Below are 57,135 nucleotides of genomic sequence, written 5' to 3'. Positions count from 1 at the left end.
AGGTACTCCTGTGACGACGTTGAAGTCCACACTGGACACCACGTCGGACGAGTACGCGGCCAACCGCGACTCGATGCTCGGCAAACTCGCCGACCTGGACGTCGAACACGCCAAGGCGATCGCGGGCGGCGGTCCGAAGTACGTCGACCGGCACCGCCAACGCGGCAAGCTGCTGGCCAGGGAACGCATCGAGCTGCTGATCGACCAGGACTCGCCGTTCCTCGAACTGTCCACACTCGCCGCGTACGGCAGCAACTACGCCGTCGGCGGCAGCGTCGTGACCGGGATCGGCGTGGTCGAGGGCGTCGAGTGCATGATCATGGCGAACGACCCCACCGTGAAGGGCGGGTCGAGCAACCCGTGGACGGCCCGCAAGGTCGGCCGCGCGATGGACATCGCGGTGGAGAACCGGCTGCCGATGATCAACCTCGGCGAGTCGGGCGGCGCGGACCTGCCGTCGCAGAAGGAGATCTTCATCCCCGGCGGCCGGATGTTCCGCGACCTGACCAGGATGTCGGCGGCGGGGATCCCCACGATCGCGCTGGTGTTCGGCAACGCGACGGCCGGTGGCGCGTACGTGCCGGGCATGTCCGACCACGTGGTGATGGTCAAAGGGCAGTCCAAGGTGTTCCTCGGCGGACCGCCGCTGGTGAAGATGGCGACCGGTGAGGAATCGGACGACGAGTCGCTGGGCGGTGCGGAGATGCACGCCCGCACGTCCGGCCTCGCGGACTACTTCGCGGCGGACGAGCAGGACGCGATCCGGATCGGGCGGCGGATCGTGGCCAGGCTGAACTGGCGGAAGAAGGGCGTCCGGCCCGTGCCTTTCGTGCCGCCTCGCTACGACGAGGAAGAACTGCTCGGCATCGTGCCGGGTGACCTCAAGATCCCGTTCGACCCGCGCGAAGTGATCGCCCGCGTGGTCGACGGCTCGGACTTCGACGAGTTCAAACCGTTGTACGGCGGCAGCCTGGCAACCGGTTGGGCGTCGCTGCACGGCTACCCGGTCGGCATCCTCGCCAACACGCGCGGCGTGCTGTTCAGCGAGGAGTCGCAGAAGGCGGCGCAGTTCATCCAGCTGGCGAACCAGTCGGACACGCCGTTGATCTTCCTGCACAACACCACCGGCTACATGGTGGGCAAGGAATACGAGCAGGGCGGGATCATCAAGCACGGCTCAATGATGATCAACGCGGTGTCGAACTCGAAGGTGCCGCACATCTCGATCCTGATGGGCGCCTCGTACGGCGCCGGGCACTACGGGATGTGCGGGCGCGCGTACGACCCGAGGTTCCTCTTCGCCTGGCCCAGCGCGAAGTCGGCGGTGATGGGCCCGCAGCAGCTGGCGGGCGTGCTGTCCATTGTGGCCAGAGCGGCGGCGCAGTCGCGCGGCCAGGAGTACAGCGAGGAGAACGACGCGGCCATGCGCGCGATGGTGGAGGCGCAGATCGAGGCCGAGTCCCTGCCGATGTTCCTGTCCGGCATGCTGTACGACGACGGCGTGATCGACCCGCGCGACACCAGAACGATCCTCGGGCTGTGCCTGTCCGTCATCCACACAACGCCAGTCGCCGGTGCGGACGGCTTCGGCGTCTTCCGGATGTGAGAGCGATGATCACAAGTGTGCTGGTGGCCAACCGCGGCGAGATCGCCCGGCGGGTGTTCCGTTCCTGCCGGGCGCTCGGAATCGGCTGTGTGGCGGTCTATTCGGACGCGGACGCCGAATCCCCGCACGTGACGGAAGCGGACGCTGCGGTACGCCTGCCCGGCAACTCGCCTGCGGAGACGTACCTGCGGACGTCCTTGATCATCGACGCGGCCCGCCGAGCGGGCGCGGACGCGATCCACCCCGGCTACGGATTCCTCTCGGAGAACGCGGACTTCGCGCGTGCGGTGATCGAAGCGGGCCTGACGTGGATCGGGCCACCGCCCGCGGCGATCGACCGGATGGGCTCGAAGATCGCGGCGAAACAGCTGATGGCGGCGGCCGGTGTGCCGACGCTGTCCGAAGTGGACGAAGTGACGGACGCGGACCTGCCGGTGCTGATCAAGGCGTCGGCGGGTGGCGGCGGCCGGGGAATGCGAATCGTGCGCGCCCTGCCGGACCTGGCCGACGAGCTGGCAGCGGCCCGCTCGGAAGCCCAGTCGGCCTTCGGCGACCCGACGGTGTTCTGCGAGCCCTACCTGGAAACAGGGCGGCACATCGAAGTCCAGATCATGGCGGACGAACACGGAACGGTCTGGGCAGTGGGCGAGCGCGAGTGCTCGATCCAACGCAGGCACCAGAAAGTGATCGAGGAAGCCCCCTCCCCGCTGGTCGAGCGAACCCCGGGCATGCGCGAGAAGCTCTTCGAAGCAGCCCGCGCGGCCGCCGCGGCGATCGACTACACCGGCGCGGGAACCGTGGAGTTCCTCGCGGACAACCAGGGCCGCTTCTACTTCCTGGAGATGAACACCCGCCTGCAGGTCGAGCACCCGGTGACGGAGTGCACGACTGGCCTGGACCTGGTGCGCCTGCAGATCCTGGTGGCACAGGGCGCCCACCTCCCAGCCGTGGCGCCGCACACCGCAGGCCTGCCCGCCCAGCAGGGGACAGCCCCGCGCACAGCCTCCACCGCATCACCAATTCCCCAGGGGGAACCCCTAAATTCAACGCTACCGCAGGGGTCTGACAATTCCGGGCCGCCGGTGGCGCGGGGGCACGCGATCGAGGTGCGGCTCTATGCCGAGGACCCCGCGCAGGACTGGCGGCCGCAGAGCGGGGTGGTGCATCGGCTCGCGGTGCCGGGAGTCGGCACGGAGTTCGCGGTTCCCGCCGGTGGTGCTGGGCTGAGACTGGACAGCGGCGTGCGGGACGGATCCGTCGTCAGTGTCTTCTACGACCCGATGCTGGCCAAGGTGATCTCGTTCGCGCCGACACGTGACGAGGCCGCGTTGGGATTGGCGGGGGCGTTGGCGCGCGCCGAGATCCATGGGCTGACCACCAACCGCGACCTGCTTGTGCGTGTGCTGCGGCATCCGGAGTTCCTCGCGGGCGACATCGACACCGCGTTCCTCGACCGGCACGGGTTGGCGGTGCTCGCTGGGCCACTGGCCGACAAGGACGCTGCGGCTGTCAGTGCGCTGGCTGCCGCGTTGGCCGATGCCGCCGCGCGCCGTGCCTTGGATGTGCCGAGTGGCTGGCGGAATGTGCCGTCACAGCCGCAACGGAAGGCGTACGGCACTGCGTCCGGTGAGGTGGAGGTCACCTATCGGCACAGTCGAGCGGGGCTGATCGCCGACGCGCACCCCGGCCTGCGGTTGCTCAGCGCCGCGCCGGATGAGGTCGTGCTCGAGGTCGACGGAGTGCGGCGAGCCTTCCGGGTCGCGGTGTATCCCGATGTGATCTGCGTCGACTCGCCGTTGGGGCCCGTCACGCTCACGCCGGTTCCCCGGTTCACCGATCCGTCCGAGCAGACGGCGCCCGGGTCGTTGCTCGCGCCCATGCCCGGCACGGTCGTCCGGGTCGCGGTTTCCGAGGGTGACCAGGTCGAACAGGGCCAGCCGCTGCTGTGGCTCGAGGCGATGAAGATGGAGCACAAGATCATCGCGCCCGCTTCGGGCACGCTCGCCGCGCTCCCTGTCACCGCTGGTCAGCAGGTCGACCTCGGTGCCGTGCTGGCAGTGGTGACTCCCACTGAATGAGTGGGTCTAGCTCCACTGGCCAGCGGCCTTCGACGTACCAGAATGGGCGCATGAGTTCACCGCGTCCGGCGCCGACCAGGGCCCAGCTGTACGGCTGGGCCTTGGCGATGGTCGGCATGATGCCCGTGCTCTACGTGCTGCTGTCGACCCTGCTCACCTCGATCGGGCTGATCGTGATCTGGCTCGGCATCCCGTGCGCGCTCGGGCTGCTGACCCTGCTGCGCAAGCTCACCGACGTGCACCGCAGGCGGGCCGCCTGGATCCTCGGGACCGAGGTCGAGCGGCCCTACCGGGCGCGCAACCCCGAGCACGGACTCATCCGCCGCGTGTTCGCGATGCTCACCGACTCCGCGACCTGGCGTGACGTCGCGTGGCTGTTCGTGCAGGGCACCGTGGGCTCCGCACTGGCGATCATCAACGTGGCCCTGCCGCTCGGCGCGCTCGGATACGCCACACTGGCCACCTGGTGGTGGGCGCTGCCCGACGACGCCGAGGTCAACTTCGTCGGGTTCCTCACGGTGAGCTCGACCGCGTCCGCGCTCCTCGTGGGCATCCCGCTCAGCCTGGTGTACGGGGCCATCTGGTACGTCCTGTCACCGCGCATCATGAGGGCGCAAGCCAAGGTGTCGGCGTCCTTGCTGGCGCCGACCGAGGCGGCGCGGCTGGCCAACCGCGTGCAGGAACTGACTGTCTCCCGCGCGGACACTGTGGACACGCAGGCCGCCGAGCTCCGGCGCATCGAACGTGACCTGCACGACGGCGCGCAAGCCAGGTTGGTGGCGTTGGGGATGAGCCTCGGCATGGCCGAGGAGACCGTGGCACGCGATCCGGCGGCGGCACAGGAACTGCTCGCCGAGGCCAGGATCGCCAGCTCGCAGGCCCTTGCCGAACTCCGAGACCTCGTGCGCGGCATCCACCCGCCGGTACTGGCCGACCGCGGCCTCGAAGGTGCCATTCAGGCCCTCGTGCTCGCCAACCCGTTGCAGACCGATGTGGACATCGACATCCCCGGCAGGCTGTCCGCGCCGGTGGAGTCGGCGGCGTACTTCGCCGTGGCGGAAACGCTGACCAACGTGGTCAAGCACGCGTCCGCGAGCAAAGCGTGGATCCGACTGAGCTATGAGGACGGCAAACTCGTCATGCTGGTCGGCGACGACGGCCGTGGTGGCGCCAACGCGAGCGACGGCACCGGCCTGCGTGGCATCGAACGGCGCCTGTCCGCCTTCGACGGCACACTGGTGGTCAGCAGTCCGCTCGGCGGGCCGACCGTTGTGGTGATGTCCGTGCCGTGCGAACTCGTCGGCGGGAACTGAGCACGTCGTTCAGCCGTTGACAGGGTGTGCGCGGTTTTGCGGAAACTGTGCAGCGAGTGTGTTCGTTCCGTGTAGTGCCTGCTCCTAACGTGCTTTCGCCTGGGTGTCCCCGACATTGACACCCAGTTCCGCGAATCAAGGAGAACTGAGGCACGTGAGCACATACCCGACTGCTCCATCGACCCATGGCGGGCAGGCCGTCGGCGCGCCGGCCAAGCCGGGGACCCTGATGGCGGCGCTGGTCACGACCGCACTCGCCGGACTGCTCGGAGTGATCAACAGCGTGTACGTCCTTGCCGTCGGCGGCAAGGAGGTGGCGGGCTACATGCTCGCCAAGGTCGTGGCGGACGCGACCGGCCAGGACGTCGACCAGTTGACGGAGAAGGCGATCCAGGGTCTCGCCGCGGAGGTGGCCGGTGACCAGGTCCAGGGCCGGGCGTACCTGCTGCTCGTGCCCGCGGCGCTGGCACTGGTGTTCGCACTGCTGATGACCAAGGCGTCCACCGGGATCCGCGTGACGGCAACGATTTTCACGCTCATCACGGTCGCGGCGGCCGGCTGGTTCAGCTTCGACTACGGCAGCGCGGCACCCACGATGATGTCCATCACCGGCTGGGGAGCGACCGTCGTCGGAATCGTGGCCATCGTGCTGATGTGGCTGCCCGCGAACAGCCAGTACGCCAAGGCACTCAAGCGGGCCTGATGCGCCCGAGCTCGGGGGATGGCCGGACGGCTGAGGGGTGCGTCCGGCCTTTTCGGCACCGGTTTCCAGCGGTGGAACTCAGCTGACAGGGGTCTCGACGCTCGGTTCGGGGGCGGGCGTCGCGAGGTTCAGCATGAGTTTCAACAGCGTCGCGGTGTTGGTGTCACGGGGGTCGCCGAGGCGTTCGGCCTCGGCGCGGGCCTCCTGCGCCGCGACAGGGTCGTTCTGGCGGTCGTAGGCGGCGGCGAGCAGGCCGAGAGTGATCGTCATCGCCAGCGTGCTGCCCATTTCGCGGTATTTCTCCAGGCAGTCACGCAGGACCGGGACCGCCTCACCGACCCGGCCGTCACCGATCCACGCCGCGGCGATCGCGCGGGTGCAGGATATTTCCCTCGGCTGCTCGGTGAGCTCGCGTGCGATGTCACGTGCCTCGCGGAACGACAGGACTGATTCCTCGCGGACGCCCAGACCCGCCAGCACCGCGCCCCGGGTGCGCAGGCACTTGGCCAGGGCCGACCGCGGGCCGACCGACCGCAACAGCGTGATCGCCTGGTGGACAAGGGCATCGGCCTGCTGGAGGTCACCGCCGCTCAGCACGTGACCCCATGCCTTGTCGTGCAACGCCATCGCCAGTTGCCGCGGCTCGCCGAACTCCTCGGCCAACACCAGCGCCTCAGCCTCCAGCCGCGCGGACTCCTCGGTGCGCCCGAGCCGGTTGAGCGCCGAGATCAGCGTGCGCAGCACCACTCCGGAGGCGAACGGGTCGTCACGCAGTTCGACCCGGGCCGACTCCATCAGCCGGACCGAATCCTCGGACTTGCCGACCGCGATCAGGCACGCGGCCAGGTTCGTGTGCACCCACGCCAAGGCCTCGTGTTCACCCAAAGCCGCCAGTTCGACGCCACAGGCCCGGTATTCCGCTGTCGCCTGGTCGTACTGCCCCCGGTAGTGCCTCAGCAGCGCCAGGACGGACCTCGCCCGCGCCGCGACCCGGGGATTCTGTTTCTCCGCCGCGTCGGCGATGCTCTGGTACGCCACGCGCATGTCCGCATAGAGGCCCTCCGACCACAGGTACACCGAAAGCCGGTCCACCACCAGCAACGCGTCGGTGTGCCAGCCGAGCGCGCTCATCTTCGGGATGCCGCTGAGCAGGTTGGCCCGCTCGGCGGCGAACCACGCCTCAGGGTTGGCGGTGAGCCGCTCGACGAGGTCGTTCGCCAACGGCTGCACTGGAATCGGCCCCCGCAACCGCGGCAGCGGAATCGTCCACGGCAGGCGGCGCGCGGCGACGTCCGCGACGCCGATGATGGCATCGATGATCGTCCGTGCGCTGGTGTACCGCTCACGCGCGCTGTCCTCCAGCTGAGCCCGTTCGAGCGCGAACACCCGGACGAGGTCATGCAACCGGTACCTCGGCTCGCCGGTCTCGTCGGTCCCCGTCGGCTCCAGCAGGCCGGATTCCACCAACTCCTCGACCACCGACACGTCAGTGCCCATCGACCCCTCCGAGGATCCGGTGGTGGTGCTGGTTGTGGACCTGAGGGAGCAGTTGTCGAGCAGCGTGAGGATTCGCCACTCCGGCAGGTCGCCCGTGTTGATCAACCCCAACCGGCGCAGCGCGACCTGGGCGGCGGGTTTCAGCGCGGCGTAGCTGAGCGTCAGGCTCGCCCGCACCTGCAGATCGCTGACTTCCAGCTCGTCCAGCCTCCTTCCTTCGTCCTCCAGTCGATCCGCCAGCAGCCCCAGCCGCATGTTCGGCCGCAGTGCCAGCCTCGTTCCGGCGATGCGCAGCGCCAGCGGCAGGTTGCCGCAGGCCTCCGCGATCCGCACGGCATCCGCGTGCTCGGCGGAAACCCTTGCCCGGCCGATGATCCGTTCGAGCAGGCGCACCGCGTCCCGGTCGGTCAACGGCCCGACCGTGAGCCTGTTCGCCCCGGCCAGTCCGCTCAGTCGTTTGCGGCTGGTGATCAGCACAGCGCAGCCGCGCGTTCCGGGCAGCAGCAGCCGCACCTGTGCCGGGTCGACCGCGTCGTCCAGCACCACCAGGACTTTGCGGTCGGTCAGCAGCCCCCGGTACATCGCTGCCCTCGCCCGCAGGTCGTCCGGGATGGCCGGGCCGTTGACACCGAGTCCGCGCAGCAGGTCCGCCAGTACGGCACCGGTGTCCCGCGGGTCGTCCACACCGGACAACGAGACGAACAGCTGCCCGTCGGGGAACACCGACCGCACCTGGTGCGCGGCGCAGATCGACAGGCTTGTCTTGCCCGCGCCCGGTTCCCCGTTGAGCACCACCACCGGCACACTGTGCCCGCCCGGGTTGAGCAGACCGGTGACCTCAGTCAGGTGCCGCTCACGTCCGGAGAAGTCCGCGGACACGGCGGGCAGCTGGCAGATCGGCCACGTCGGCCGCGGCAACGGCTGGTCGGCCCCCTCACCGCGCAGCATCGACGTGTGCAACCGCCGCAAGGCCGCTCCCGGCTCGACCCCGAGCTCGTCGATGAGCGTCGCGCGGGTCACCCGGTACACGTCAAGCGCTTCCGCCTGCCGCCCCGAATGCTGCAGTGCCAGCATCAACTGACCGGCAAGTCGTTCACGCAACGGGTGTTGCGCCAGCGCGGCCTGGAGTTCGGCGGCCAGTTCCGCGTGCCGCCCCGCCGCCAGTTCCGCGTCGACGCAGTCCTCGAACACCGCGAGCCGCTCGGACTCCAGCCTGCCGAGCTCGGCGTCGAGCGCGGGCACGTGCATGTCGGCCAACGGGTGACTTCGCCACTGCGCCAACGCTTTCCGGAGGTGGTGCGCCGCGTTGTCCGGGCGCCCCGCCCGTGCCGCGCTGCGCCCGGCGGCCGCGGCTTCCCTGAACACCAGCAGATCGACGTCCTCGGTCGCCACCTGCAGCCGGTATCCGCGGCCCGCCAGGTCGATCCCCACTCCCGGAAGCCTCGCCCGCAACCGGGATACGTAGGTGTGCAGATTGGAGGCATACGACTTCGGCGGGATTTCCGGCCACAGCGCGCTGACCAACAGGTCAGTCGTCACCGGTCGGTTGGCGTGGAACAGCAGCATCGCCAGGAGTACGCGCTGGTGTTCTCCGCGTAATCGAATCTCCCCGTCCGGGCCCGCCACAGTCAGCGGCCCGAGCACACCGAATCTCACAGCGTTGTCGCCTTCCCCAGCAGATGGGCGAAGTGCAGCTTAGTGGTCACTGGCGGTGAAAGCGCAACCCGGTGTGAATCACCTCCGTAAAAGGTCAACCTTCCCTGGTGGTCGGGCGGACCCGAAGCGGGCTTGGTGTTTGATGTGTCGGCTGTGGAGGGCTCCTGGTTGTCTCCTTTCGCTGGGTTCGATGTGGGACGTGCACCGCTTGGTGGATCTTGGTCTTGTCCGTGAAGGCGACTTCTCTCAGTGATGTGCCGGTGTTGCGCGAGGCTGGGCGAGGTCAGCGATCGTTAACACCGGGTGTTCGCTCGGTACGTGTCCTGGCGACTCCTTACCGCGTGATGTCCTTTGATTCGAACGACTTCCCACCGATCACGGCGGCGGGCGGGGCGATCGGGCACCCCATCAGGACGCTCCCGGCACCGGGACGAAGGCGTGCCCGGGCGCGTCCGGATCGCAGCCGATGCGCAACAGCCGGGCGCGGATCGATCCGGTCGTCCGCCCGAACTGCTCGGCCAGGATCCGGCGCAGCGCGGTCGAACTGTGCGTATCGCCCGCCGCTGTCCACCGCGTGAACAGCTCGTCGTCCTGCTCCTTCGTCCACGGCGCGGAGGCGTTGGCCGGTGTCGCGGCCGACCGTCCGCTCAATGTGGACAGTCCGGAGAGCACCTGGTTGATCAGCTTGCCGACGGCGGCGAGGTTGTCGGCGTGCAGCGTGAAGGATCCGCATTCGGTTGCCACGCCTGCCGGATCGCGGTCGGTCAGCGCGATCTCGACGCGCTGACCGTCTTCGCCGCTCCTCGGCAGGGTCGCCGCCCTGACGGTGTACTCGCGGCCGTTGGCCCGGATGTCCGCGCTGCAGTCGACGATTCCCATGTCGTTCCTCCTCGGTTGTGGGGTCCGGTGAACCCCGTGGCCGACAGCATTGCGGGACCCACCGACAGTCCGGGGCGGCCACCGGCCGGAACAGTCACCTCTTTTCGGGGTTTGAGCAGCGGGTTCGGGCTGGGTATCCCTCGATCGGGTGTACTTGCGGAGGCAGACATGAAACGACCGACCATCAGCGACATCGCCCGGCGAGCGGGGCTGTCCAAAGCAGCGGTTTCCTATGCCCTCAACGGGCGCCCTGGTGTGTCCGAGGAGACTCGGCAGCGAGTCACGCGGATCGCCCAGACGCTGGGCTGGCGGCCCAACACCGCGGCACTGGCGCTGTCGGCCGACCGGGCGGGTGTGGTCGGTCTGGTCGTCGCGGGCGAGGTGCCGTGGCCCGTGGTCGAAGGCATCGAACGCGAACTCGCCGCCGCGGGCGTGACACTGCAGCTGGCGATCACGGCCGCGGCCGAGGAGACCTACCGGGACTGGTGGGCCTCCGGCCGTGTGGACGGCATGCTGCTGATCGACCCGCGCCCGAACGATCCGCGCATCGCTGCGCTGCACGCGCTGGCGGTGCCCACCGTGCTCATCGGCGCCACCCACCCGGACATGTCCTCGGTGCTGGTGGACAAGACGAAGGCGTGCGACGAGGTGACCAGCTACCTCACTCGGCGAGGCCACACCAGGATCTGCCACATCGCCGCCGGTCCGGACGGTGCCATAGCGGCCACGCACGCGCTGGAAGGCATCACAGCGGCCATCTACGAAGACCCCATGGCGGCGGCGAAGGTCGTGGCGCACGCGGCCGTGCTCAACCGGCGTATCCCCACCGACCTGGCGGTCGTCACCACGAACGACTCACCGGTGTGCCGGTTGGTGTGCCCCGAGGTGACAGCTGTTCGCCACGACCACGCGGCCGACGGCGCGCTCGCCGCCCGCCTGCTGCTCGGCCAGCTCGGTACGGGAATCCCCGAACAGCGCGTGACCAGTGCGGACGAACTCATCGTGCGTGGAACGACCTAAGTGCGTTGACCACCGTCGAGACCGATAGTGTCACGCACAGTGTCAAAGCGGTGACAAGAGGGGCGGACGTGCACGGCGAGGAGTTCGAAGCCGGCCAGCGGGCTCGCGAGTGGTTCCACTCGATGACCGTGCCACCGGGAGCGTGGACGATCCTACGGGTCGACGGCCGCAGCTTCTCGCGGTTCACCGAGCAGCGGTACGACAAGCCGTTCGACTTACGCTTCTCACAACTGATGACCGAGGCCGCGCGGGCGCTGCTGGTCGAGTTCGGCGGCCGTTACGCGTACACCGAGAGCGACGAGATCTCGGTACTGCTCGACCCGGACTCGCAGATCTTCGGCCGCGGTGTGGAGAAGCTGGTGTCGTTGTCGGCCAGCGTCACCGCCGCCGCCTTCACGCAGGCAGTGGGCGAACCGGCGCACTTCGACAGCCGGGTGTGGATCGGCACCGGCCCGGCCGACGTCGTCGACTACTTCTCGTGGCGCCAGGCCGACGCGGCCCGTTCGGCGCTCAACGGCTGGTGCTACTGGACTTTGCGCAAGGACGGCAAGAGCAGACAAGAGGCCACGAAGGCACTGGACGGCGCGAACGCGTCAGCCAAGAACGAGCTGCTCTACCGGCACGGCGTGAACTTCAACGAGCTGCCCGCCTGGCAGCGCCGGGGCGTCGGCCTCTGGTGGGAGACCTACGAACGGCCCGGCTACGACCCGCTGCGGGAGATGCCGGTGATGGCCACCCGCCGCCGGGTGCGCGAGGAGCGGGAACTCCCGATGAAGGGACCCTACCGGGAGTTCCTCGCCGACCTCATCACGGGAAAGTCCTAGTCACTTCCCGAATCCCGCGCGCCGCAGCGCGTCGGCCATCGAACCGCTCGCAGGCGTTTCGTTGCGCCGCTGCTGGCGCTGCTGCCCGCCGCCGCCACCGCCGCCGCGGCGCTGATTGCCACCGCCGCCCTGCTCCCGGCGGCCGCCGCCCTGCGGCGCGGGCTTGCCGACCTCGTCGTCGAGGCGCAGCGTGAGGCCGATCCGCTTGCGCGGGATGTCGACGTCCAGCACCTTGACCTTGACGATGTCGCCGGGCTTGACCACGTCACGCGGGTCCTTGACGAAGTTGCGGGACATCGCCGAGACGTGCACGAGGCCGTCCTGGTGCACCCCGATGTCCACGAACGCGCCGAACGCGGCGACGTTCGTGACCACGCCTTCGAGCGTCATCCCCGGCTTGAGGTCGGCGATCTTCTCGACGCCGTCGGCGAAGGTCGCGGTCTTGAACGCCGGTCGCGGGTCACGGCCCGGCTTGTCGAGCTCGGCCAGGATGTCGGTGACCGTCGGCAGGCCGAACTTGTCGTCGGCGAAGTCCTGCGGCCGCAGCTTCTTCAGCGCCTGGCTGCCGATCAGGGCCCGGACGTCGCTCTGGGTGGCGTCCAGGATCCGCCGGACCACCGGGTAGGCCTCCGGGTGCACGCTGGACGCGTCCAGCGGGTCGTCGCCGTCGGGAATCTTGAGGAAGCCAGCGCACTGCTCGAACGCCTTGGGTCCGAGCCTGGCGACCTCCTTCAACGCCGTCCGGGACCGGAACGGCCCGTTGGTGTCGCGGTGCAGCACGATGTTCTCCGCCAGGCCCTCACCGATGCCCGACACGCGGGTCAGCAGCGGCGCGGAGGCGGTGTTGACGTCCACTCCGACCGCGTTCACGCAGTCCTCGACGACCGCGTCGAGCGAGCGCGACAGCTTCCCCTCGGACAGGTCGTGCTGGTACTGCCCGACGCCGATGGACTTCGGGTCGATCTTCACCAGCTCGGCCAGCGGGTCCTGCAGCCGCCGCGCGATGGACACCGCGCCACGCAGCGAGACGTCCAACCCGGGCAGTTCGGCGGACGCGTACGCCGACGCGGAGTACACCGACGCGCCTGCCTCGGACACCATGACCTTGGTCAGCCGCAGGTCGGCATGGGCTTTGAGCAGGTCGCCAGCGAGCTTGTCGGTCTCACGGGACGCGGTGCCGTTGCCGATCGCGATCAGCTCGACGTTGTGCTGCTTGCACAGGAACGCCAGCTTGTGGATCGACTCGTCCCACGCGCGGCGCGGCTCGTGCGGGTAGATGGTGTCGGTCGCGACGACCTTGCCGGTGCCGTCGACCACCGCGACCTTCACGCCGGTGCGGAAACCGGGGTCGAGGCCCATGGTCGTCCTGGTGCCCGCGGGCGCGGCCAGCAGGAGGTCACGCAGGTTCGCGGCGAACACGCGGACCGCTTCCTCCTCGGCCGCGTTGCGCAGCCGCATCCGCAGGTCGATGCCGAGGTGCACGAGGATCCTGGTGCGCCAGGCCCAGCGGACCGTGTCGGTCAGCCACTTGTCACCGGCGCGGCCCTGGTCGTCGATGCCGAACCGGGCGGCGATCCGGATCTCGTAGTCGCTCGGCCCGGTGGCGGGTTCGTCGGTCGGCTCCGGGTTGAGGTTGAGATCGAGGATCTCCTCCTTCTCCCCGCGGAACATCGCCAGGATCCGGTGCGACGGCAGCTTGGTCAGCGGCTCGGCGAAGTCGAAGTAGTCGGAGAACTTGGCGCCCTCCTCTTCCTTGCCTTCACGGACCTTCGCCGCCATGCGCCCACGCGACCACATGTGCTCGCGCAGCTCACCGATCAGGTCGGCGTCCTCACCGAAGCGCTCGACCAGGATCGACCGGGCGCCTTCCAGCGCGGCGGCCGCGTCGGCGACGTTCTTGTCCGCGTCGACGAAACCGGCCGCGGTGGCCTGCGGGTCCAGCGTCGGGTCGGCCAGCAGTTGGTCGGCGAGCGGTTCGAGACCGGCTTCGCGGGCGATCTGCGCCTTCGTGCGCCGCTTGGGCTTGTAGGGCAGGTAGATGTCCTCGAGGCGGGCCTTGGAATCCGCTGTGCGGATCTGCTCCTCGAGCTCGTCGGTCAGTTTCCCTTGCGATCGCACCGACTCCAGGATCGCCACCCGGCGCTCTTCGAGCTCGCGCAGGTAACGCAGCCGTTCCTCGAGCGTGCGCAGTTGCGCGTCGTCGAGCGTGCCGGTCACCTCCTTGCGGTACCGGGCGATGAACGGCACGGTCGCGCCGCCGTCGAGCAGGTCGACCGCGGCCTTCACCTGGTGCTCGCGGACGCCCAACTCCTCGGCGATCCGCTGGTCTATCGACAAAGTCACGTCCAGCATTGTGCCCGCAGGTCAACGCGGCCCAAGGCAGGGGTGAATTTAACGCCCAGTAGGTTACTTCGCCGTAACCCCGTGAGCCGGTTGCGCGTTGTGCCGGGTACGTAACACCCAGTGGAGGGTATATGCGCAGCTCACGGCTGTTGACCCTGCTGACTGCCGTGGTGGCCGTCGGTGCTCTGTCCGCCCCCGCGTCCGGCGCTGCGACGTCATTCGGCGCGGACATCTCGTATCAGACGATTCCCGGCGAGGGCGGTACGCCCATGCGCGGTTTCGTGGTGAAACCGACCGGGCGTGGCGACGGTCCGTTCCCGTTGCTGGTCATGCCCGCCAGTTGGGGCGCGCCCAACCTCGAGTACGTCGGCGCGGCCCGCAAGCTCGCGGCCGAGAGCGGCGATGTCGTCATCAGCTACACCAGCCGCGGGTTCCACGACTCCGGCGGCGAGATCGACGTGGCCGGGCCGGACACCGTCAACGACGTCAGCCGGGTGATCGACTGGGCGTTGGCCAACACGCCCGCCGACGTGAACAAGATCGGTGTCGCCGGGATCTCCTACGGCGCGGGCATCGGGCTGCTCGCCGCGGCCAACGACAAGCGGGTCAAGGCGGTCGCGTCGATGAGCACGTGGGCCGACCTGGAGGCCTCGCTCTACCCGAACGAGACGATCAGCCAGCTGTCCGCGGGCGGGCTGCTGGCCGCGGGGCAGCTGACCGGCAGGCCCGGGCCTGATCTGCGCAGGATCACGGCGGAGTTCCTGCAGGGGAAGATCGACTACGCCAGGCAGCTCGCGCCGTCGCGGTCGGCGAGCACGAAGGTCGACGAGATCAACGCCAACGGCGCGGCGGTGTTCATCGCGAACTCCTTCCAGGACGCCATCTTCCCGCCCAACCAGGCGGTGGACTTCTACGACCGGCTGCGCACCCCGAAACGGCTCCTGCTGCAGGGCGGTGACCACGCGACGTCCGAGGTGCTCGGTGCGGTGGGGCTGTCCAACGACGTCTGGGACGCCGCGACAGCCTGGTTCGACCGCTACCTCAACGGGATCGACAACGGCATCGACCGCACGCCGCCCGTCCAGGCGATGTCGGCCAACGCGGGGAAGTGGCACGGCTACCCGACGTGGGCGTCGGCGGCCACGACGGCCGACACGGTTTCCTTGGACACCAAGGCGTTCGTGTCCGGCGTCGACAGCGCGGCGAACAGCGGGATCCCGATCCTCAGCGGTGCTCTGCAGGGATACTTCAAGATTCCGGTCGGTGTGTTCGTCCCGGCTGTCCTGAACGCGGGGGTGTGGCACGGCCCGGTGTACTCGACGGCCACCACCGTTGTGGGCAAACCGAAACTCGCCGCGACGGTGAAGTCGAGCAACGCCGACACGACCTTGATGGCGTACCTCTACGACGTGGATCCGGCGGGTTTCGGGGCGCTCGTCACGCACAAGCCGTACACGATCAGGGGAACCCGGACCGCGACGATCGACTTCGCGCTGGAGTCGATCTCATGGGACGTGCCCGCTGGGCACCATTTGGCGCTGGTGGTGGACAGCGTCGACTTGCGGTACACGAGCGAAAGCAAAGCGGGCCTGGTGAAGATCGGCGGCACGCTGACGGTTCCCCGAAGGTGACGTGAGCATCGCGTTGGTCGCCGGAGCGGGCGACCAACGCGAGCTCGCTCTCACGCCTTGGCGGTGCCGAACCACCTGGGCAGGTGCCTCAGCAGATCCCGCTGGTCGTCACCGGCCCATGCCACGTGACCGTCCGGCCGCAGCAGCACGGCAGGCGTGTCCAGTTCTTCGCTGACGTCGACAACGTGGTCGACCCGGTCTGCCCACCCCTCGACGGACAGCCTGCCGGTCTGGTCGAGCAGCAGTCCTCGGCCGGTGCGCATCAGCTCGTAGAGGCGTCCGTGCTTCAGCGAGACGTCGCGCAGCCGCCTGCCCAGCAGCTCGTGTCCTTCGCCGAAGTCGTACCGGACCCCGATCGCGGTGATCTTCTCGATCAGGAACCGGTTCACCACGTCGAAGTCCATCAGCTCGGAGAACAGCCTGCGCACGGACCGCGGCCCCGGCTCGGTGGACAGCAGCAGTATCTGCGCACGGGTGTTGTCCAGCACGTCGGCGGCCACCGGGCGCCGTTCGGCGTGGTAGGTGTCCAGCAGTCCGGCCGGGGCCCAGCCGTTGATCTCGGCGGCCAGTTTCCAGCCGAGGTTGAAGGCGTCCTGGACGCCGAGGTTCAGGCCCTGGCCACCGGTCGGCGGGTGGATGTGCGCCGCGTCGCCCGCCAGCAGCGCCCTGCCGACCCGGTAGTGCTCGGCCAGCCGGGTGGCGTCGCCGAACCGGGACAGCCACCGCGGCGAGTGCACGCCGAAGTCGGTGCCCGCGACCGCCACCAGCTGCCGCTTGAGCTCGTCGAGGGTCGGCGGGACCGCGCGGTCTTCGGCGACCCCGTCGGCGGGCACGATCATGCGGTGCGCGCCATCCCCGAGCGGCATGAGGCCGAACCGCTTCTGGGTCTTGCGGGTCTCGGTCACCACGGCGGTCAGTTCGTCCTCCGGCATGGTCACCATGGCCTCGCCGATCAGCGTCTCGACCCTGGACGGTTCGCCGGGGAAGCCGACGCCGAGCAGCTTGCGCACCGTGCTGCGCCCGCCGTCGCAGCCGACGAGGTAGCGCGAGCGCAGCCGCGTGCCGTCGGCCAGGCCGACGGTGACCCCGTCGTCGTCCTGGCTCAGGCCGACCACCTCGCAGCCGCGCCGCACCTCCACGCCGACCTCGGCGGCGTGCTCGTTCAGCACGCGTTCGATCAGAGGTTGTGGAATGCCGAGGATGTAGCCGTGCGCGGTGTCCATGTCCGACGGCCACGGTTTGTCCATCCCAGCGAAGAGCCCGCCGTTGTCGATCCGTTTGCCCAACGCGAGAAAACGGTCCAGCAGACCGCGCTGGTCCATCACCTCGATGCTGCGCACGTGCAGACCCATCGCGCGGACGACCTTGGTCGGTTCCGCGTCCCGCTCCAGCACGACCACGCGTACGCCGTGCAACCGCAACTCGGCGGCCAGCATCAAACCGGTCGGCCCGCCGCCGACGACGATCACATCAGTCACTGAGAAATCCCCCAACACACGCATGTCGCGATTCAAGTGTTCCCCAAACTCTGGCTTGACCGGGGAATTCTGCGACACAACCCGGGTCTTGCGGCAAGGCCCCGGGTGCGCTATATGTTGAAGTAGGCAAGGAGCGGTGAACTCCTTGCCGTTGTCGTTTATTTGCCGTTTCGGGGTCAGTCAGCTCGAATTCAGCTCTCCATAAGGAAATCCAAGGCCAGGCGGGCCAGTTTCTCCGGGTTTTCCTGGAGCATGGCGTGGGATCCGTCGAACTCGACGACGTTCGCGCCTGCCGCCGTGAGGTCGGCGAGCACGCCCGCGCGCATGGCGTTGTAGTAGTCGGCGAACGGCTCCTGCGCGGTCATCAGCTTGGTCGCGACCACGGCGAGGTGCCTGGTGGTCAGGCCGTCGTAGAAGTCGTGCACTGTGCCGTCGTCGATCAACGGGCGGAGTGCCACGTGCTCCGGCGGCATCTGCTCGGCCATCTCGTCGAAGACTTCCTTGAGCTTGGCCTTCCCCGTGGCCACCGCGTCGTCGGACAGGCCGGGGTAGGTCGACGGGTGGCCGTGGCCGTCCAGGTTGACCACACCGGGGCACTCGGGGTGGCGGTGGGCCCACTGGATGCCCAGTGCCCCGCCGAGCGAGTGCCCGACGACGGCCGGGTTGTCCAGGCCGAGCCCGTCGAGGTGGTCGAGCATCGCCGCCCACGTGGTCAGCCCGGTCAGATCCGGTGCCGTGCAGCGAAAGCCGGTCACGAACGAGATGAAGTCGGTCCAGTCGTCCGGCCGCCCGCCGGCGCCGTGCAGCAGCAACAGGTCTCTCATGTGCTTCGTCCCCTCAGTTGGATCCGTTCACGGATGGACGTCACGGTGACGCCCCCGTCGGGGTGGCGGGCGAGCTTGTTGCGGGTGACCAGGTCGTGCACACCTTGCCGGGTGACGCCGAGCATCGCGCCCGCGAGCGAGTACGAGACCGCTTCGCGGCCCGGGTACCCCATGCGGAGCAGGGTCACCTGCCCCAACGGGGTTTGCCACCAGCTCGCGGGCGGGTCGAACACCTCGTCGCTTGGGTACAGGGCGCCGATGATGCTCGCGACCGCGTACGTGCCGTTCGGGCCGAGCAAGCGCGCCGCCCACGACTCGGCAGCGCGCTCACACCGCCCCCGCAGCTCCGAGACCGGATCCGGGTCGCTGCTCGGTCCCGTCGCCGGGTCGTCGGCGAGCAGGATCTCCAGCGGGTCCAGCAGACGGCTGTTCATGATCGCCAGCAACTGCTCGACCAGCGGTCCGGGCTCGGGCATCGCCCACCTCCTTGACGTCCAGTGTCAAGTACTTGACGGAGACTGTCAAGTACTGATGCGCACTACCAGTTTGCCCTGGACGCGACCGCTTTCCTGCCGTTCGTGCGCGGCACGAATGTCGTCGAACGGGAAGACCCGCTCGACCTCGACGCGGACCTGGCCCGCGTCGATCAGGCGCGCGATCTCGGCGAGCGCGTGTCCGTCCGGTTCGACCAGGAAATCGATCGCGGTGACACCACGGGCCTCGGCGGCAGCGGCGAGCTCGTCGGACACGCCGCTGGGTACGGCGACGACGGTGCCGCCAGGCTTGAGCACGCCGGTTGACCGGATCGCGTTGTCCCCGCCGATCAGGTCGACCACGACGTCCTGGTCGCCGGTCACGTCCTCGAACCGGGTGGTCCGGTAGTCGATCACCTCGTCGGCGCCGATCTCGCGCAGCCAGTCGTGCCTGCCCGCGCTCGCGGTACCGGTCACGTGCGCGCCGACGGCCTTGGCGAACTGCACCGCGAAGTGACCGACGCCGCCGCCCGCCGCGTGGATCAGCACCCGCTGACCAGCCTCGATGTGCACGGCGTCGTGCAGGATCTGCCACGCCGTGAGCGCGGCCAACGGCACGGCCGCGGCGGTGTCGTGATCGACGGTCGACGGCTTCAGCGCGAAATGCCGCGACGGTGCCGTCGCGTACTCGGCGAACCCGCCAGCCTGATGTGGGAACCGTGGCATCCCGTACACCTCGTCGCCTGGCTTGAGGGTGTGCACGCCGAAACCGACCGCCTCGACCACGCCGGACACGTCCCAACCCAGGATGAACGGCGGCTCACCCAACAAGCCCGCCATGCCGCCGCCCGCGCGGGTCTTGGCGTCGACCGGGTTGATGCCTGCGGAGACAACCCGCACAAGCACTTCGGTTGGCAACGGCTCCGGCCGCGGAACGTCGATCTCCTGGAGGACCTCGGGGCCGCCGAATTCGTTCTGACTGATTGCTCGCATGGGCTCGACGCTATCCACGTAGCCCTACTTTCCCGCAAGGGTGACTACTATCCAATGGGAAGCATGCAGCTAGGAGGCTTGGATGTCGCTCTCATGTCCGACGGGACAGCACGACAAGCACGACGTGTACGCCGCGCAGTGCCCGTGCCGAGGCGTGCTGGACCTGCTGGCGAACAAGTGGGCGGCGCTCGCGATCGGCGCGATGGAGGAAGGGCCACAGCGCTTCGGAGAACTCCAGCGGCGGTTGGAAGGCATCAGCCCGAAGGTGCTGACCACCACGTTGCGCCGGTTGGCGGAAGCCGGGTTCGTCGATCGGACGATCTACCCGGCCGTTCCCTTGCACGTCGAATACGCGCTGACCGATCTCGGGAAGAGCGTCGCCGGGCCGCTGGCCGGACTTCGTGCCTGGGTGGAGGACAACCTGCACCGGATCACGTCCCTATAGTGGGGACGCGTGGCCTTCGTGACAATCGAGCAGGGGCGGCTCAACGGGCTGCAGGGCGATGGATGTGTTGTCTGGCGCGGGATTCCGTACGCGCAACCGCCGGTCGGCGAGTTGCGCTGGCGCGCGCCGATGCCGGTTTCTCGCTGGGCGGGAACATGGCCTGCCACCGACTACGGGCCGCAGTCCCTGCAACCGCAGGAGATCGGCGTCGCGGCGGCACCGTCCAGTGAAGATTGCCTGTACCTGAACGTGTGCGCGCCGGAGGGTGAGCCACCGCCCGGCGGCTGGCCGGTGCTGTTCTGGCTGCACGGTGGCGGCTACCGGACCGGCAGCGGGATCCAGGCCGGTGAGGGGGAGGCCTTCGCGCGTGCCGGGATCGTCGTCGTGACGGTCAACTACCGGCTCGGCGCGCTCGGCATGACCTACTTGGCCGGAATTCTCGGCGCGTCGGAAGAGGACGCGGGCGTGTGCGCCCTGCTCGACCAGATCGCGGCTTTGCGCTGGGTTCGCGGCAACATCGGCGCGTTCGGCGGAAATCCCCAGCGGATCACGGTTTACGGTGTTTCCGCGGGTGCGAAGAGCGTCGGCAACCTGATGGCGAGTCCGTTGAGCCGGAACACGTTCTCCCAGGCGATCATCAGCAGCGGCGGTGACCACGTCGCCACCCCCGAACAAGGCCTCGTGATAGCCAGGCGGCTGATTCGGGAACTGGGTGGCACGCGTCATCTGCGTTCGGTCCCGGCCGAGGACATCCTCGCGGCGCAGGAACGAATTCTGACCGGGATGGCGGCGGTGTGGCTGTGGCGTCCGACCATTCACCCGAAGGTGTTGCCCGCTATGCCGACATCGCTCGTGGCCGCGGGCAGCGCGGCCGGGATCCGGCTGATGATCGGCCACAACGGCAACGAGTCGGCGACGTTCTCCGCGTTCCTCGGTGAGCAGGCGACCGAGCCCGTCGACGACGTGCTGACCGGGATCTTCGGCGACACGAAGGTGCTCGACATCTACCGGGACACCCGCGGCGCGGACATGGCGAAAGCCGCCTTCATGAGCGACGAGCGCTACGGCATACCGACACAACGCCTCGCCGACGCGCAGGCCCGGCACAGCCGTGTCTACCGGTACCGCATCGACATCGCGCAGCCTGGCGTGCCCGAGTTCCTCGACGGCGCCCACGGTATGGAACTCGGCATGGTGTGGGCGCCGCCGAAGGAGGTCTCACTGCCCAGGGAGATCACCGCCGCGCAGATCCACCAGGCCTGGGTGAGTTTCATCGAGGACGGCATCCCGTTGCCCAGTTGGCCGCCGTACGGCGAGACGAGGCCGGTCATGGTCTTCGACGAGGACAGCCACGTCGAGTACGACCCGAACCGCCGGGAGCGCCTGGCCTGGGGCGACACGGCGTGGCAGCCGGGCGCGTGGTTCCGCTTCTAGGCACCCTGTTCGAGCCCGCGGGCGAGCCGCAGCAGGGCCTCGCGCAGGCGTAGCGGCATTTCCCCGTGGCGCACAAGGCTTTCGCTGAGCCACATCAGCTCGGCGATGTTGTACGCCGTGACCGGTCCGACCGCTGTGAGGTACTCCGCTGTGCTCTGCGCCCACATTCCGGTGAGCACAGCGACTTCGTGGTCCTCACGGCCGAGCAGCCGGATCAACGCGCCTTCCTGGGTGACACGCCAGACACCGGGCGCGGCCTTGCGGCCCAGTTCTCGTAGTCGGTCGGACGCGGTCCGGATCTCCTCGGCCGCCAACCTGCTCTCCCGCTCGAACACGTGTTCGATCTTCTGGGTTGACGGGTGGTGTGGGCAAATCGCCGTAACCCCCTAGGGGGAGTAATGGCTGCTCAACGGGTCAGTCGGGCTCGCACGGTCGTGCCTCCGCCCGCGATGCTCGTCGCCGCCAACGCGATGAGCGTGAACAGGCCCGCGGTCTCGGCCGACGCCTCGTCGAGGACGAGCGAGCCGGACCGGCCGACGACGAAGCCCGCGTACAGCAGCCAGCACTGCAGGCAGGTGGCGAGCGCGCCGACGACGGTGGTGATCGCCGAGACGCCGGCGATGGTCAGGGCGAGGGCGAGCAAGCCGATCTCGTGCTGGGTCGTGGCGCCGACGAGCGAGGCGATCAGGGTGGCGACGATGCCTGCCGCGAAGCCCGCCGCGGATCCCAGCGCGCCGGAGATCCGCGGCCATCTGTGCATGTCCTTGGCACCTCTCACCATTGCATTCACCCACGGTGACCGCGTGATGACACCTGGCGTGACGGGGTTTTGACGCGGCGGGCGAGTTCTTTTATGTCGTCTTGATCCCCTCAAAGGGAAGTCCCTGGTAGTGAGATCTACCCGATCGTGTGAGAGAGAAAGCGGCTACGCTCTGTTCGTTCCGGTGCGAACGAAGGAGACAACGACATGAGTGCGACCGTCGGCGACCTGGTCGAGGACTTCGAACTGCCGGATTCCACGGGAGCACCCCGGCGGCTGACCGAGTTCCTGGACAAAGGCCCGGTCGTGTTGTTCTTCTACCCGGCGGCGATGACCAAGGGCTGCACGATGGAATCGTGCCACTTCCGCGACCTGGCCGCGGAATTCGCGCAGCACAACGCCCAGCGGATCGGCATCAGCGCGGACTCGCCCGACAAGCAGCGCCAGTTCTCCGACCTGCACAGCTTCGACTACCCCCTGCTGTCCGATGTGGATGGAGAAGTGGCCTGGCGGCTCGGCGTCCGCCGCAAGCTGGGCATCGGTCCGCTCAGGACCCGCCGGATGACCTTCGTGATCGGAACCGACCGCAGGATCCTCGCGGTCATCCGGTCCGAGCTGGACATGAACGGCCACGCCGACCGCGCACTGGAAACCCTCGCCGCCAACCAGTGAACAACAACGCCTCAGGAACCGGGAATCAACTCCGGACAAGGCGTTTCCCCGCCGCGTTGGAACTCCGCGGTGAAGACACCGTCGCCGACGGCGGCCGCCACCGCCGCGGCGATTCGGTCAACGTCATGGCGCTGCCCGTCAGGCAACGGGTGACCGACGGATTCACGCGCCCGAGCCGCCGCACCCAGCAAGCGCGCCGCCGAAACGTGATTCCCTGCCTTCGTTTCCGTTCCGGCCAAACCTTCCAAGGTCAGCGCGACAGCCCGCGGATCGTCGGCGGTGCTCGCGATCGCGTACGCCTCCAGGTGCAGGGCGCGGGCTTTGTCCACTTCCCCCCGGTGCTCGGCCACAAAGCCGAGTTCGGCCAGGATCAGGGAGCTGCCCAGTTCGTAGCGCTGCTTTCGGTGCCACGCCAGGATGTTGAGCAGGTGCTTTTCCGCCGTCGCCAGATCGCCTGATTGACGGGCACCCAGCGCGAGGCCGGTTTCCGCGTACATCTCCGCGGGTTTCAGGCCGTGCTCCACGCCGATTCTCCTGGCCCGCTCGTGCAGTTCCCACGCTTTCGCGTAGTTCCCGCGCAACATCTCGATTCTGCCGAGCCACGACAGCTGGTACGACACGTCCGGCGTCAGGCCGAGCTCCTCCGCCATGCGCAGGCCGGCGAGGTGGACCTCGGTCGCCCGGTCGTAGTCGCCCGCGATCTCGGCCAGCGTGCCGATGCTGAAGGCGACCTGGAGCTGACCCCAGCGCTCGCCGATGCTGTCGAGCAGGTCCGCGCTTCGGGCCGTTTCGCGGTGGGCCGCGTCGAAATCGCCGCGGTAGCGGTACATGTTCACACGGTCGATCAGGGCGACGGCGATGCCCCAGGTGTGGTCCAGCGCCTCGAACTCGGCCAGGGCCTGTTTGGTCAAGGTCTCACTGGGCGACACGCCACCCATGGTGGTGGTCACGTAACCGAGGAACCACAACGCCATCGCGCGGTCGACCGGGTCCTTGATCTCGTAGGCCACGTGGAGGTTTTCGTCTTCGACGACCTCACCGGCGAGGATCGCGAGCCCGGCGTCCCACGCGAGCACCGGCGCCCGCAGATCCGGCGGCGATCCCGGGATCTCCAACGCCTGCCGGATGGTCCTGCGCGCCTCGGTCAGCCGTCCGCGCAGGTACCAGTACCACGTCATCGCCTTGACCAGCCGCAGGGCCAACGAGCCTTCGTCGTGCAGCAGAGCGGTTTCCAGCGCCCTGCGCAGGTTGGCCGACTCCAGGTCGATGCGGTCGAGCCATTCGCGCTGTTCGCTCGTGCGCAGTTTGGCGTCGGCCCGTTCCGCCAGGCTGACGTAGTACTCCGCGTGCCGCAGCCGCATCGAGTCGAGTTCGCCCGCTTCCTGCAACTGCTCGACGCAGTACGCCACAACGGATTCGAGCAGCCGGTACCGCGGCCCCGGGCCGCTGACCACCAACGACCTGTCGACCAGGTCAGCCACGTGGGACAGCACGTCATCCGGGTGCACGCCGCCGCCGGCGCACAACGCCTCCGCCGCGGCCAGGTCGGCGCCCTCCACGTGCACCGCCAGCCTGCGCAGGACCACCTGCTCCTCGGCCGACAGCAGTTGCCAGCTCCAGTCGATCATCGCGCGCAGTGTTCGCTGCCGCGCCGGTCCTCCCCGGTTCCCGCCCGCCAGCACACGGAACCGGTCGTCGAGGCGGACGAGCAACTCGTGCGTGCCGAGCGCGCGGACACGGGTCGCGGCGAGTTCCAGCGCGAGCGGAATGCCGTCGAGACGACGGCAGATCGCGGCGATGTCGGCCGCGTTGCCCGCGTCGAGTACGAACCCCGGCGCCGCGGCCGAGGCCCGCGCGACGAACAACTGCACCGCACTGAACGCGCGCACGTCGGCGGCAGCCACGCTGGCCGCGCTCGGCACGTCCAGCGGCGGCACGTTCCACACCACCTCGCCCGCCACACCGAGCGATTCCTGACTCGTCGCCAGGACACGCAGCCGCGGCGCGGCCCGCAGCAGCCGGGCCGCCATCTTGGCGATCGGCTCGACCAGGCCCTCGCAGTTGTCCAGGACGAGCAGGACGTCCTTGGCGTACAGGTACTCGGCGAGCCGGTCGAACAACGCGCCCTGTTCCTCGTGGATCCCGAGGGTGGCCGCGGTGACCTCGGTGACGAGGTCGTCCCGCGGGCAGGTCTCCGGTGTGCCGTGCTGGTCGAGACCCGTGAACTCGACCAGCCACGCCTCCGGCACCTGCCGCGCGGTCTGGACCGCCAGCCGGGTCTTGCCCACGCCACCGGGGCCGGTGAGGGTCACCAGCCGGGTCTCGCCGATCAACGACAGCACGGACTGCACGGCCGTCTCCCGCCCGACCAGCTCGGTCAGCGGCTCCGGCAGGTTCGTCCGCACCGCCGACGGCACGGGCACGTCCAGCGCCGGGTCCTGCCGCAGGATGCTCGAGTGCACCTCGACCAGTTCGGGACCGGGCGTCAAGCCCAGCTCCTCGTCGAGCACCGTGACCAGCTGCCGGTAGCTGTCCAGCGCCTCGGTCTGCCTGCCCGCGCCGTACAGCGCACGCAGGTGGAGCGCGCGTAACCGCTCGCGTAACGGGTGCGCGGCGACCAACTCGGCGAGCTCACCGGCCACCGGCCCGTGCTCGCCCAGCTCCAGCCGCGCCGAGAACCACTCCTCGTACGCGGCCAGCCGGTCCTCGGTGAGCCGCTGGATCACGGGGACCGCGAACGGCTCGTCCGCGAAGTCCGCCAACGCCGGGCCTCGCCACAAACCCAGCGCGTCGGACAACAGAGCCGCCCGCCTCCTCGGATCAGCCACATCACGCGCACGCGCGGTCAGCTCCCTGAACCGCGTCACGTCCACGTCGACCTGCATCACGTAGCTGCCCGACCGATGAGCCACCAGCAGCCGCCCGCCCGGCTCGGCGTCCTCCAGCGCCCTGCGCAGCTGCGAAACCTTGGTCTGCAGCGTGTTGCCCGGATTGCCCGGCAACCTGTCGCCCCACAGGTCGTCGGCCAGCCGGTCGACCGGGATCGGCCGTCCTTCCTGGACGAGCAGGTCCGCCAGCAGTGCGCGGACCTTCGCCTCGGGCACGCGCACCTCACGCCCGTCAGCGGTCCACGCGGCCAACGGCCCCAACACCCCGAATCTCACTCCACAAAGCTAGCGGGCTCCACCGACAGTTTTTCGTGCGTGGACCCGCAGCGATCCGTGCGTGGCGGTTCGCAGAGTGGGGTCATGCCAGATCTCAGCAAGCCGGCGGTGACCGTTCTCGGGCTCGGCGACATGGGAAGTGCCCTGGCCAGGGCCCTGCTCAAGGCCGGATACCCGACGACTGTGTGGAACCGCACACCCGAGAAGGCGAAGCCGCTGGTCGAGGCGGGTGCGACGCACGCGCCCACCTTGACCGGGGCGGTGGAAGCCAGCAGGCTCGTGATCGTCTGCCTGCTCGACTACAAGTCCGTGACGGACGTGCTCGACACCGCACGCGACGCACTGACCGGCAAGGTCCTGGTCAACCTGACCAACGGCACGCCGGGACAGGCCCGCGAGCTGGCCACGCGCTACGACGTCGACTACCTCGACGGCGGCATCATGGCCATTCCGCCGATGATCGGGGCGCCGCCCGCGTTCGTGTTCTACAGCGGCTCGCGCAGTGCCTTCGACACGAACAAGCAGGTGTTCGAAGCGTTCGGCGGCACGAACTACGTCAGCACCGACGCGGGGTTCGCCGCGTTGTACGACATCGGGTTGCTGAGCGGCATGTACGGCATGTTCGTCGGAGCCCTGCACGCCCTCTCGCTCGTCACTGCGGCGGGCGTTCCGGCACAGGAGTTCGCGCCGCTGCTCAAGCAGTACGTCAGCGCGATGCTCGGGTCTGTCGACGGTATGGCCGAACAGATCGACAAGCAGGACTACGCCATCGACGTCGTGTCGAACATCGGCATGCAGTCCGAGGCGTACGTGAACCTCACGCTGTCCGCCGAGGAACTCGGGATGAGCGCGGAGCTGCTGGCTCCGCTCGGCCCGCTGATGGCGCGTCGTGTCGCGGACGGGCACGGCCACGAGGACATCGCCGGAGTGGTGGAGATCTTGAAGAAGGGGAACAACAAGTGATTACTGTCATCGGCCTCGGACCGATGGGCCAGGCGATGGTCCGCAGCTTCCGCAAGGCAGGCCACGAAGTCACGGTGTGGAACCGGACCGCGTCACGCGCGGACGGCCTGGACGCCACGGTCGCGCCGACGGTCGCGGACGCGTTGGCGGCCAGCGAGTTGGTCGTCCTGAGCCTCACCGACTACAAGGCGATGTACGACATCCTCGGCGACGAGTCCATCAAGGACAAGGTGATCGTCAACCTCAGCTCCGACACGCCCAACAAGACGAGGGCGGCCGCGCAGTGGGCGAGTGAGCGCGGCGCGACCATGATCGGCGGCGGTGTCATGGTACCGGCGGAACTGGTCGGCACGGACAAGGCGTACGTGTTCTACAGCGGTCCGGAGGATGTCGTCCGGAAGTTCGAGCCGGAGCTCGGCGTGATCGGCGCGGTCAAGTACGTCGGCGCGGATCCCGCGCTCGGCCAGTTGTTCTACCAGGCGCAGCTGGACATCTTCCTGACGTCGCTGGCCGCGTACATGCACGCCACCGCCCTGGTCGAGGCAGCGGGTGTGCCGCCGACCGAGTTCCTCCCGTACGCGGTGGAGAACTTCGACATGATGTCGTACTACCTCGAAGACGCGGCCAAGCAGATCGAGCAAGGCAGGCACCCGGGTGACGCGGCCAACGTGATCATGATGGGTGCGACGGCCGACCACATCGTCGGCGCCAGCAACGAGTCCAGTGTGGACTCAGCGCTGCCGTACGCGGTGAAGTCCATGTACGACAAGGCGATCGCCAAGGGGCACGGCCGCGACAGCTGGACCAGCCTCTACGAGGTGATCAGGTCGACTGGCGCAGGTCGTCCGGCACGGGGACGCTGAGCGCGGCGAGGAACTCGGCAGTCCTGGCCTCGACGAAGGACTCCACCTCGCCGTCGTCATCGTCGTCGCCCCAGTTCTCCGGTTCGTCCTCGGCGAGGAAGTCGACCAGGTCGTCCGAGGTGACCGGGGAGATGCCGAGTTCCTCGCGCCAGGCGGCGAGCCCCTCGGCCTCACGGGCGACGTCCGTCGGGGCCGAGGCGTTCTCGTCGTCGAAGTAGACGCGTGGCGTGACTCCGATGTACGCGACGCCGGTGCCGGGGCCGGTCGGGTGGTAGCTGATGGTGGCGAAGTCGCTGTCGTGGACGTCGACCATCAGCCACGGGCCGGTCGCTTCGGGCCGGATGTCGGCGTCGTGCGCCGTCCACGAGTCGCCGTCGTACAGATAGGTACCGAATAACCCCACCGCAGCACCCTAAGCGGCGACCGGCCCAGTCTCAACATCCGGAAAGTCACGCACGCTGGTACTCACCGGGCGTGATGCCGTAGCAACGGCGAAACCACCTGGTCAGGTGGGCTTGGTCGGCGAATCCGGCCAGGCCGGCGGCCACCGAGGGCGACGTACCCGCCGCGATCAACCGGCGTGCGGCACGCAGCCGAAGTTGCCGTTGGTAGTCACTGGGAGACATGCCGTAGGCGGATTTGAACGCCCGGTACAACGCGAACCGGCTGCACCCGGCCGCGTCCGCGAGGTCGTCGGCTCCCAGCGGCTCCAGGTACGTCTCGGCAAGCAGTTCACGGGCGCGCCGGACGTTCGGCAACGGCGGTGCCGCCTCGGCGGCCGGGTGCAGCGCGGCCCGTCGGACGAGCGCTGCGACGGTGTCGGCGAGTGCCTCGTCCTTGGCCAGGGCGGTCGCCTCGGGGGCGAGGCTGCGGTACATCCGGTCGAGCGCGTCGGCCAGGACCGGGTCGTACAGCACGGGTTCGGCGAACAGCGGCAACCCCGCCGGTCGCCCGGCCCGGTCGGACAGCACGTCGGCGATCAGCGACGGGCCGATGTGGATGATCCGGTACGTGAAGCCGAGTTCGTGCCCGGCGTGGCCGTCGTGCGGCTCGTCCGGGTTGAGCGCCATCACCATGCCCGCCGCGCTGGTCCGGCGTGACCCGCGGCAGTCGAAGACCTGCGCGCCGAGTTCGGTCAGGCCGAACGAGTACGTGTCGTGGCTGTGCATGTGGTAGCTGTGTTCTTCGAAATGGGCGTGCATCGTCTCGACCGGACGATCGGCCATGCGCTGGTAACGGACCCACTCCACCGTTGCATTGTGCCTCGCGCACGAGCGTTCAAGACCCCGCCGCACACAGCGCACAGGATGGCCACCGTGCGTACGTATCTGATGCTCGTGCTGGTCATGGCGTTCTGGGGGAGCGCGTTCGCCTTGTCGAAGGTCGCGGTGCACGACGTGCCGCCGCAGGTGGCGTCGTTCTTCCGGTTCGGCCTCGGCGCTGTCGTGCTGCTGGTGTTGCACAGCGTGTTGGTCCGTAAACGGACCGCAGGCAAGGACTTGGGCAAGATCGCGGGACTCGGCATGGTCGGGATGTTCGCGTACAACTCGTGTTTCTTCCTCGCGTTGTCACTCGCCCCTTCGGCGGACGGCAGCGTGATCATCCCGGTGAGTTCGCCCGTGATCACGGTCGCGGTGACCGCGCTGATGGGACGGCGCAGGCTGACGGTCCGCGCGGTGAGCGGGCTGGGGATCGCCGTGGCCGGGGCGGCGGTGTTCTTCGCCGGGATCACCGGTGGCGGGTCCGGCCGAATCCTCGGTGACCTGCTGTTCCTCGCCGCTGCCTGCTGCTGGGCGACGTACACGATCTGCGGCGTGCCCCTGCTCGGCCGCCTGCCCGCGTTGACGGTCACGACCTTCGCCGCGGCCGCGGGAGCGCTGGGCCTCGGAGCTCTGGCCGTGCCGTTCTTCGGCGGCATCGACTGGTCCGCTTTGGACGCCGGATTCTGGCTCAACCAGGCCTACTTGGCGACACTGCCCACGGCGCTGGCCTACGTCATGTACTACCAGGCGGTTGGCCGCGTCGGCCCGGCAACGGCCTCGTCGGCGATGTTCCTCGTGCCTGTCTTCGGGTTGCTCGGGTCGTGGATCGTGCTGGGTGAGTCGATCACGCCGGTGCAGGCCGTAGGTGCCGCGGGGATGCTTGCCGGGGCATGGCTGGCGACCGTCGGTGGCGCCGTGCGCAAGCGTCACCCTGCCCATGTGGTCAGTGCTTCGGTATGACCGCTCGGATACTGTGCGAAGTGGTCCACTTCGAGAAGGGGGTATGCCATGGCAAGGCAGAACATCTCGTCCGGCGGGCGCTTCGAGCCGGTTTTCGGCTACAGCAGGGCGGTCCGCGTCGGCAACCAGGTCTTCGTCTCCGGCACCACCGCTCGTGACCCGCACCTCGACGGCACGGACGCCTACCAGCAGGCCAAGGCCGTTCTCGATATCATCAAGGCCGCGTTGGCCGAGGCCGGTTCCAGCCCGGCCGCCGTCGTGCGCACGGTGACCTACGTGACCGACATCGCGGATGCCGAACTCGTGGCCAAGGCACACAGCGAGGTGTTCGGTGACGTGCTGCCCGCGGCGACGATGGTCGAGGTGTCCGGTCTGATGGACCCGCGGATGAAGGTCGAGATCGAGGCGCACGCGGTCGAGGAGTGACTCACCGCGCGCCGCGGGCGAAAGCGGCGTCGAAGGCCTGATCGCCGATCGCGCGGCGCACAGCGGAGGTGATCCTGTCCACATCGGACCGTTCACCGTCCGGCAGTGGCGCGCCGGTGGTTTCCCGTGCGGCGGCCGCGGCACCGAGGAGTTCGGCCGCACGCTCGGGGGTGCCGTCGAGTGCGTGTGCCCCCGCCAGACCTTCCATGGCGAGCGCCACCGCGCGGGGATCGCCGGTTTTCTCCGCTGCCGCCAGGGACTTGCCGTGCAGGTCGAAGGCTGCGGCGGCGTCACCGCGCAGTTCCGCGACGAAGCCCAGCTCGGCGTAGACGAGCGCGTCACCGGGCTGGTAGTCGACCTTGAGCTGCCATTCGAGCATGGCGTTCAGGTGCGTCTCGGCGATGTCGAGCTTGCCTTCCCTGCGGGCGCCCAACGCCAGCCCGAACTGGGCGTGGATCACGCCCGGCTCGTACGAATGTTCCGCGGCCAGGCGCATCGCGCGCTCGTGCAGGTCCCACGCGCCGGGGTAGTCACCGGCAAGCAGCCGCAGGCGGCCGAGCCCGGTAAGCCGCTCGGAGACGTCCGTCCACAGACCCAGCTCCTCCGCGACACGCAGGCCGTCGGTGTGCAATCGCTCGGCGCGCTCGTAGTCGCCGGTGATCTCGGCCAGTGCTGCCAGCGGCGACACCACCTGCGACAGGCCCCAGCGGTCACCGATGTCCTCGAGCAGGTGGACGCTCCGCCGTCCCGCCTGCGCGACAGTCGCCAGGTCGCCGCGCAGGAGGGCCTGGTCGGCGCGGACCCCGAGCGCCACGGCCTCGCACCACGGATCGTCCGAGACGCCCGCGAGGGACCGCGCGATCAGATCCTCGCTCGCGGTCAGCTCACCGGCGACGAACAACGCGTAGCCGAGGAACCACTGGGATCGGGGGAACTCGACACCGCCGCTGAACGGTTCGTACGCCCGCAGAGCGGCTGCACACGCGGCCACCCGGTCAGTTCCTTGCCCCGCAAGCAGATCCAGACCCAACTGCCACACCCGCGCCTCGGCGCGCAACGCGGGCGAGCCGCCCAACGCCAATGCGGCGGTCAAGGCACGCGTCGACTCACTGCGCCTGCCGCGCAGGAACCAGTACCCGGTCAACGCGTTGGCCAGGCGCAGCGCCCGATCGGCGTCCGAGGCACGGATCATGCCGTCCAGCGCGGCCCGCAGATTGGCTGACTCACGGTCGAGGGTCGCGATCCACTGCCGCTGACCGGGGCCGTACAGCTCGTCGGACGCCTGCTCGGCCAACGCCAGGTACCAGCTCCGGTGGCGTTCCTGGGTTTCCGGCTCATCACCCGCCTCGGCGAGGCGTTCGGCGCTGTACTGCGCGACCGACTCCAGCAGGCGGTATCGCGGCTGTGGGTCGTGCGTGGCGACGACAAGGCTGCGTCGCGTCAACGTCGTGAGCTGGTCGAGCACGTCGAGCCCGGTCACTGCCTCGGCCGCGGCCAGCGTGCACCCGTCGATGTGGACGGAAAGCCTGCGCAGAACTGTTTGTTCCTGCTCTGACAGCAGCCCCCAGCTCCAGTCGAGCACCGCACGCAAGGTGCGTTGTCGCGGTGGCGCGTCACGGTAGCCGCTTGTCAGCAACCGGAAACGGTCGTCGAGCCGGGCGACCAGCTCGGTCACGCCGAGCACGGGCACACGCGCGGCAGCCAGTTCCAACGCGAGCGGGATCCCGTCCAGCCGTCGGCAGAGTTCCGCCACGACTTCGTCCGCCGAGATGCTGTGCCCCAACGCATTCACGCGTTCGGTGAGCAGACGGACGGCGTCCGGCTCGTCGAGCGGGGGCACGGGATACCGCACCTCACCGGGCACGCCAAGCGGCTCCTGGCTGGTACTCAGCACACGCACACCAGGGGCCGCACGCAGCAGCGTTGACACCAACTCGGCTGCTTGCGTGACGACGTGCTCACAGTTGTCCAGCACAAGCAGGAGTTGTTTGTCGCGCAACGCCGTCAGCACCAAGTCGGCCGGTGCGAGTTCCTTGTACTCACGCACACCCAGCGCGGCGAGGACAGCCTCCGCCACGGAGTTCGCCGAGGCCAGTTCGACCAGCCAGACGCCGTCCGGCGGGCTCATCCGGCGAGCGGTCGCGAGGGCGAGGCGCGTCTTGCCGACGCCGCCGGGCCCGGTCAGCGTGACGAGCCGCCCGGCGTCGAACAGCGTGCTCACGTCGGCGATCGCCGACGCACGACCGACCAGTGTCGAGACGTCCGCGGGCAGGTTGGTCCGTGCCTTGGTCAACCCGGTGTCCTGACGGAGGATCTCCTGGTGGAGCCGGACGATCTCCGGACTCGGATCGATCCCCAGCTCGGCACGGAGCCGGGCGGTGAGCTCACGGAAGCTCGCCAACGCCTCGCTCTGCCGACCGGACCGGTACAGCGCACGCATGTGCACCGCCCGCAGTCGTTCGCGCAGCGGGTGCGCCGCGACCAGTTCGGCCAGTTCGCCGACGTCCCATTCGGTGAGGGCGTCCAGCCTGTCCTCGATGGCCGCCAACCGCTGTTCGGTCAGGCGCGTGACGGCGTGCCGCGTGAACTCCGCGTCGGCGAAGTCGGCGTACGCGGGACCGCGCCACAAAGCGAGCGCTTGATCCAGCAACTCGACCTTCCGGTGTCCGTCCGACGTCGACCGGGCCCGTGCCGTCAGCGCGGCGAACTCGGCCGCGTCCACGTTCTCGGCAAGCAACCGGTAGCCGGCGGGCGTGGACTCCACGAGCGCCCGATCACCCAACGCACTGCGCAGTTGAGCGACGCGCACCTGCAGTGCGGCAGCGGGATCACGGGGTGGCCGTGCGCCCCACAGGTCCTCGACCAGCCGGTCGGCCGAAACCGGCTGCCCCTGGTGAACCAGCAGGTCGGCGAGGAGGAGACGGACCGCCGCGCGGGTGATCGTGATCGGCTCACCGGCAGAGGTGTGCACGGTGAGCGTCCCGAGCACACCGAATCGCACGACTGGAGACAATAGCTTGGTAAGTCCTTGGTAGGCGCTCACGCGCACGCTCGCGACATGGAGACAACCACATCCCGGGCAGGAGCCCGGGAATGGCTCGGGCTCGCCGTGCTGGCGTTGCCGACGCTGCTGCTCGGCATGGACGCCACCGTGCTGTACCTCGCGATGCCGCACCTGGCCGCCGATCTGCGGCCGACCGACACCGAGATGCTGTGGATCGTGGACAGCTACGGCTTCCTGGTCGCGGGCTTCCTGGTCACGATGGGCACGCTGGGGGACAGGATCGGCAGGCGGAAACTGCTGGTGATCGGCGGAGGCGCGTTCACCGCGGCGTCGGTGCTCGCCGCGTTCGCCACCAGTCCGCTGATGCTGATCGTCGCGCGGGGACTGCTCGGCGTGGCCGGTGCCACGCTCGGCCCGTCCACGTTGGCACTGATCAGCACGATGTTCCCGGCAGCGCAGCGTGGGACGGCGATCGCGGTGTGGGCCACGTGCTTCTCGGCCGGGATCGCGGTCGGGCCGATCGTCGGCGGGCTGCTGCTGGAGTGGTTCTGGTGGGGCGCGGTGTTCCTGCTCGCCGTGCCGTTCATGGCGGTGCTCGTGCTGGTCGCGCCGGTCCTGCTGCCGGAGTTCCGCGACACCGGTGCCGGGAAACTGGACCTGACCAGCGTGTTGCTCGCGTTGGCCGCGGTGCTGCCGGTGATCTACGGCATCAAACAACACGGCGGCGTGGTCGGGAGCGCCGCGATCGTCGCCGGGCTCGGGTTCGGCGTGCTGTTCGTCACACGACAGCGCAAGCTCGCGCACCCGTTGCTGGACCTGCGGATGTTCGGTAGCAGGTCGTTCAGCGTCGCGCTGATGGTCCAGGTGTTCACGATGACCGCGATCGGCGGCGTGTACCTGTTCGTCACGCAGTACATGCAGCTGGTCCAGGACTTCCCGCCGTTCGTGGCCGGGCTGTGGCTGGTGCCGTCCGCGCTGGTGCTGGTGGTCAGCTCGATGGCCACACCGAAGCTGACGAGCAGGTTCACGCCCGCACACGTCGTCGGTGTCGCGTTGGCGCTGGCGGCGATCGGCTTCGCCGTGCTGGCCCTCGCCGCCGGGCTCGCCGCCGTCGTGACGGGGTTCTCGTTGATATACCTGGGAGTCGGCCCGATCATGGCACTCGGTACCGACCTGGTGATCGGCACGGCACCGCCGGAGAAAGCCGGTTCGGCGGCTGCCATGTCCGAGACCGCGATGGAGTTCGGCATCGCCCTCGGCGTGGGCGTGCTCGGTGTCGTCGGCACAGCAGTCGCCACGGACGGACAATCGTTGCTGGAGACCACACCGACGCAGTTCACCGCAGGGCTCAACGTGGTCGCGTCGGTGTGTGCCGTGATCACGGCGTCGCTGTCCGTGCTCGTGCTCCGGATACTGTCCTCTCGTGCGAAGGGAATAGGATCCGGTGATGCGATTAGGACAGATCACGTGTCCGTCCGGCCACCTGGTCGTCGCTGACGGGGGTTATCTGGGCGCGTGGTCGGGCGATCGGTCGCCTGCCGAGATCGACCCGGTGCTGCTCGAGATCGACGATCCCCGGCTGGTCAAGGAGATCGTCGGCGCGGTCGACTTCACCATCGCCGGACCGGACGCGGAAGCGGCGGCTGCCGCGTACGACAGGCAGGCGGGTGTGTCGCTGTACGACATCCCGATGTCCCACGTGCCGGACCTGCCACGGCAGTTCGCGGAGTTCTGCCACGACGAGGGTTTCGACGCACGCGTCGAGCCGCAGCCCGAACGCGTGCCGCACCGCGAACGCGTTCGGCGCAGCAACGCCCGAGGTGACGGCGGGTTCATCATCTTCGGTGTGCCGGTGGTGACTGTCAGCGGACTGCCCACCGACCGCCCGTTGCCGGTCGAGGCGACCAAGCACGACTACGGCGAACACGGTGTGCGGCTCAAGGACATCACTGTGCGAGTCGGTGAGGAACCCGTTACCCGCAGTGAGTTCCTCGGCCGGGTCGGCGTGGACTGGGCCAGGCTGGCGTTCGCCGACGCGGACGCGTTGGGCGCGTGGCGGCACCTGAAACCGGTCGACGGCAAGGCCGACGTGGCGTTCTGGGGCCTGGACGCCGAGGAAGCGGCCGCGGCTCACGAGGCGGGCCTGTTGCCCGAAGGCGTGCACGGCTGGGAGGACCTCGGCCTGGAGGACGCGATCTCCCGTTACGAGGCCGTGGAGACGTGGCAGACCGCCAACGGCAAGAAGCTCAAGCTGGACTTCCGGCCGCATTCGCACCACTGGCAAGTCATGCGAGACGTCCGCGCGGGCGAGACTGGCTCCGGTGAGATCGAGGTCGGCGGGGCACGGATCGTCTTCGCCATGACCGACTGGGGTGACGGCTTCTACCCGACGTACGCCGACTACGCGGGCGACCGGCTCGTGGGTGTCCGGGCGGTGCTGGACATCCACGTCCAGTAGTTCAGAAGCCACCGTCATCGAGGTAGGCGCCGAGTGACGCGGCGGCGGCGAGCATGGCGCGACCACGCCGGACGTGCTGCTCACGCCAGTCGTCAAGGACCGCTTGCAACGGTTCGACGCCACCGGCCGTCCGCACCTGGTCGAGGACCTCGGCGATCTGGTGCAGCAGGTAGCCGCCTCGCCTGAGCTGGTGCGCCAACTCGGCGTCCCGGACGTCGGCCGCCGAGTAGACGCGGTAGCCCGTCCTCGGGTCGCGGTTCGGCCGGACCAGCCCGGCCCGTTCCCATTTCCGCAGGGTCGCCGGGCGGATCCGCAACTGGTGGGCGAGCGCGCCGATGGACTCCACCTTGGACTCGCTCGGCGGCGTCAGGTCCTCGAGCGCGTCGCGCACTGCGACGAGCGTCTGCCGGTCCTTGCGGAGCTGGTCGTGGCTGTCGTCGATGAGCGCCAGCGCGCGATCGAGCTCACCGAAGTTGACCGCGCGCATGATCGCCGAGGCGGTCTGGTGGCCGTGCGCCGGGATGAGGGCGAGGAACGTGCCCAGCGCGGCCGCGTGCGACGGCGTGTACCGGCGGTAGCCGCTCGGCGTGCGGTCCGCGGGCGGCAGGATCCCGGCTTCCTCGTAGTTCCTGACCGCCTGCGTGGACAGGCCATACTGCCGGGCCAGGTCAATCGGCCTGTTCATGGCGTTGAAGGTTTTCTCACGATCCGTGGACGTATTCCAGGAAAAGTTTACACTGGAAGTTCAACGATACGGTTGAGGCCATGCTGATTGAACAAGCAGGGATGGCTTTGTCCGAGGATGTCGGGCCCGCGGTGAACGCGTTCCTGGAGACCCGGCCGACCACTCCGCACGTGTTCGCGATGGGGGAGCCGACGCACTGGGTCGAGGCGTTGCCGCGACTACGAACTCGCGTCTTCCAGTACCTCGTCGAGCACCACGGCTACCGCGCGCTCGCGATCGAGAGCTGCTGCATGAAGGGCTTGGTGGCGAACGCCTACGTCGTCGACGGCGTCGGGTCGGTCGACGACGCGCTGGAAAACGGGTTCAGCCACGGATTCGGCCAGTTCGAGTCGTCGCGCGAACTGCTCGAGTGGATGCGGGAGTACAACCGGACCCACGACGACCCGGTCCGGTTCTTCGGCTTCGACGGACCGTTGGAGATCACCGAGGCGGCCAGCCCCCGCCAGGCGATCACCGGGCTGAACGCGTTCTTCGGCTCACCGTACGAAGTGGACGAACTGCTCGGGCCGGACGAGCGCTGGACCAACCCCGACGCGGCGATGGACCCCACGCAGTCGGTCGGCTCGTCCGACGACGTCGAGCGGCTCAGGCTGATCGTCGACGACCTGCGGGGACGAGTGGTCGCCGAGACACCGCGGCTGATCGCGCGGTCCCGTGACGACTGGTGGCTGGCCAGGCTGTACGCCAGGACCGCCAACGGTTTGCTGCGCTACCACGCCACCATGGCGTGGAATTCGCCGGAACGGATCCCGGTGCTGCTGGCGATCAGGGACGCGATGATGGCCGAGAACCTCAAAGCCGTCACCGAGTACGGCAAGACCATGGTCTTCGCGCACAACAAGCACCTGCAGCGGGAGAAGTCCGTGTGGGAGTTCGCTGACGCGACGCAGGAATGGTGGAGCGCGGGCGCGATCCTCGGCGCCGAACTCGGTGCCGGGTACACGTTCCTGGCCACCGCGATCGGCAGCGCGCCCGACTTCGAGATCGGCACACCCGCCCCGGGCACCCTGGAGGGTTCACTGCCGCGCGACTGCGTCCTGGAATCCAGCCGGATCGACACCACCGGCTTGAAGATGCGTGACGACAACGACCACCGCTGGTTCCCCATCGACCCCGCCCACGTCAAGGACACGGACGGGATCGTGTTCCTCAAGCACGTTCCGCCGCAGTCCGGCTAGGCATCAACAGCAAGGCGACCACCATGAACGCGGCGATGACGACCATCGCGGTGAAGACGTTGTGCGTGGCGTCGTACAAGGCGCCACGCACGAACGTCGCCACCGGTGAATCGTCCTTGGCGCCCAGGACGAGACTCGTCGCGTCGAGGCTGTCGGGCAGTTGCCCGGCCACCTCGGCCGGTGGGTTGGCGAAGCGGTTGGCGAGCGTGGCGTTGGCGATCGCCCCGAACACGGCCACACCGACCGCGCTGCCGAGCGAACGGCAGAACATGGTCGTACCGGTGGCGACACCACGCCGTTCCCACCCGACCGACACCTGCACGGCGATCGTGGACGGGCTGGACGTCAGGCCGAGACCGACGCCGACGACGAACGCGACCGCTCCGGCCAGCCAGACCGCGGTGGTCGGGCTGAGCAGCGTCGTCAGCACGGAACCGACGATGGCGAACACCGCACCGGCCATCGCCGTGTTGCGCAGACCGATCCGCATGTACGCGTGACCGGACAGCGTGGCCGCGATCGGCCAGCCGATGGTCATGGCGGCCAGCGTGAAGCCAGCGACGAGCGCGCCCGTGCCCAGCACACCCTCGGCGAACGTCGGCAGGTACGAGCTGAGGCCCATCATCAACGCGCCGACGATCAACGACATCAGGTTGCCGCCGACGATCGTGCGGTTCTGGAAGACCCACAGCGGCAGCACCGGTTCGGCGGCCTTGCGTTCGACGAAACCGAAAGCGATCAACGAGGCCGCGCCCGCCGCGAAGATCAGCAGACTCGGCGCGGAATCCCACGCCCACGCCACGCCGCCTTCGAGCAACCCCAGCAGAGCCAGCGACAGGCCGATGGTCAGCAGTGCCGACCCGAGGTAGTCGATCTTGTGTTTGCTCCTGGTGATCTTCTCGTTGAACTTGCGCATCAGGACCAGCACGGCCAGCGCGCCGATCGGCAGGTTGATGAAGAAGATCCACCGCCACGAGACGTACTCGGCGAACACGCCACCGAGCGCGGGGCCGATCAGTGACGACGCCGCCCACACGCTGGTGGCGTAACCCTGGACCCTGGCTCGTTCCTCCAGCGTGTACAGGTCGCCGAGCATGGTCATGCTGATCGGCTGCACGGCACCGGCGCCGATGCCCTGGATGGCGCGCGCGGCGATCAGCACGGGCATGCTCCAGGCGGCGCCGCACAGCACCGAGCCGAGCAGGAAGATCCCGATTCCGAAAAGCAGCACGGGTTTGCGGCCGAACAAGTCGGCGAACTTCCCGTAGAGCGGGGTCGTGACGGCCTGCGTCAACAGGTAGATGGAGAACAACCAGGGAAACTGTGAAAACCCGCCCAAATCGGCTACGACGGACGGGACGGCGGTCGCGATGATGGTGCTGTCCAGCGCCACGAGCGCGGTGGCCAGCATGATCGAACCAAGGATCGGTCCGCGTTCGGAGCGCAACCCCACAGCGGTGCGCGCGACCTGAGTCATGAAATTCCTCCCAGTAGACCGACAACCATGATCTACCTGGAGTAATTCCAGAGGTGGTGTGAACTGCGCTACTTTCGGGATAGCGCAATTTCGCGTCAATCCCCGACATGTCCCGGCGTCGGGCGGTGTGCCGCCACCGGTAGGCTGGCTACAGCACCGACGAGGGGAGCGCCGATGTCGACCGCGGTTCTCGCAGCCGAGTCCCCGATCTTCTACTCGGACCTGCTCATCGAAGTCCCGCTGGGCCTCGCGCTGTTCCTGATCCTGTACCTCGTGCTGGCCAAGGTCGTCACTCCGCGGTTCGAGAAGCTCTACACCGAGCGGCACACCCGCGTCGAAGGCCGGATCGACGAAGCCGAGGCGATGCAGGCGCAGGCACAGCAGGCGCTGGAGCGCTACCAGGCGCAGCTCGTGGCCGCGCAGGCCGAGGCCGCCGGTATCCGCGACCAGGCCAGGGCCGAGGGCAACGAGATCCTCGTCGAAGCCCGTGCCCGGGCCAAGGCGCAGGCGGACCAGTTGGTCGCCGAGGCCCGTGCCGACCTGGAAACCCAACGGGCCAGGGTGAAGCAGGAGTTGGCAGCCGAGGTCACCAGGATCGCCGTCGAGCTCGCCGGCCGCGTGCTCAACGAATATCCCGCCGACGTGGAAGCCGACATGCGCCGCCGGTCCCTGTCGTGATCGACCCCGACGGCGAGCTCGCCGGCTTCTGGCGGGAACGCCATCTCTGCACGCTCACGACCATCCGGCGCGACGGCACACCGCACGTCGTCCCGGTCGGCGCGACGCTGGACGCCGAAGCGGGGATCGTCCGCGTCATCACCTCCGGTGACTCGGCCAAAGCCCGACGAGTGCGTGCCGCCGGGACCGCGGGCACGCCCGCCGCGATCTGCCAGGTCGATGGCCGCCGGTGGTCCACGATCGAAGGCGTCGCCGTAGTCCGGGATGACGCCGGTTCGGTCCGAGACGCCGAGGCACGCTACGCGCAGCGGTACCGCACGCCACGGGTGAACCCCCGCCGAGTCGTCCTGGAGATCACCATCAGCCGGGTGCTCGGCACGGTCCGATGAGCTCTTCGAGTGAATGACCTGCTGACCATGAACAGGCCTGCGGCAGCATGAACACCCATGCACGAGCAGGCGATCGATCACTTGCGCGAAGCAGGACAACGCCGGTCGTTCGACCGGGCCGACCGTCTGATGACCATCGGCGCCAGCAGCGAGGAAGTACTGCTGATCGAAGCCGGTGCCGTGAAGGTGCTGCTGTCGGCCGGGGACGGGTCCGAGCTGATCGTGGATCTCTACGGCCAGGGCGAGCTGATCGGTGAGCTCGGAGTGCTGAGCGGTCGGCCACGCAGTGCCACCGTCGTCGGGCACACAGCCGGCGCGGCCGTGCACATCCCCGGCGTGCGGTTCCGGGAACTGGCCCGCCGGCACGCGGATGTGTTGCTGCTGGTCAACGAGACACTGGACCGCCGTCTGCGCAACGCGGACTTCAGACAACTCGCCATGGCTTCCCGTGAGGTACCGAACCGGGTCGCCTACCAGCTGTTGTCCTGGGCCAAGGACCACGGCGAACGCACCCCGGACGGTCTGCGCGTACAGGGCATCACCCAACGGGAACTGGCACAGTCCGTCAACGCGTCGGACAAGTCCGTCGACGCGGCCTTGCAACTGCTGAGATCGGACGGACTGGTACGCACAGGCAGGCTCTGGTACGTGCTGCCGGACGCGCGACGGCTCGCGGAGAACCTCGCCAGACCCACCTGGAAACCCGGACGCTGACGGTCACTTCAACGCGGCTGCCGTCACGGCCGGAACCAGATCTCGACCGCGTTCCGGCCGAGCGTCCGTGTCCCGTCGGTGAGGTCCCACTGGTCCTTCGTCTGGCTCGTCGGCGTCGTGTACAGGCCGCGGTACGCGTGCCCCGCGTCCTTGCGGACCTGGAACCACGACCCGGGTTGGCTTTCCGAACCGGGCGCAGGTACGGACGTCAGCCACACCCCGCCCGCGCCCCGGGTACCGCATGCCCCGTACTCGCCGGTGGCGTTGGTGCTCCAGCCCGCCAGCAGGGAGTCGCCGTCGAAGGCCAACGACGAGAAGGTCCCACGCGCCGAGTCACCGTCCGGGTTGTACACGCTGGACCGGTGTGAGACGGGCGGCACGAAGCTGATGTCACGGATCACCGTGATCTTCGGGCCTTTCTGGCCGCAGTCGTTCCCGGTCGCGTAGGCGATGCGTGTGCCGTCGGCGGAGACCGCGACCAGACCGGGATAGTCCGGCGGGTCGGTGTTCGTCACGTTCATCATGGCGCCGCTGCTGTCGGCGACCAGCAGCCGCCCGGACTCCGGCTCCTTCAGCACATAAGTACCCGCGCCCGCCGCGACCAGGACGACCTGTGCCGCGCGGGACTCGTGGTCGCGGTCAATTTCCGAATCCAACGAGACGGTCCGGATGGGCTGGTCACCCTTCGCCGGGTCGTAGACGACGATCTCACCCTTGCGGCTCAACGAGGCCGCGTGGTTGTCCCCGTCGAACGCGATTCCCCAGCAGTCACAGGACACAGTTCTCCGCTGCGCCGGGTTCGCGGTGTTCACGAACGTGATCTGCTTGGCGTTGTTCACGCCGAGCCACTTGCCGTCACGGCTGAACGCGACTACCGACGAGCCGCGCGACGCGCGGATGCCAGGCAGGGGCTGCGTTCTGCCGTCGCCGGTGACGAGGTTGAGCTGTTCCGACTCGGTGAGGTAGGCCGCGACGACCGAGTTGGGATCCGTGCGTGGCACGTCGTCGAAGGTCACGTTGTCGCGTACGTGGTTCGCGACGACCGCCGCCGTCGCGGTGTGTCCTTTCTGGTTCGGGTGGAACGACCTGTTCATGTAGTACTTGTGGCCCGACTGGCCGACGTCGAACTGGACGCCGTTGATCCAGTCCTCCTTCGTGCACCGGGCGTGCCGGTTCTCCGGTTTGTCGTCCAGTTCGTAGGGGTTGTGCGCGATGTCGATGAAGTGGAACTTGATGCCGGGGTGCCGGAAGTTCGCGGCGGCCACGGCGTTGCGGATCTGCTCGTTGAGGTAGCTGCCGGTGTTCCTGAGCATCGGCACGTCGGACTTCTTCACCCCGGCGCAGAACTTGCGGAACCGCGACCAGCGCGCCGGGTCCTCGATCACGTTCGGGTAGCCGAGCACGACGACGTCCCCGCCGGGGACGACCACGTCAACCAGGTCGTCGAACAGGCTGGGCAGGGTCTTCTGGCCCGCGTACTCGCTCGCGACGATCGGGGTCTGGCCGACGAGCATGTCGACCCGCCTGCGCATCTGCTCCTCGGTCTCCACGCAGCCGGTCGGCTTGTAGCCCTGCCACGACTCCAACCGGAAGTTGAGGCACCCGAAGATCACTTCCGAGAACTTGATGTTGTTGCCGCCGAAGCTGAACGACACCACGTCCCACTTGGTCCGGCCGGTGCCCTCGGCCTGTTCCGACTCGCGTGCCTCCGCGAGTTCCTTGGGGACATCGTCGATGATGGCACCGGTGCAGGCGACGAACCGCTGCGTCGTCATCCCGAACTTGTCGCGTACCTGCTGGTACGCCCCCGCGCCCCAGGCGGTCTGCTGCACGCCGTTGCCATGTGCGCGCATGCATTCCTTGTCGAACTGCGTGCTGAACGCGGGCGGCGTGTTGAAGATGCCCTCACCGGACGAGTACGAGTCGCCCAGCGCCAGCCACGCGCGTCCCCGCGGTTGTTCGGCGACCGCGTTGCCGGGGATCATGGCCAGCAGCAGTACCGCGGCCGCCAGCGCGCGGATCACCGGCGTATCCCGAGCGCGTCCAGCCGGGACTGTACCTTCCGGACCGCCTCGTCGAGGTTCGGGTCCTTCTCGCACGCCGCCAGCGTCAGGCCGAGGGCCTCGCGCTCCTCGGACATGTATGCCTCCAGCTCGCCGTCCGCGATCGACGCCGCCGCCGCACCCGCCTTGCCGGGCGGGGCCTCGCGGTCCAGCCGCGCGGTGGCGGTGGGGCAGTCGACCGCCCCCGTGGCGACGGCCTGCGCGACCTCGTGCATGGTCAGCAAGAGTGCACCATCGCCCTTGAGGAATTCTTGCGCTCGCTGCTCGGCGCCTCGATCGGACTGGTCAGCAGCGTCGCTCGAGCCTCCCGATCGCGTCATGAGGACGACCGTCGCCGCCACACCCAGTGCGACGACAGCGGCAGCGACCCAGATCAGTGTTCGGCGCTTGGCGCTCGTTCCCCCGCTCACGGGGCACACGTTAAGCCATGTAGAGCATCAAAAGGTACAGGCCGATGATCGAGCCGCAGATCAACGCGTGCGCGATCTTGTTCTCCCGCAGCAGCGCGATGCACTCCCGCAGGAAGGCGCTGGGCAGGTAGTAGCTGGCGGTCGGCGCGCCGACCGCGTCGAACGGCAGGCCCAGTCTGCGTGCGATGACGGCCGCGCGGAACGCGTGGTAGTTGTTGGTGACCGCCGCGATCGACCCGCCCGTGTTGTGGCGCGCCAACAGCTCCGCGCTGAACCTGAGGTTCTCCTCGGTCGTCGTCGACTTGTCCTCGGCCAGGATCGCGGTGTCCGGGATTCCTATGTGGATGAGGTACTTGCGCATGGCCGCGGCCTCGGACGTCACCTCGTCGTCGCCCTGGCCGCCGGAGACGACCAGCGTCGGCTTGGCCTGCTGCGTGAGGTAGATCCGCGCGCCGCGGTCGAGCCGGGTGGCCAGCAGCTTCGGCACGCGATCGCCGATCACCCGTGCACCGAGCACGATCAACGCGGAGAAATCCTTGCCGCGCAACGTGATCGAGTACAACCCTGAGTACAGCAGGATGCTCGCGCAGAAGAAGCCGACGTACCCGGCCGCGATCACGCCGAGCCCGAGCGCGGAGATCAGCACGCTGCTGCCGGTGCCGACGCCGAGGACGAACGTGATGTCGAGCGCGACGATCGCCAGCCCGGTGATGAACGACAGCAGGTTGCCCAGGCTCCTGCTCTCCCGGCGCAGCATCTCCAGGCCGTTGAAGATCAACCCGATCGGCAGCAGCACCCCGAGGCCGAGCATCAGCAGCGCGAACGCGTACCCGGCGAGCGGTGACGTGCTGAGTGTCGCCGAGACGACCAGCGTGATGCCGAGCCACATCGCGTTGGACACCCGACGCCGGTCACGCCGGAAGCCACGGACGAAGAACGCGGCGGGGACCAGCGCGATCAACCATTGCACGCGGGCACTTTAATGGCTGTTGTGACCGGCGCCAGCCATAGGCCGACCAGCGCGTCGACCAAACCGTCCGCTGTGTCCTGCCACGTGGTGCGCGGCGTCGGCGCGTCTTCGGCCAGTGCTCGTTCCCGCTCGGCGACCATGTGCACCATCAGCAGCCTGGCCATGTCCCTGCGCTCGGCGCGGACGTCGTCGGGCAGGTCGGGCAGGCACTGCCGGATCCCGGCACTGATCCGGACGAGCGACGGCGACGAGAGGCATTCCTCGACGACGATCTCCCGCAGCGAGGGCTCGGTCATCGCCTGCGCGTGGAACCGGGCGAACCACGTCGGGATGCCCAGTTCGGCGAGGTGCTCGGTGGTCGGCTGGATCAGGCAGGTCAGCCACGCCCGTAGGTCCGGGGTGTCGCCGAGGTCCGCGACCATTCGCTGGCGGATCTCCTCGATCTGCGCGGAGTGCTTGCGCGCGATGGCGCGGACCAGGTCGGCCTTGGTGCCGAAGTGGTAGCCGACGGCGGTGTTGTTGCCCTGCGCGGCGGCCTCGCCGACCTGCCGGTTCGACACCGCGAACACGCCGTTCTCGGCGAAGAGCCGCTCCGCTGCCGTCAGGATCAGTTCCCTGGTCGCGTCCGCCCGTGACGTCCTCACCATCACCGCCGCTTGTCAGGTCTTGGCCAACGTCTCGACTAAAAGTTAAGTCAGTCGACTGACTTAACTTAAGATGGCGAGTGTACCCCGCGTATGGAGGCTCCGCATGTCTGAATTGTCCGTGACGAGGCCACGGCCGAACCTCATCGTGCCGGTACTGGCACTCGGCGGCGTGGTGGTCGCGGTGATGCAGACCCTGGTGGTCCCGCTGCTGCCGGTCCTGCCCAGCCTGATCGGCGCGACGGCCGCGGACGCCTCGTGGGCGATCACGGCGACGCTGCTCGCGGGCGCGGTCGCGACACCCGTGGTCGGGCGTCTCGGCGACATGTACGGCAAACGCCGCATGCTGCTGATCAGCCTGGCCATCCTGATCGCCGGTTCCGTGGTCGCCGCGCTGGCGTCCACGCTGGTCCCGTTGGTCGTCGGCCGGGCGCTGCAAGGTGCCGCGATTCCCGCGATCCCCTTGGGGATCAGCATCATGCGCGACGAGTTGCCCGCAGAGCGGCTCGGCTCGGCGACGGCGGTGATGAGCGCGTCCCTCGGGGTCGGCGGTTCGCTCGGCCTCCCGGCCGCGGCCATCCTCGCCGAGAACACCAACTGGCACATGCTGTTCTGGACGTCGGCCGGGCTCGGTGCGGTGGTCTTCGCCCTGGTCCTCGCGTGTGTGCCGGAATCGAACGTGCGGACAGGTGGCAGGTTCGACGGCGTCGGCGCGGCCGGCCTGTCCGTGGGGCTCATCTGCATGCTGCTCGCCATCTCCAAGGGCGCGGACTGGCCGTCGGGACTGACGTTCTCCTTGTTCGGTGCCGCGGCCGTCGTCCTCGTCGTGTGGGGCTGGTGGGAGTTGCGAACCCGGGACGCGCTGGTCGACCTGCGCACGACCGCACGGCGTCAGGTGCTGCTGACCAATGGCGCGTCGGTCGTGCTCGCCTTCTCCATGTTCGTGGTGTCCTTGGCGTTCCCGCAGATCCTGCAGCTGCCGACGGCCACCGGTTACGGCCTCGGGCAGTCCATGTTGAACACCGGGCTCGTGCTCGTGCCATCCGGCTTGGTGATGATGGCCGTCGCTCCGATCTCCGCACGGCTGTCGCGTGCACGCGGCCCCAGGGTGACGCTGATGCTCGGCTCCGCGATAGTAGCGGTCGGCTACGCGCTCGGCATCGTGCTGATGTCGGCGATCTGGCAGCTGGTGCTCATCTCCGCCTTGGTCGGTGCGGGCATCGGGTTCGCTTACGGCGCCATGCCCGCGCTCATCATGTCCGCCGTCCCGGTGTCGGAGACGGCCGCGGCCAACGGGCTCAACTCGTTGATGCGGTCCATCGGCACGTCGATCTCCAGCGCGGTCGCCGGTGTGATCCTGGCGCACATGACCATCTCCTTCGGACCGGTCAGTGTGCCGTCGCAGAACGGTTTCCGCCTGATCATGGTGATCGGTGCCGCGACCGCGCTCGCCGCGGCCGTCGTCGCCGCCTTCATCCCAGCCCGTCGTGCCGACCACAGTGGAGCGACACCCGCCCGTGCCGCGGCCCCGGCGACCCGCTAGTCCACTCCCATACGTTGGTGCTTGCTGCTTCGCATTCATCGGTAACAGCTGCGCGGTCGACAACGTGGCACATCCGTGACACACCGTCGGAAATCCGTTACGTGACAGACGCGGGGCGCGGACATGTCGTTCATAACTTGGCGGCATGTCATCGACCACGCTGGAGCAGACACCGGCGGTAGCACCGGAAACAGGCAAGCCATGGCGGGTCGGCGCGCTCGCCGTCGTCGCGGGAACAGGACTGCTTACCTGGCATGCCAGTTACTACGGCAGCTGGCTGGTGGACGACGCGGCGATCACGTTCGCCTACGCCCGCAGTTTCGTCGAAGGGCTCGGGCCGGTCGTCCACCCCGGTGCCGCGCCGGTCGAGGGCTACTCCAACCCAGCCTGGCTGTTCGTGCTCGCGCTCGGCAGGTTGTTCGGCGTCTTCGACCGTGGCACTCTGTTCGGGATCCCGGACTACGTGGTCTTCCCCAAGGCCATGGCCGCTTTGTGCTGCGCCGGGATCCTTGCCGCCTGCTTCACGGTGGCGCGTCGCGTGTCCAGCCGTCCTGCACTGATCACGGTGCTGATCGGCGCGGCGCTCGCGGCCGTTCCGTCCTTTGTGATCTGGTGCTTCTCCGGCCTGGAGAACCCGCTGTTCGCGCTCGCCGTCGTGGGACTCGCCGTGCTGCTGTTCCACGCACTGCTCGACCGCCGGCTGGATACGCGGAAAGTCGCTGTCCTGGCGGGCAGCCTGGCCGCGTTGGCCGCGCTGACCCGACCGGACGGGCTGATCTACCTGTTGGCGTACCCGGCCGTGCTGGCGCTGTGCCTGCGGCGCGGGGTGAAGTTCGGTTTGCTGTCGTTTGCCGCGTTCGCGGTGCCGTTCGGGTCCTATCTCCTCTGGCGCCTGCTGACTTTCGGCATCTTCGTACCGAACACCGCCGTGGCGAAGAAACAGGGCTTTCCGCTGCCGACCGACCTGGTGCGGCTGGACCCGGTGGTCCTCTACGTGGGAACCCCGGCGGTGGCCGTGTTCGCCGGGTTGGTGTACCTGTCGTTGCGCCGTCCACAGTGGTTCAACGGTGGATTCCCCGCGCTGGCAGTCACGTGGTCATTGGCCGTGCTGGCCTATGCCGCGCTGGAACCGGACTGGATGGCCCAGTTCCGTTTCGCCACACCGATCTGGGCGATGTCGGCGCTGATCGGTGTGATCGCCGCGGCCAAAGCGGTGACCAACCTCGGGCGGCGGGTCGTCACCGTGGCCGTTCTCCTCGTCGCGGTGCTCACCGCGGGTGTCGGATTCGCCGGTGCCGCCAGGGAATTCCACGATAGGCCGACGTTCCACATGTGCCAGGTGGCCGAGCGGTACGGCCGGATGGTCAACCAGTACGCCGACATCCTGGGTCTGGAGCAGGCGAGCCTGCTCGCACCGGACCTCGGCGGCCTGGCGATGACGACCAGGTTGACCGTCGTCGACATGGCCGGTCTCGCCGACAGCACGATCGCCCAGTACACCAGGGAAGACGACAAGGCCGGGATGCGCGACTACCTGTTCGACGTGGTGAAGCCGACTTTCATCGTGTCGCACGGGATCTGGAACGGCGGAACCGGGGTGGCGCTCGATCCCCGGATCCACCGCGACTACTACCCGATCTACCGGGACAAGCAGGCCAACGACTGGGTGCGCAAGGACGCTGTGTCCGATATGGACAAGCTGGCTGCTGCGCGGGACTACGCCGAACTTGCAGTGCCCGTGGTGGATCAGCGAATCAACGACCTGCCGCGCCGGTCCTGCGGCGAGACGCTGCGCGCCGGCCAGGTCAACGGGGCAGGGTGATGGTGAACACGGCACCGTCCCGGTCGGCCGCGGAGATGTAACCGTGGTGCAGCAGCACGTTCTCCCTGGCGATCGCGAGGCCGAGCCCGCTGCCTTCGGAGTGGCTGCGGGCGGAGTCGGCACGGGTGAACCGGTCGAACAGGATCGGCCGCACCTCAGCCGGGATCCCGGGACCGCAGTCGGCGACCTCGATCGTCACCACGTCCGGGTGGGTGCCGTCGACGGTCACGGTGATCGGCTCGCCGCCGTGGTGCACGGCGTTGGCCAGCAGGTTGCAGACGACCGTGTGCAACCTGCGCGGATCTGCCTGGATCACGGTGTCGCCCGTGCACGTCACCGTTACCGAAGTGTTCGGTGCGGACAGTTCGACGGCGTCATCGATGAGCGCGGGAACCTCGACCCGATCGGGTTCGATGGCGACGACACCAGCGTCGAATCTGGACATCTCCAGCAGGTCCTCGACGAGCCTGGCCAACCGCCGCGACTGCGTGCCGATCAGGTCCGCGGAACGATCCCGCACCGAGGGATCGGCGTTCTTGAGGCTGTCGGCTGCCGCGACCATGGACGCCACTGGCGTGCGGAGGTCGTGTGCGACATCGGAGGCGAACCGGCGTTGCTGCTCGTCCTTCTCCCGCAGCCGGGTGGCCATCGAGTTGAACGACTTCGCCAGATCCGCGAGGTCGTCACGGCCACGCACCGGCACCTGGACGTCGAACGTCCCGTCGCCGACGCGCTGTGCCGCCTCCGCGACCCGGCGGACCGGCCGGTGAATCCGTCCGGCAGCGACCAGGGCACCGGTGGCTCCGAGCAGGGCGACGACTCCGGCTATGGCCGCCAACTGCCAGCGCAACAAGGACAAGTCGTCCCGCAACGGCTGCAGGTTGTAGTACTCGACCAGCAGCACATGGGTGTGTTCGTCGATCAGTTGGCTGATCACGTAATGGGAATCCACCTCCTGCTCGCGCGGGGTGGCCCACGGCCCGTCGAGCACGGAGCTCGGGATGTTGGTGAAGCGCGACCCGATCACCACGCCGTAGTCCGGTCCGCCGACCTTGATCCTCCCATCGCTGACACTTCTGGCCAGCTCCGCCGAGCGCCTGAGGTTGATCGCGGTCCAGGTGGACCCGAACTCACCCGACATGTAGTCGCCCACCGCCAGCAGCGGCGGCGCGGCGGCCAACGTGGTCCGCGCGACTCGCTGAGCCTGGTGGATGTCGGTGGCGAAGTCGGCCTTGGCCGCGAGGAAGAACCGTTCCTTGGTCTCGGTCTCCTGCAGCTTGTACGCCGTGAACGCCATCGAGACCGTCGCAGTCAACGTGACCAGCACGACGGCCGTGACGATCCTGGCCCGCAGCCCCCACGTCCTCATGGTTTGACCAGGCGGTAACCCATACCGCGAACCGTGCGCAACAAAGCGGGTTTGGCGGGGTCGACCTCAACCTTGGCCCGCAGCCGCGCGACCGCGGCGTCCACGATCCGCGTGTCGCCGACATAGCCGTATTCCCAGACGCGTTTGAGCAGCACCTGCCTGCTCAGCACCTGCCCGGGGTGCGCGGCGAACTCCACCAGGAGCCGCAACTCGGTGGCGGTGAGGTTCAGCTCGACGCCCGCGCGGGTCACCGTCATGGCCTCCCCGTCGATGCTCAGGTCACCAACCCGCAGCACGGGGTCGCTCGGCGGCGGAATGGACGCCGACCTGCGCAGGATCGCCTTCATCCTGGCGTCGATGACCCGCGGCTCGGTGGGCTTGACGACGTAGTCGTCGGCGCCGCACTCAAGCCCGACCACGATGTCCACCGCGTCCCCGCGCGCGGTCAGCAATATGACGGCAACCATGCTCTTGCCCCGAATTCGACGGCACACCTCGAACCCGTCGATGCCCGGGAGCATGACGTCGAGCAGCACGACGTCCACCTCGGCGACCTCGCCGAACAACACCCCCAGGGCCTGTTCCCCGGTGTCCGCCTGACGAACCTCGTGGCCAAGCCCCCGCAGCGCGAGCGACAGAGCCTCGGCCAGCGCCTCGTCATCCTCGACCAACAGCACACGTGCCACCAGGCCAAGCTATCCGGACACGGGGGATCGGTGCCGGATTCGTGCGATCCGGTCGCGTAACTGTCACAAACCTGTCGAAAGGGCGTAGAGCCGCTGGTTGCGCTGCATGCGGTCCCAGAACGCCGAGGCGAACCTCCGAATCTTGCGATTCCGGGAATCGTAAGGACGACTTCATGTATCAGGGGTAATGGCGGTTCGGCGAGGATGGGTTGTTCGCCTGTGAGACACTCGTGGAGAAGTTGACCTACTGATCGCAACTTAGATATGTGAGTCGTTTGCATGGACAGTCGACCTGTGTCCCTCATTGAGCTCGAAGCAACATTCGAACGCGAGTTACTGACGGACAAGAGGGCGGCTGCGGAAATGGCGTACGCCCTGGCCTGCCCGTACAGGACGGAGGACATCGGCCCGTCGGGGCATCCGTTCAGTGCTTTGACATTCTCGACCACGCCCTAACTGGTTGTGCACTGCGGATGCATTGTCCGTGCATTCATGGGGCTTGCGGGACCGGTGCTCGATGAAGGTTCGTCCGCCCCAACGGGCGCGACAGGTGCGCAGCACCGCATAGAATGAGTCGAACGTTTCGCCATTCAGCTTGCCGACCTGAAGGTGGCCGAGCATCGGACGGATGTGATTCCGGATGTGGCTTTCGTAGGACTTACGTGTGGTTACGTCGACATCGGGAAGCTCCAAGTAGCGATCCATGAGTTGGTTCACGGTCGCCTTGGTTCGCGGAGTACGTTGTTCGTCCACTCGATTGAGCAGCCTGGACCGAACATTCTCGGCGTTCGGTCCTGCCGCAACGGTCTCGGTGATGTAGTGCCGACGACCGGTCAGTGGGTCGTTACCGGCATAGACCTTCACCCGGAGAGAGCCGCCGGAGCAGCGTCTCGATCTCGCCGCGTGTACGCCGTCTGGGCGCTGCCTTCGACGTGCCCATGGGGCGAGTGTAGACCCGGTTCGCACCACGCGTAGCCCCGCGAACACGCGTGGTGATCAACTAGGTGATCGGCGTAGAAAACGACTCCTGACCTGTTTGCACTGGTCAGGAGCCGCTCTTCGCCCGGTGAAAGACGAGTGCCCCCCGCAGGAATCGAACCTGCGACACACGGTTTATGAATCCCAGATTCCAGCGTCTACATGGCCTCTACCAGCATCAATAGCCTCGTCTTCAGTCCCAATGATACCCAATTGACCGCACTTCCCGATTAATCTCATGATCGATATCGGTGTGAAGTGACCGCGCCCGGTGCCCTCGACGCTCAGGTGTCGTACTCGCCGCTGTCCCAGGGCTCAGTGAACGCCATGTAGTTGCCCGGATGCAGCTGCCGAGTCTTCGGCAGTCGCTGCGGGCAGTGTTCGAAGCTCTGACGTTCAGTTGCTGTTCTCGGTGTAGAGCTTGATCAGGCCCGCGGCCGCGTCGTCGTCGAGGTTGTGGAGTTCCGCGCCGATGGAGCCGAACTCCGCGCTGCGGGGGAACATGGCTTCCTCGTACCGGGTGAGGGCGGTCTCGATGTCGCCGGGGTGTGCGGCGATGGCCTTGCCGAGTTCGGCGCCGTCGTACATGGCGCTGTTGGCGCCTTCGCCGTTCGGCGTCAGGAGGTGGGCGGCGTCGCCGAGCAGGGTCACCCCGGGCACCCGCTCCCACTTGTGCCCGAGCGGCAGGGCGAAGATGGGGCGCAGAAGCGGTGGGACGTCGCCGTCGGTGATCAGTGCGGTGAGTTCGGGTGCCCACCCGTCGAACTCCTTCGCGATCCGTGCGGCCGCGGCCGCGCTGTCGGCGAAGTCGATGGCGTCGAACCACTCCTGCGGCTCGCGGAGTACGACGTAGGTGTGGATGGTCTCGCCCTTTTCCCGGTGCGCCTGGATCCCCTTGCCGCCCGTCGCGGGTGCGGCCATGGAGCCACTGCCGACGGCTTGTGCGGTAGCCGGGTGTCGAGTGTCGACGTCGAACAGGTAGGTCTCGACGTAGGACATACCGGTGTACTCGGGTGTGGCGTCGGAGAGCAACGGCCGCACCCGTGACCATGCGCCGTCTGCTCCGACGAGCAGGCTCGTGGTGATGGTGCCGCCATCGGCGAAGGTCACCTCGTGGTGTTCCTCGCCCAGGGAACGGGTGCTGACGGCCTTGCGGCCCCACTGCACGGCGCCGACGGGGAGTGAGTCGAGCAGGATCTGGCGCAAGTCACCGCGCTGCACTTCGGGTCGTCCGCCGTTGCCGTCGTCGGCCTTGTCGAGCAGGACGGTCCCGTCGGGGGCGAGGATTCGCATGGCCTGGCGGCCCTGGAGGATGATGCCGCGGAACTCGTCCATCAGGCTGGCCGCCTCGATGGCGAGCTGCCCGTTGTAGTCGTGGATGTCGAGCATCCCGCCCTGCGTGCGGGCCGTCGGCGCGGGCTCGGCTTCGTAGATCGTGGCCGGGATTCCGTGAATGTGCAGGACGCGGGCGAGCGTGAGGCCGCCGAGGCCGGCTCCGATGATGGTGACGTGAGGAGGGTTCATGATGGTCCTCTTCCGGGCAGGATCGGGTGCACGCCGACGCGGCGCGGACGTGGTGTGGATGCGCGGCGGGGCCACGCGTCGGGTCAGGACAGGGTCGGCTGCGGCAGATCCGCGGCGATTTTCGTGAGGAGGGCCCGCAGGGTGGCCCGCTCCGCCTGGTCCAGCGGGGCCAGGATCGTCTCCTCGACGCCGGTCATCGCGGTGTCGAACCCGGCGATCAGTTCGCTTCCCGCCGGTGTCGCGTAGACGCGTTTGCTGCGCTCGTTGCCGGGCTCCGTGCGCCGCTCGACGAAACCGCGGCGCTCGAGCCCCTGCAGGAGGCTGGATACGCTCGCCGCGCTGGTGCGGCTCATCTGGGCGATGTCACGCTGGATCACACCGGGGTTCCGGACCAGGTAGACGAGCACGGCACTCTGCTCATGACTGAGCCCGCGCTCCCGGATCCAGTCATCACCGATTTTCCGCTGCGCCCAGACGATCCAGCGCATCAGATCAAGGCTGCCGGTCGGTGTCGTTTCCCGCGCATCCATACTTCGCACCCTCAACTGGACGAGACGATGTGCACCGGCGTCCGGACGCCCCATTCCTCGGAGCCGTCGGCGACGAGGTCGGCGATCCGTTGGTGCCCTTCATCGAGCCGTCCTTCCTGGAGCGCTGGACTCGAGTAGTGGCGGTCGAACGACGCGTCGTCGCGATAGAACTCGAAGGCCCACATGAGGTCGGGGTCTTCGTCCGAGCGAGCGAGGACCCAGTCGACCGGGCCGTCCGGGTCACCGTTGAAGTGGAGCTCGTGGCATGCCTTGAACAGTTCGTCCCCCATGCCGGGCTTCGCCTTGACCTTCAGCACCATTCCCGGCTGCTTCGCATGCATCTTGTACTCCTTCGGTGGATTCTGGCGGGTCACTGTCGAGTGCTCGCTCTACCGGACGAACACTTAGAACCCTAACTGTTAGATACCTTAGGGTCAAGTCCGCCACCACGCGCAGATGCCGCGCTGGCACCGCACCACGATCGCCGACCCGCCCGGGCAACCCCAGCACCGACCTGGTCAGATGCCGGTCACTGCGGACGCCCCGGACCGGCTGTGGATCACCGAAATCACCGAACACTCCCACCGATGAATGCCGGATCTATGCGCCGCGGTGATGGACGCCGACCACCGCCTCCCGCCATGCCTTGGGCACCACGCCCTCCACCGGCACCGGCGTGCCCTCGGCGTAGCAGCCGGTCTTCCCGTCGACCTCGCGTAGCGGTCCAGCACGAGCAAACGTGGCAGGCGGACGCGGTGATCAGCGCCACCGGCACCTGGTGGCGGTCGTTCATCCCGGCGATCCGCGGCCGAGACGGCTTCACCGGTCGTCAACTGCACACAGTGGACTACCGCGACCCCGACGAGTTCCGGGGGCAACGAGTGGTGGTCGGCGGCGGCGGCAATTCCGGCGCTCAGATCGCCGCGGACCTCACTGAGGTGGCGGACCTGACGTGGGTGACCCGGCGCCCGCCGCGCTACCTGCCCGACAACATCGACGGCCGGGCACTGTTCGACATCGCCACCCGGCGCCGCGACGACGGCGGAATCGCCAGCCTCGGTGACATCGTCGCGGTCCCGCCCGTACGGTCAGCCCGCGGCGCCGGACTGCTCAACGCCCGCCCCGGGTTCGACCACCTCGAGCAAATCGGTCCTGTCTGGACCAACGGCGGCGAACCGGCCTCAGTCATCACGCCGCCGGACGGTGGACCAACCGCGACCAGGTCCTCGTGCTGCACTCCGGCGGCGTACCAGCCCTGTTCGCCTACCACGACGCACTCGAAAAACACCTCAACACCAAACCATGACGCCCGGCTCAGGGCCGCTTCCCGGCCACCGCGCGGACCTTCGCCGACTCGTGGGTGACGCCGAGCCGGTTACGGACGAATCGCCAACACCTACTTGTTCTCTTCGCCCTACCTGCCCGGATGCGGCGACTCGCTGATGGTCGACTACATGGACTAGGAAGCCGCAGCATGGTCACCGCGTCGCTCAACGGACGTTTCCTTCGGGGTGGTCGGGCGGCCGGTGAGGGCCAAGAAGACGTCATCGAGGTCCGGGGTGTGCACCGACAACACGCCGACCTCGGTACCTGCCGTACCAGGCGGTCCATCGCTTGATGGGCCGACGCACGTGAACCGGTGCCACGCGTTGATGTCGCGCAGGTGCGCGGTCGTGAAATCCACTCAGGCTGACTTGCTTCTTTCAGTGGGAGGGGTCCCGGGCAGGAAGGCTAGGGTCGCACGAGTGAGTGAGGAGCCTGGGAGCGTTGAACTAGGTGCCGTGAGGGGAACGTATCCCACCAACAATCGGCGCCGTGGGTGGTTCGCGATGGTCCTGTTGTCGATCGGCGTGCCCGGCACCGTGTTTGCTGTGGTGTTCTGGCTGTTTGTCGACTACGTCAGCGGCATGAACCCGTCAACCGGTGTTGACCCTCTGCTGTTGCCAAGCGTTGTGGTGGGTCTCGGCGTCGGCATGGTGCTGATGGGCGCCTGGATCGGTATCTGGTTCCTCACCTGCCGCGGCGAGGTCTTCGAGTTACACGACAACGGTCTGCGGTATTCGCGAATCGGCCGCTCCCAAAGCATTCCATGGGCGGACGTCGACCGTGTTGTGGTCAGGGACGGTAAGAACACTGCCCTCGCTCGGTGGGCTGGTGGTGACATCAACTGCACTGTCCACCTTGCCGGAGGCGGAAAGCTCACAATCACGGGCCTTACCGAGAATGCCGGGCAGCTCATAGGGCATGTCAAGGCCATGACCGCGCGGTGACGCGTCCTTGATCTGTTGTTGCGTGCGTACCGTTGAGGCTGGGACTATGTGTGACTTTCAGAGCTTTGTGGGGCTGAGGTTTCAGCGTTTCATGGCGTACGATGACGTTGCGGTAGATCGTTCCTCGGCTGACTCCGAAGAGAGCTGCGATTGAGACGATGGTGTTGCTGGGCTGGTCGAGTAGTTCTCGATATAGGTGACTTCTGCGGGGCCAGGGCTTCTGGGCGTTGAGATTTGCCCGCGCCGCGATGGCGCGATGTGGCCAGTCCGGCCCGGGTGTTCTCGGAGGCGCGCTGCCGTCGAGTGTCGACGAGCGTGTCGAGAACAAGAACGATCTGTGAGGGGTTCGGCGAGGTGGGCGAAGGACTTGCCGAGGTGGATGATCTTGCACACCACGAGGGTGTCATCGGGCCGCAGGACGGCGAGCACGAGATCTTGTTGGGGCCACGGTTCCTTGCGCGCTTGTTCGCCCCGATGACCGAACCTGCCCGCCACGTCCTCACCCACATCGGCACTCCGCGCAAGGCCCGATGTGGGGCACGGTGCCGCACGGGCCTGGGCGAAGTCCCCGCACATCCAGACGATTCCCCCGATTGGCTGGGGTGCACGCCCACGACCAGTGGTGGCCGGGAGCAGACCAAGGCGATTCGGGACTGGGCCCGCCAGAACGGCTATGATCTCTCGACCGCGGACGCATCCCCAGCACGGTGATCGAGGCCTTCGACGCCGCGCACACCGGCACGAAGCGGAAGTAGCGACCAGCCGCTGGTTCGAGCCCTATTCCCAGACCGCCGAGGCGCTGCCACGCGTCGTGCCTTCACGGGACGGCGGTGTGTCGCAGTGCCCCATGGCTGCACCACTTCGGTTAAGCCTGCATCCGCTGCCCAGCCTTCGCCTCAACCCGAAAGCCTCTTTCTTGAGTCATGTCGGTAGGTTACGGCCAGCCCGATTCGGTGATCACCCGGCTCGACTTCCCAAGCGGGCGGACTTTCGGGTTGTCCCACAGCGGGTGCGAGGGGAGCGTTCCCAATTCGGCTCCACCCCGCACCCATCAGGGGTTTGTCGGTGTGCCGGCCGAGTGGTTTCGGCCGAAGGTCTTGCTTTCAGCCGAGGCTTTTGAGGTCCACATCGGACAGCTTGAGACTGGCGGCGCGGAGGTTCTCCTCGAGGTGGACGCGGGAGGACGTGCCGGGGATCGGCAGGATCACCGGCGAGCGGTGCAGCAACCAGGCCAGCGCGAGTTGAACCCGGGTGGCTCCGATCCGATCGGCGAGTTCGGTCAGGGCTGCCTCGTGAACCGAGGGTTTGATCGGCAGCCATGGGATGAACGCGATCCCGTGCTGTTCGCAGTACTCCAGCACGTCCTCGGAGCGCCGGTCGGAGAGGTTGTAGCGATTCTGCACGCTGACGATCGGG

Annotated in this window: 53 protein-coding genes (1 of these 53 only partly in view); 26 read left to right on the top strand and 27 right to left on the bottom strand. The window is 68.2% G+C overall.

Going from position 1 to position 57,135, the window contains the following annotated elements; genetic code table 11:
* The 5 genes from ALI144C_RS27780 to ALI144C_RS27750 all read left to right on the top strand — a co-directional run.
* A protein-coding gene (locus ALI144C_RS27780) for an acyclic terpene utilization AtuA family protein (protein WP_076990143.1) crosses the window boundary here: on the top strand, positions 1–14 show its end. Its footprint begins 1,663 nt before the window's first position; 14 of the gene's 1,677 nt are visible here — the last part of the coding sequence; the start codon falls outside the window, past its left edge; its stop codon occupies positions 12–14.
* Complete coding sequence (locus tag ALI144C_RS27775; RefSeq protein WP_076990142.1) at positions 11–1,606, top strand: acyl-CoA carboxylase subunit beta; 1,596 nt, start codon at positions 11–13, stop codon at positions 1,604–1,606. The genes ALI144C_RS27780 and ALI144C_RS27775 overlap by 4 nt, the downstream gene beginning before the upstream one ends.
* Positions 1,607–1,611: 5 nt before the next feature.
* Positions 1,612–3,684: an acetyl/propionyl/methylcrotonyl-CoA carboxylase subunit alpha gene (locus ALI144C_RS57770; protein ID WP_237774344.1), complete on the top strand. Its 2,073-nt coding sequence runs from the start codon at positions 1,612–1,614 to the stop codon at positions 3,682–3,684.
* A gap of 50 nt (positions 3,685–3,734) precedes the next feature.
* Positions 3,735–4,997 carry a sensor histidine kinase gene (locus ALI144C_RS27755; RefSeq protein WP_076990141.1) on the top strand — a complete coding sequence of 421 codons (1,263 nt, stop codon included), beginning with the start codon at positions 3,735–3,737 and terminating at the stop codon, positions 4,995–4,997.
* A gap of 154 nt (positions 4,998–5,151) precedes the next feature.
* Positions 5,152–5,700: a hypothetical protein gene (locus ALI144C_RS27750; protein ID WP_143230911.1), complete on the top strand. Its 549-nt coding sequence runs from the start codon at positions 5,152–5,154 to the stop codon at positions 5,698–5,700.
* A gap of 78 nt (positions 5,701–5,778) precedes the next feature.
* Here ALI144C_RS27750 and ALI144C_RS27745 read toward each other — a convergent pair whose 3' ends face one another.
* A complete protein-coding gene (locus ALI144C_RS27745; protein ID WP_076990139.1) occupies positions 5,779–8,853 on the bottom strand; it encodes an AfsR/SARP family transcriptional regulator in 3,075 nt (1,024 codons plus the stop codon).
* A 408-nt stretch (positions 8,854–9,261) separates the two neighbouring features.
* The gene (locus ALI144C_RS27740) at positions 9,262–9,732 is read right to left on the bottom strand and encodes a hypothetical protein (RefSeq protein ID WP_076990138.1); all 471 of its coding nucleotides are present in this window, start codon (positions 9,730–9,732) and stop codon (positions 9,262–9,264) included.
* Positions 9,733–9,900: 168 nt separating this feature from the next.
* Between ALI144C_RS27740 and ALI144C_RS27735 the strand changes: the two genes are divergently transcribed.
* A complete protein-coding gene (locus ALI144C_RS27735; protein ID WP_076990137.1) occupies positions 9,901–10,752 on the top strand; it encodes a LacI family DNA-binding transcriptional regulator in 852 nt (283 codons plus the stop codon).
* A gap of 50 nt (positions 10,753–10,802) precedes the next feature.
* The gene (locus ALI144C_RS27730; RefSeq protein WP_076990489.1) at positions 10,803–11,576 is read left to right on the top strand and encodes a tRNA(His) guanylyltransferase Thg1 family protein; all 774 of its coding nucleotides are present in this window, start codon (positions 10,803–10,805) and stop codon (positions 11,574–11,576) included.
* Here ALI144C_RS27730 and ALI144C_RS27725 read toward each other — a convergent pair whose 3' ends face one another.
* On the bottom strand, positions 11,577–13,928 hold the full coding sequence (locus ALI144C_RS27725) for a Tex family protein (protein WP_076990136.1): 2,352 nt from the start codon (positions 13,926–13,928) through the stop codon (positions 11,577–11,579). It lies immediately after the preceding gene.
* Positions 13,929–14,050: 122 nt separating this feature from the next.
* On the opposite strand from ALI144C_RS27725, the gene ALI144C_RS27720 reads away from it, so the two are divergent.
* Positions 14,051–15,550: a CocE/NonD family hydrolase gene (locus ALI144C_RS27720; protein WP_076990135.1), complete on the top strand. Its 1,500-nt coding sequence runs from the start codon at positions 14,051–14,053 to the stop codon at positions 15,548–15,550.
* Between the two features lie 50 nt (positions 15,551–15,600).
* On the opposite strand, the gene rox is transcribed toward ALI144C_RS27720, so the two are convergent.
* The 4 genes from rox to ALI144C_RS27700 all read right to left on the bottom strand — a co-directional run bounded on the left by rox (position 15,601) and on the right by ALI144C_RS27700 (position 19,318).
* Positions 15,601–17,028, bottom strand: a complete 1,428-nt coding sequence (rox, locus tag ALI144C_RS27715; RefSeq protein ID WP_076990488.1) for a rifampin monooxygenase — start codon at positions 17,026–17,028, stop codon at positions 15,601–15,603.
* Positions 17,029–17,219: 191 nt separating this feature from the next.
* Positions 17,220–17,852, bottom strand: coding sequence for an alpha/beta fold hydrolase (locus tag ALI144C_RS27710; RefSeq protein ID WP_076990134.1), 633 nt, complete (start codon positions 17,850–17,852; stop codon positions 17,220–17,222).
* Positions 17,849–18,328 carry a hypothetical protein gene (locus ALI144C_RS27705; RefSeq protein ID WP_076990133.1) on the bottom strand — a complete coding sequence of 160 codons (480 nt, stop codon included), beginning with the start codon at positions 18,326–18,328 and terminating at the stop codon, positions 17,849–17,851. The genes ALI144C_RS27710 and ALI144C_RS27705 overlap by 4 nt, the downstream gene beginning before the upstream one ends.
* 45 nt (positions 18,329–18,373) lie before the next feature.
* On the bottom strand, positions 18,374–19,318 hold the full coding sequence (locus ALI144C_RS27700) for an NADP-dependent oxidoreductase (protein ID WP_076990132.1): 945 nt from the start codon (positions 19,316–19,318) through the stop codon (positions 18,374–18,376).
* An 82-nt stretch (positions 19,319–19,400) separates the two neighbouring features.
* On the opposite strand from ALI144C_RS27700, the gene ALI144C_RS27695 reads away from it, so the two are divergent.
* Both ALI144C_RS27695 and ALI144C_RS27690 read left to right on the top strand, forming a co-directional pair.
* A complete protein-coding gene (locus ALI144C_RS27695) occupies positions 19,401–19,763 on the top strand; it encodes a winged helix-turn-helix transcriptional regulator (RefSeq protein WP_076990131.1) in 363 nt (120 codons plus the stop codon).
* Between the two features lie 9 nt (positions 19,764–19,772).
* Positions 19,773–21,197, top strand: a complete 1,425-nt coding sequence (locus tag ALI144C_RS27690; protein WP_076990130.1) for a carboxylesterase/lipase family protein — start codon at positions 19,773–19,775, stop codon at positions 21,195–21,197.
* On the opposite strand, the gene ALI144C_RS27685 is transcribed toward ALI144C_RS27690, so the two are convergent.
* Positions 21,194–21,532: a hypothetical protein gene (locus ALI144C_RS27685; protein WP_076990129.1), complete on the bottom strand. Its 339-nt coding sequence runs from the start codon at positions 21,530–21,532 to the stop codon at positions 21,194–21,196. The genes ALI144C_RS27690 and ALI144C_RS27685 overlap by 4 nt on opposite strands.
* 71 nt (positions 21,533–21,603) lie before the next feature.
* A complete protein-coding gene (locus ALI144C_RS27680; RefSeq protein ID WP_143230909.1) occupies positions 21,604–21,957 on the bottom strand; it encodes a hypothetical protein in 354 nt (117 codons plus the stop codon).
* A 207-nt stretch (positions 21,958–22,164) separates the two neighbouring features.
* On the opposite strand from ALI144C_RS27680, the gene ALI144C_RS27675 reads away from it, so the two are divergent.
* Complete coding sequence (locus ALI144C_RS27675) at positions 22,165–22,629, top strand: peroxiredoxin (RefSeq protein ID WP_076990127.1); 465 nt, start codon at positions 22,165–22,167, stop codon at positions 22,627–22,629.
* An 11-nt stretch (positions 22,630–22,640) separates the two neighbouring features.
* On the opposite strand, the gene ALI144C_RS27670 is transcribed toward ALI144C_RS27675, so the two are convergent.
* Positions 22,641–25,793: a BTAD domain-containing putative transcriptional regulator gene (locus ALI144C_RS27670; protein ID WP_076990126.1), complete on the bottom strand. Its 3,153-nt coding sequence runs from the start codon at positions 25,791–25,793 to the stop codon at positions 22,641–22,643.
* Positions 25,794–25,877: 84 nt separating this feature from the next.
* Between ALI144C_RS27670 and ALI144C_RS57765 the strand changes: the two genes are divergently transcribed.
* Both ALI144C_RS57765 and ALI144C_RS57760 read left to right on the top strand, forming a co-directional pair.
* Positions 25,878–26,756 carry an NAD(P)-dependent oxidoreductase gene (locus ALI144C_RS57765; protein ID WP_076990487.1) on the top strand — a complete coding sequence of 293 codons (879 nt, stop codon included), beginning with the start codon at positions 25,878–25,880 and terminating at the stop codon, positions 26,754–26,756.
* Positions 26,753–27,619 carry an NAD(P)-dependent oxidoreductase gene (locus ALI144C_RS57760; RefSeq protein WP_076990125.1) on the top strand — a complete coding sequence of 289 codons (867 nt, stop codon included), beginning with the start codon at positions 26,753–26,755 and terminating at the stop codon, positions 27,617–27,619. Before ALI144C_RS57765 ends, ALI144C_RS57760 begins: the two co-directional genes overlap by 4 nt.
* Here the strand turns inward: ALI144C_RS57760 and ALI144C_RS27655 are convergent.
* Positions 27,579–28,022 (bottom strand): hypothetical protein, encoded by a 444-nt coding sequence (locus ALI144C_RS27655; protein WP_076990124.1) that lies wholly within the window; start codon positions 28,020–28,022, stop codon positions 27,579–27,581. The two genes, ALI144C_RS57760 and ALI144C_RS27655, sit on opposite strands and share 41 nt — an antisense overlap.
* Positions 28,023–28,068: 46 nt before the next feature.
* Positions 28,069–28,869, bottom strand: coding sequence for an AraC family transcriptional regulator (locus tag ALI144C_RS27650; RefSeq protein WP_237774343.1), 801 nt, complete (start codon positions 28,867–28,869; stop codon positions 28,069–28,071).
* A gap of 66 nt (positions 28,870–28,935) precedes the next feature.
* Here ALI144C_RS27650 and ALI144C_RS27645 point away from each other — a divergent pair, with 66 nt between their 5' ends.
* Together ALI144C_RS27645 and ALI144C_RS27640 are read left to right on the top strand one after the other, a co-directional pair.
* Positions 28,936–29,841, top strand: a complete 906-nt coding sequence (locus ALI144C_RS27645) for a DMT family transporter (protein WP_168211364.1) — start codon at positions 28,936–28,938, stop codon at positions 29,839–29,841.
* Positions 29,842–29,889: 48 nt separating this feature from the next.
* Entirely contained in the window at positions 29,890–30,267 is a 378-nt protein-coding gene (locus tag ALI144C_RS27640) for a RidA family protein (RefSeq protein ID WP_076990121.1), read from the top strand.
* Position 30,268: 1 nt separating this feature from the next.
* On the opposite strand, the gene ALI144C_RS27635 is transcribed toward ALI144C_RS27640, so the two are convergent.
* Entirely contained in the window at positions 30,269–33,268 is a 3,000-nt protein-coding gene (locus ALI144C_RS27635; RefSeq protein ID WP_076990120.1) for a BTAD domain-containing putative transcriptional regulator, read from the bottom strand.
* 57 nt (positions 33,269–33,325) lie between these two features.
* Between ALI144C_RS27635 and ALI144C_RS27630 the strand changes: the two genes are divergently transcribed.
* Both ALI144C_RS27630 and ALI144C_RS27625 read left to right on the top strand, forming a co-directional pair.
* Complete coding sequence (locus tag ALI144C_RS27630; RefSeq protein WP_076990119.1) at positions 33,326–34,768, top strand: MFS transporter; 1,443 nt, start codon at positions 33,326–33,328, stop codon at positions 34,766–34,768.
* Positions 34,719–35,729 carry a hypothetical protein gene (locus tag ALI144C_RS27625; RefSeq protein ID WP_076990118.1) on the top strand — a complete coding sequence of 337 codons (1,011 nt, stop codon included), beginning with the start codon at positions 34,719–34,721 and terminating at the stop codon, positions 35,727–35,729. Before ALI144C_RS27630 ends, ALI144C_RS27625 begins: the two co-directional genes overlap by 50 nt.
* 1 nt (position 35,730) lies before the next feature.
* Here the strand turns inward: ALI144C_RS27625 and ALI144C_RS27620 are convergent, their stop codons facing one another.
* Entirely contained in the window at positions 35,731–36,414 is a 684-nt protein-coding gene (locus ALI144C_RS27620) for a TioE family transcriptional regulator (protein WP_076990117.1), read from the bottom strand.
* Between the two features lie 80 nt (positions 36,415–36,494).
* Here ALI144C_RS27620 and ALI144C_RS27615 point away from each other — a divergent pair, with 80 nt between their 5' ends.
* On the top strand, positions 36,495–37,652 hold the full coding sequence (locus ALI144C_RS27615) for an erythromycin esterase family protein (protein WP_143230908.1): 1,158 nt from the start codon (positions 36,495–36,497) through the stop codon (positions 37,650–37,652).
* Here the strand turns inward: ALI144C_RS27615 and ALI144C_RS27610 are convergent.
* Entirely contained in the window at positions 37,624–39,129 is a 1,506-nt protein-coding gene (locus ALI144C_RS27610) for an MDR family MFS transporter (RefSeq protein WP_076990115.1), read from the bottom strand. The genes ALI144C_RS27615 and ALI144C_RS27610 overlap by 29 nt on opposite strands.
* 174 nt (positions 39,130–39,303) lie before the next feature.
* Between ALI144C_RS27610 and atpF the strand changes: the two genes are divergently transcribed.
* The 3 genes from atpF to ALI144C_RS27595 are packed head-to-tail and all read left to right on the top strand — an operon-like array spanning position 39,304 to position 40,910.
* Entirely contained in the window at positions 39,304–39,807 is a 504-nt protein-coding gene (gene atpF / locus ALI144C_RS27605; RefSeq protein ID WP_076990114.1) for a F0F1 ATP synthase subunit B, read from the top strand.
* A complete protein-coding gene (locus ALI144C_RS27600; protein ID WP_202819084.1) occupies positions 39,807–40,196 on the top strand; it encodes a TIGR03618 family F420-dependent PPOX class oxidoreductase in 390 nt (129 codons plus the stop codon). The genes atpF and ALI144C_RS27600 overlap by 1 nt, the downstream gene beginning before the upstream one ends.
* 57 nt (positions 40,197–40,253) lie before the next feature.
* Entirely contained in the window at positions 40,254–40,910 is a 657-nt protein-coding gene (locus tag ALI144C_RS27595; protein ID WP_076990112.1) for a Crp/Fnr family transcriptional regulator, read from the top strand.
* A 23-nt stretch (positions 40,911–40,933) separates the two neighbouring features.
* Here the strand turns inward: ALI144C_RS27595 and ALI144C_RS27590 are convergent, their stop codons facing one another.
* From ALI144C_RS27590 to ALI144C_RS27575, 4 genes are read right to left on the bottom strand one after another with little or no spacing between them, the layout of a single operon-like run.
* Complete coding sequence (locus tag ALI144C_RS27590; protein ID WP_076990111.1) at positions 40,934–42,934, bottom strand: GDSL-type esterase/lipase family protein; 2,001 nt, start codon at positions 42,932–42,934, stop codon at positions 40,934–40,936.
* A complete protein-coding gene (locus ALI144C_RS27585) occupies positions 42,931–43,383 on the bottom strand; it encodes a hypothetical protein (protein ID WP_076990110.1) in 453 nt (150 codons plus the stop codon). Before ALI144C_RS27585 ends, ALI144C_RS27590 begins: the two co-directional genes overlap by 4 nt.
* A 10-nt stretch (positions 43,384–43,393) precedes the next feature.
* Complete coding sequence (locus ALI144C_RS27580) at positions 43,394–44,353, bottom strand: YdcF family protein (protein ID WP_076990109.1); 960 nt, start codon at positions 44,351–44,353, stop codon at positions 43,394–43,396.
* Positions 44,341–45,000 carry a TetR/AcrR family transcriptional regulator gene (locus ALI144C_RS27575; protein ID WP_076990108.1) on the bottom strand — a complete coding sequence of 220 codons (660 nt, stop codon included), beginning with the start codon at positions 44,998–45,000 and terminating at the stop codon, positions 44,341–44,343. The genes ALI144C_RS27580 and ALI144C_RS27575 overlap by 13 nt, the downstream gene beginning before the upstream one ends.
* 103 nt (positions 45,001–45,103) lie before the next feature.
* Here ALI144C_RS27575 and ALI144C_RS27570 point away from each other — a divergent pair, with 103 nt between their 5' ends.
* Both ALI144C_RS27570 and ALI144C_RS27565 read left to right on the top strand, forming a co-directional pair.
* Entirely contained in the window at positions 45,104–46,540 is a 1,437-nt protein-coding gene (locus tag ALI144C_RS27570) for an MFS transporter (RefSeq protein ID WP_076990107.1), read from the top strand.
* 145 nt (positions 46,541–46,685) lie between these two features.
* Complete coding sequence (locus ALI144C_RS27565; protein WP_083753443.1) at positions 46,686–48,362, top strand: hypothetical protein; 1,677 nt, start codon at positions 46,686–46,688, stop codon at positions 48,360–48,362.
* Here the strand turns inward: ALI144C_RS27565 and ALI144C_RS27560 are convergent.
* The 6 genes from ALI144C_RS27560 to ALI144C_RS27535 all read right to left on the bottom strand — a co-directional run bounded on the left by ALI144C_RS27560 (position 48,346) and on the right by ALI144C_RS27535 (position 53,790).
* Positions 48,346–49,731: a sensor histidine kinase gene (locus ALI144C_RS27560; RefSeq protein ID WP_076990106.1), complete on the bottom strand. Its 1,386-nt coding sequence runs from the start codon at positions 49,729–49,731 to the stop codon at positions 48,346–48,348. The genes ALI144C_RS27565 and ALI144C_RS27560 overlap by 17 nt on opposite strands.
* On the bottom strand, positions 49,728–50,417 hold the full coding sequence (locus ALI144C_RS27555) for a response regulator transcription factor (protein WP_076990105.1): 690 nt from the start codon (positions 50,415–50,417) through the stop codon (positions 49,728–49,730). Before ALI144C_RS27555 ends, ALI144C_RS27560 begins: the two co-directional genes overlap by 4 nt.
* A 333-nt stretch (positions 50,418–50,750) precedes the next feature.
* Positions 50,751–51,281: a hypothetical protein gene (locus ALI144C_RS27550; protein ID WP_083753442.1), complete on the bottom strand. Its 531-nt coding sequence runs from the start codon at positions 51,279–51,281 to the stop codon at positions 50,751–50,753.
* Positions 51,282–51,791: 510 nt separating this feature from the next.
* Entirely contained in the window at positions 51,792–52,919 is a 1,128-nt protein-coding gene (locus ALI144C_RS27545; RefSeq protein WP_076990103.1) for an FAD-dependent oxidoreductase, read from the bottom strand.
* Between the two features lie 83 nt (positions 52,920–53,002).
* Positions 53,003–53,407, bottom strand: a complete 405-nt coding sequence (locus tag ALI144C_RS27540; protein WP_193441233.1) for a MarR family winged helix-turn-helix transcriptional regulator — start codon at positions 53,405–53,407, stop codon at positions 53,003–53,005.
* 53 nt (positions 53,408–53,460) lie between these two features.
* Positions 53,461–53,790, bottom strand: coding sequence for a putative quinol monooxygenase (locus tag ALI144C_RS27535; protein WP_076990485.1), 330 nt, complete (start codon positions 53,788–53,790; stop codon positions 53,461–53,463).
* Between the two features lie 246 nt (positions 53,791–54,036).
* Here ALI144C_RS27535 and ALI144C_RS54705 point away from each other — a divergent pair, with 246 nt between their 5' ends.
* The gene (locus tag ALI144C_RS54705; protein ID WP_143230907.1) at positions 54,037–54,813 is read left to right on the top strand and encodes an NAD(P)-binding domain-containing protein; all 777 of its coding nucleotides are present in this window, start codon (positions 54,037–54,039) and stop codon (positions 54,811–54,813) included.
* A gap of 95 nt (positions 54,814–54,908) precedes the next feature.
* Here ALI144C_RS54705 and ALI144C_RS56835 read toward each other — a convergent pair whose 3' ends face one another.
* Positions 54,909–55,133, bottom strand: a complete 225-nt coding sequence (locus tag ALI144C_RS56835; RefSeq protein ID WP_076990100.1) for a hypothetical protein — start codon at positions 55,131–55,133, stop codon at positions 54,909–54,911.
* 145 nt (positions 55,134–55,278) lie between these two features.
* On the opposite strand from ALI144C_RS56835, the gene ALI144C_RS27520 reads away from it, so the two are divergent.
* Positions 55,279–55,719, top strand: a complete 441-nt coding sequence (locus ALI144C_RS27520) for a hypothetical protein (protein WP_083753441.1) — start codon at positions 55,279–55,281, stop codon at positions 55,717–55,719.
* 474 nt (positions 55,720–56,193) lie between these two features.
* On the top strand, positions 56,194–56,430 hold the full coding sequence (locus ALI144C_RS59170) for an Lsr2 family DNA-binding protein (protein ID WP_441297579.1): 237 nt from the start codon (positions 56,194–56,196) through the stop codon (positions 56,428–56,430).
* 392 nt (positions 56,431–56,822) lie between these two features.
* Here ALI144C_RS59170 and ALI144C_RS27510 read toward each other — a convergent pair.
* Positions 56,823–57,135 (bottom strand): aldo/keto reductase (locus ALI144C_RS27510; protein ID WP_193441232.1); only part of this gene is annotated, 313 nt, incomplete at its 5' end.

Origin of the sequence: Actinosynnema sp. ALI-1.44, assembly GCF_001984155.1 — a bacterium.
In the GTDB taxonomy this organism is placed as follows: domain Bacteria; phylum Actinomycetota; class Actinomycetes; order Mycobacteriales; family Pseudonocardiaceae; genus Kibdelosporangium.
This window is presented reverse-complemented; position numbering and strand designations above follow the sequence as displayed.

What these genes read in the sequence shown, in the direction of transcription:
- ALI144C_RS57770 (WP_237774344.1), top strand. Translation starts at nt 1,612, where the DNA reads ATGATCACAAGTGTGCTGGTGGCCAACCGCGGCGAGATCGCCCGGCGG.
- ALI144C_RS27755 (WP_076990141.1), top strand. Translation starts at nt 3,735, where the DNA reads ATGAGTTCACCGCGTCCGGCGCCGACCAGGGCCCAGCTGTACGGCTGG.
- ALI144C_RS27740 (WP_076990138.1), bottom strand. Translation starts at nt 9,732, where the DNA reads ATGGGAATCGTCGACTGCAGCGCGGACATCCGGGCCAACGGCCGCGAG.
- ALI144C_RS27735 (WP_076990137.1), top strand. Translation starts at nt 9,901, where the DNA reads ATGAAACGACCGACCATCAGCGACATCGCCCGGCGAGCGGGGCTGTCC.
- ALI144C_RS27725 (WP_076990136.1), bottom strand. Translation starts at nt 13,928, where the DNA reads ATGCTGGACGTGACTTTGTCGATAGACCAGCGGATCGCCGAGGAGTTG.
- ALI144C_RS27720 (WP_076990135.1), top strand. Translation starts at nt 14,051, where the DNA reads ATGCGCAGCTCACGGCTGTTGACCCTGCTGACTGCCGTGGTGGCCGTC.
- ALI144C_RS27710 (WP_076990134.1), bottom strand. Translation starts at nt 17,852, where the DNA reads ATGAGAGACCTGTTGCTGCTGCACGGCGCCGGCGGGCGGCCGGACGAC.
- ALI144C_RS27705 (WP_076990133.1), bottom strand. Translation starts at nt 18,328, where the DNA reads ATGCCCGAGCCCGGACCGCTGGTCGAGCAGTTGCTGGCGATCATGAAC.
- ALI144C_RS27700 (WP_076990132.1), bottom strand. Translation starts at nt 19,318, where the DNA reads ATGCGAGCAATCAGTCAGAACGAATTCGGCGGCCCCGAGGTCCTCCAG.
- ALI144C_RS27695 (WP_076990131.1), top strand. Translation starts at nt 19,401, where the DNA reads ATGTCGCTCTCATGTCCGACGGGACAGCACGACAAGCACGACGTGTAC.
- ALI144C_RS27680 (WP_143230909.1), bottom strand. Translation starts at nt 21,957, where the DNA reads ATGCACAGATGGCCGCGGATCTCCGGCGCGCTGGGATCCGCGGCGGGC.
- ALI144C_RS27675 (WP_076990127.1), top strand. Translation starts at nt 22,165, where the DNA reads ATGAGTGCGACCGTCGGCGACCTGGTCGAGGACTTCGAACTGCCGGAT.
- ALI144C_RS57765 (WP_076990487.1), top strand. Translation starts at nt 25,878, where the DNA reads ATGCCAGATCTCAGCAAGCCGGCGGTGACCGTTCTCGGGCTCGGCGAC.
- ALI144C_RS27640 (WP_076990121.1), top strand. Translation starts at nt 29,890, where the DNA reads ATGGCAAGGCAGAACATCTCGTCCGGCGGGCGCTTCGAGCCGGTTTTC.
- ALI144C_RS27630 (WP_076990119.1), top strand. Translation starts at nt 33,326, where the DNA reads ATGGAGACAACCACATCCCGGGCAGGAGCCCGGGAATGGCTCGGGCTC.
- ALI144C_RS27625 (WP_076990118.1), top strand. Translation starts at nt 34,719, where the DNA reads ATGCGATTAGGACAGATCACGTGTCCGTCCGGCCACCTGGTCGTCGCT.
- ALI144C_RS27620 (WP_076990117.1), bottom strand. Translation starts at nt 36,414, where the DNA reads ATGAACAGGCCGATTGACCTGGCCCGGCAGTATGGCCTGTCCACGCAG.
- ALI144C_RS27615 (WP_143230908.1), top strand. Translation starts at nt 36,495, where the DNA reads ATGCTGATTGAACAAGCAGGGATGGCTTTGTCCGAGGATGTCGGGCCC.
- ALI144C_RS27610 (WP_076990115.1), bottom strand. Translation starts at nt 39,129, where the DNA reads ATGACTCAGGTCGCGCGCACCGCTGTGGGGTTGCGCTCCGAACGCGGA.
- atpF (WP_076990114.1), top strand. Translation starts at nt 39,304, where the DNA reads ATGTCGACCGCGGTTCTCGCAGCCGAGTCCCCGATCTTCTACTCGGAC.
- ALI144C_RS27595 (WP_076990112.1), top strand. Translation starts at nt 40,254, where the DNA reads ATGCACGAGCAGGCGATCGATCACTTGCGCGAAGCAGGACAACGCCGG.
- ALI144C_RS27575 (WP_076990108.1), bottom strand. Translation starts at nt 45,000, where the DNA reads ATGGTGAGGACGTCACGGGCGGACGCGACCAGGGAACTGATCCTGACG.
- ALI144C_RS27570 (WP_076990107.1), top strand. Translation starts at nt 45,104, where the DNA reads ATGTCTGAATTGTCCGTGACGAGGCCACGGCCGAACCTCATCGTGCCG.
- ALI144C_RS27565 (WP_083753443.1), top strand. Translation starts at nt 46,686, where the DNA reads ATGTCATCGACCACGCTGGAGCAGACACCGGCGGTAGCACCGGAAACA.
- ALI144C_RS27560 (WP_076990106.1), bottom strand. Translation starts at nt 49,731, where the DNA reads ATGAGGACGTGGGGGCTGCGGGCCAGGATCGTCACGGCCGTCGTGCTG.
- ALI144C_RS27545 (WP_076990103.1), bottom strand. Translation starts at nt 52,919, where the DNA reads ATGAACCCTCCTCACGTCACCATCATCGGAGCCGGCCTCGGCGGCCTC.
- ALI144C_RS27540 (WP_193441233.1), bottom strand. Translation starts at nt 53,407, where the DNA reads ATGCGCTGGATCGTCTGGGCGCAGCGGAAAATCGGTGATGACTGGATC.
- ALI144C_RS27535 (WP_076990485.1), bottom strand. Translation starts at nt 53,790, where the DNA reads ATGCATGCGAAGCAGCCGGGAATGGTGCTGAAGGTCAAGGCGAAGCCC.
- ALI144C_RS54705 (WP_143230907.1), top strand. Translation starts at nt 54,037, where the DNA reads ATGAATGCCGGATCTATGCGCCGCGGTGATGGACGCCGACCACCGCCT.
- ALI144C_RS27520 (WP_083753441.1), top strand. Translation starts at nt 55,279, where the DNA reads ATGGTCCTGTTGTCGATCGGCGTGCCCGGCACCGTGTTTGCTGTGGTG.
- ALI144C_RS59170 (WP_441297579.1), top strand. Translation starts at nt 56,194, where the DNA reads ATGACCGAACCTGCCCGCCACGTCCTCACCCACATCGGCACTCCGCGC.